The sequence below is a fragment of the Leptospira perolatii genome (assembly GCF_002811875.1).
Taxonomy (GTDB): Bacteria; Spirochaetota; Leptospiria; order Leptospirales; family Leptospiraceae; genus Leptospira_B; species Leptospira_B perolatii.
This window is the reverse complement of sequence record NZ_NPDZ01000005.1, coordinates 173,015-230,685: the sequence shown is the minus strand read 5'-3', so window position 1 is coordinate 230,685 and position 57,671 is coordinate 173,015. Positions and strand designations below refer to the sequence as shown.

The 57,671-nt window shown below is 42.7% G+C and carries 56 protein-coding genes (2 of these 56 running past the window's edge); 24 read left to right on the top strand and 32 right to left on the bottom strand.

The window, feature by feature from the left end; translation table 11 throughout:
• Positions 1 to 490, top strand: the 3' portion of a protein-coding gene (locus CH373_RS10375; protein ID WP_207761500.1) for an LIC11661 family lipoprotein. It extends 38 nt beyond the left edge of the window; only the last 490 of its 528 coding nucleotides appear in the window; its start codon lies beyond the left edge, outside the window; the stop codon is at positions 488 to 490.
• Positions 491 to 580: 90 nt separating this feature from the next.
• Here CH373_RS10375 and CH373_RS10370 read toward each other — a convergent pair whose 3' ends face one another.
• The 4 genes from CH373_RS10370 to fliS form a co-directional block, all read right to left on the bottom strand.
• Positions 581 to 970, bottom strand: coding sequence for a hypothetical protein (locus CH373_RS10370; RefSeq protein WP_100715312.1), 390 nt, complete (start codon positions 968 to 970; stop codon positions 581 to 583).
• Positions 971 to 1,157: 187 nt separating this feature from the next.
• Complete coding sequence (locus tag CH373_RS10365; RefSeq protein ID WP_100715313.1) at positions 1,158 to 1,679, bottom strand: molecular chaperone DnaJ; 522 nt, start codon at positions 1,677 to 1,679, stop codon at positions 1,158 to 1,160.
• Complete coding sequence (locus CH373_RS10360; protein ID WP_100715314.1) at positions 1,658 to 2,077, bottom strand: hypothetical protein; 420 nt, start codon at positions 2,075 to 2,077, stop codon at positions 1,658 to 1,660. The genes CH373_RS10365 and CH373_RS10360 overlap by 22 nt, the downstream gene beginning before the upstream one ends.
• 81 nt (positions 2,078 to 2,158) lie before the next feature.
• Positions 2,159 to 2,602, bottom strand: coding sequence for a flagellar export chaperone FliS (gene fliS / locus CH373_RS10355; RefSeq protein ID WP_100734089.1), 444 nt, complete (start codon positions 2,600 to 2,602; stop codon positions 2,159 to 2,161).
• 87 nt (positions 2,603 to 2,689) lie between these two features.
• Between fliS and purN the strand changes: the two genes are divergently transcribed.
• The 5 genes from purN (at position 2,690) to fsa (ending at position 6,949) form a co-directional block, all read left to right on the top strand.
• On the top strand, positions 2,690 to 3,316 hold the full coding sequence (purN, locus tag CH373_RS10350; RefSeq protein WP_100734091.1) for a phosphoribosylglycinamide formyltransferase: 627 nt from the start codon (positions 2,690 to 2,692) through the stop codon (positions 3,314 to 3,316).
• A gap of 1 nt (position 3,317) precedes the next feature.
• The gene (gene purH / locus CH373_RS10345; RefSeq protein ID WP_100713505.1) at positions 3,318 to 4,859 is read left to right on the top strand and encodes a bifunctional phosphoribosylaminoimidazolecarboxamide formyltransferase/IMP cyclohydrolase; all 1,542 of its coding nucleotides are present in this window, start codon (positions 3,318 to 3,320) and stop codon (positions 4,857 to 4,859) included.
• Positions 4,859 to 5,488 (top strand): hypothetical protein, encoded by a 630-nt coding sequence (locus CH373_RS10340; protein WP_100713504.1) that lies wholly within the window; start codon positions 4,859 to 4,861, stop codon positions 5,486 to 5,488. Before purH ends, CH373_RS10340 begins: the two co-directional genes overlap by 1 nt.
• 35 nt (positions 5,489 to 5,523) lie before the next feature.
• Complete coding sequence (locus CH373_RS10335; protein WP_100713503.1) at positions 5,524 to 6,231, top strand: hypothetical protein; 708 nt, start codon at positions 5,524 to 5,526, stop codon at positions 6,229 to 6,231.
• Between the two features lie 73 nt (positions 6,232 to 6,304).
• A complete protein-coding gene (fsa, locus tag CH373_RS10330; RefSeq protein WP_100713502.1) occupies positions 6,305 to 6,949 on the top strand; it encodes a fructose-6-phosphate aldolase in 645 nt (214 codons plus the stop codon).
• Positions 6,950 to 7,026: 77 nt separating this feature from the next.
• Here fsa and CH373_RS10325 read toward each other — a convergent pair whose 3' ends face one another.
• From CH373_RS10325 to CH373_RS10315, 3 genes are read right to left on the bottom strand one after another with little or no spacing between them, the layout of a single operon-like run.
• Complete coding sequence (locus CH373_RS10325; protein WP_100713501.1) at positions 7,027 to 8,061, bottom strand: DUF1574 domain-containing protein; 1,035 nt, start codon at positions 8,059 to 8,061, stop codon at positions 7,027 to 7,029.
• A 2-nt stretch (positions 8,062 to 8,063) separates the two neighbouring features.
• Positions 8,064 to 9,482, bottom strand: a complete 1,419-nt coding sequence (locus CH373_RS10320) for an MBOAT family O-acyltransferase (protein ID WP_100713500.1) — start codon at positions 9,480 to 9,482, stop codon at positions 8,064 to 8,066.
• Positions 9,479 to 10,228 (bottom strand): pseudouridine synthase, encoded by a 750-nt coding sequence (locus CH373_RS10315; protein WP_243393348.1) that lies wholly within the window; start codon positions 10,226 to 10,228, stop codon positions 9,479 to 9,481. Before CH373_RS10315 ends, CH373_RS10320 begins: the two co-directional genes overlap by 4 nt.
• Positions 10,229 to 10,365: 137 nt before the next feature.
• Between CH373_RS10315 and lipA the strand changes: the two genes are divergently transcribed.
• Together lipA and CH373_RS10305 are read left to right on the top strand one after the other, a co-directional pair.
• Positions 10,366 to 11,271: a lipoyl synthase gene (gene lipA, locus CH373_RS10310; RefSeq protein ID WP_100713498.1), complete on the top strand. Its 906-nt coding sequence runs from the start codon at positions 10,366 to 10,368 to the stop codon at positions 11,269 to 11,271.
• Positions 11,256 to 11,594 carry a hypothetical protein gene (locus CH373_RS10305; protein ID WP_100713497.1) on the top strand — a complete coding sequence of 113 codons (339 nt, stop codon included), beginning with the start codon at positions 11,256 to 11,258 and terminating at the stop codon, positions 11,592 to 11,594. The genes lipA and CH373_RS10305 overlap by 16 nt, the downstream gene beginning before the upstream one ends.
• A gap of 67 nt (positions 11,595 to 11,661) precedes the next feature.
• On the opposite strand, the gene CH373_RS10300 is transcribed toward CH373_RS10305, so the two are convergent.
• Positions 11,662 to 12,840 (bottom strand): lipoprotein LipL45, encoded by a 1,179-nt coding sequence (locus CH373_RS10300; RefSeq protein ID WP_100713496.1) that lies wholly within the window; start codon positions 12,838 to 12,840, stop codon positions 11,662 to 11,664.
• Between the two features lie 97 nt (positions 12,841 to 12,937).
• Positions 12,938 to 14,170, bottom strand: a complete 1,233-nt coding sequence (locus CH373_RS10295) for a PQQ-dependent sugar dehydrogenase (protein WP_243393347.1) — start codon at positions 14,168 to 14,170, stop codon at positions 12,938 to 12,940.
• Between the two features lie 118 nt (positions 14,171 to 14,288).
• Between CH373_RS10295 and CH373_RS10290 the strand changes: the two genes are divergently transcribed.
• Positions 14,289 to 15,623, top strand: coding sequence for a radical SAM protein (locus tag CH373_RS10290; protein ID WP_100713495.1), 1,335 nt, complete (start codon positions 14,289 to 14,291; stop codon positions 15,621 to 15,623).
• Positions 15,624 to 15,837: 214 nt separating this feature from the next.
• Here CH373_RS10290 and CH373_RS10285 read toward each other — a convergent pair whose 3' ends face one another.
• From CH373_RS10285 to CH373_RS10275, 3 genes are read right to left on the bottom strand one after another with little or no spacing between them, the layout of a single operon-like run.
• Positions 15,838 to 16,539, bottom strand: a complete 702-nt coding sequence (locus CH373_RS10285; RefSeq protein ID WP_100713494.1) for a TIGR00266 family protein — start codon at positions 16,537 to 16,539, stop codon at positions 15,838 to 15,840.
• Positions 16,540 to 16,555: 16 nt separating this feature from the next.
• Positions 16,556 to 17,230 carry a TIGR00266 family protein gene (locus CH373_RS10280; RefSeq protein ID WP_100713493.1) on the bottom strand — a complete coding sequence of 225 codons (675 nt, stop codon included), beginning with the start codon at positions 17,228 to 17,230 and terminating at the stop codon, positions 16,556 to 16,558.
• Positions 17,231 to 17,255: 25 nt separating this feature from the next.
• A complete protein-coding gene (locus CH373_RS10275; protein WP_100713532.1) occupies positions 17,256 to 17,921 on the bottom strand; it encodes a TIGR00266 family protein in 666 nt (221 codons plus the stop codon).
• 108 nt (positions 17,922 to 18,029) lie between these two features.
• Here CH373_RS10275 and CH373_RS10270 point away from each other — a divergent pair, with 108 nt between their 5' ends.
• The 3 genes from CH373_RS10270 to ptsP all read left to right on the top strand — a co-directional run bounded on the left by CH373_RS10270 (position 18,030) and on the right by ptsP (position 21,729).
• Positions 18,030 to 18,689: an SDR family oxidoreductase gene (locus CH373_RS10270; RefSeq protein WP_100713492.1), complete on the top strand. Its 660-nt coding sequence runs from the start codon at positions 18,030 to 18,032 to the stop codon at positions 18,687 to 18,689.
• A gap of 297 nt (positions 18,690 to 18,986) precedes the next feature.
• Positions 18,987 to 19,892 (top strand): UDP-3-O-acyl-N-acetylglucosamine deacetylase, encoded by a 906-nt coding sequence (gene lpxC, locus CH373_RS10265; RefSeq protein WP_100713531.1) that lies wholly within the window; start codon positions 18,987 to 18,989, stop codon positions 19,890 to 19,892.
• Positions 19,893 to 19,986: 94 nt separating this feature from the next.
• On the top strand, positions 19,987 to 21,729 hold the full coding sequence (ptsP, locus tag CH373_RS10260) for a phosphoenolpyruvate--protein phosphotransferase (RefSeq protein WP_100713491.1): 1,743 nt from the start codon (positions 19,987 to 19,989) through the stop codon (positions 21,727 to 21,729).
• A gap of 33 nt (positions 21,730 to 21,762) precedes the next feature.
• On the opposite strand, the gene CH373_RS10255 is transcribed toward ptsP, so the two are convergent.
• The 3 genes from CH373_RS10255 to CH373_RS10245 form a co-directional block, all read right to left on the bottom strand.
• Positions 21,763 to 22,446: an LIC11631 family protein gene (locus tag CH373_RS10255; RefSeq protein ID WP_100713490.1), complete on the bottom strand. Its 684-nt coding sequence runs from the start codon at positions 22,444 to 22,446 to the stop codon at positions 21,763 to 21,765.
• Positions 22,447 to 22,541: 95 nt separating this feature from the next.
• A complete protein-coding gene (locus CH373_RS10250; RefSeq protein ID WP_100713489.1) occupies positions 22,542 to 24,587 on the bottom strand; it encodes an AMP-dependent synthetase/ligase in 2,046 nt (681 codons plus the stop codon).
• Positions 24,588 to 24,749: 162 nt separating this feature from the next.
• The gene (locus tag CH373_RS10245) at positions 24,750 to 25,271 is read right to left on the bottom strand and encodes a TlpA family protein disulfide reductase (RefSeq protein ID WP_100713488.1); all 522 of its coding nucleotides are present in this window, start codon (positions 25,269 to 25,271) and stop codon (positions 24,750 to 24,752) included.
• Between the two features lie 274 nt (positions 25,272 to 25,545).
• Here CH373_RS10245 and CH373_RS10240 point away from each other — a divergent pair, with 274 nt between their 5' ends.
• Positions 25,546 to 25,953: a hypothetical protein gene (locus CH373_RS10240; protein WP_100713487.1), complete on the top strand. Its 408-nt coding sequence runs from the start codon at positions 25,546 to 25,548 to the stop codon at positions 25,951 to 25,953.
• A 42-nt stretch (positions 25,954 to 25,995) separates the two neighbouring features.
• Here CH373_RS10240 and CH373_RS10235 read toward each other — a convergent pair whose 3' ends face one another.
• From CH373_RS10235 to recN, 8 genes are all read right to left on the bottom strand, one after another.
• Positions 25,996 to 27,192 (bottom strand): glycosyltransferase family 4 protein, encoded by a 1,197-nt coding sequence (locus CH373_RS10235; protein ID WP_423789765.1) that lies wholly within the window; start codon positions 27,190 to 27,192, stop codon positions 25,996 to 25,998.
• A gap of 56 nt (positions 27,193 to 27,248) precedes the next feature.
• Positions 27,249 to 28,118 (bottom strand): 3'(2'),5'-bisphosphate nucleotidase CysQ family protein, encoded by an 870-nt coding sequence (locus tag CH373_RS10230; protein ID WP_100713486.1) that lies wholly within the window; start codon positions 28,116 to 28,118, stop codon positions 27,249 to 27,251.
• 11 nt (positions 28,119 to 28,129) lie between these two features.
• On the bottom strand, positions 28,130 to 28,561 hold the full coding sequence (locus tag CH373_RS10225) for an LIC11625 family surface-exposed protein (RefSeq protein ID WP_100713529.1): 432 nt from the start codon (positions 28,559 to 28,561) through the stop codon (positions 28,130 to 28,132).
• Between the two features lie 61 nt (positions 28,562 to 28,622).
• Positions 28,623 to 30,815: an ATP-dependent helicase gene (locus CH373_RS10220; protein ID WP_165778813.1), complete on the bottom strand. Its 2,193-nt coding sequence runs from the start codon at positions 30,813 to 30,815 to the stop codon at positions 28,623 to 28,625.
• 17 nt (positions 30,816 to 30,832) lie between these two features.
• Entirely contained in the window at positions 30,833 to 33,724 is a 2,892-nt protein-coding gene (locus CH373_RS10215; RefSeq protein ID WP_100713528.1) for a BamA/OMP85 family outer membrane protein, read from the bottom strand.
• Positions 33,725 to 33,806: 82 nt separating this feature from the next.
• Complete coding sequence (locus CH373_RS10210; protein ID WP_100713484.1) at positions 33,807 to 34,262, bottom strand: ExbD/TolR family protein; 456 nt, start codon at positions 34,260 to 34,262, stop codon at positions 33,807 to 33,809.
• A 5-nt stretch (positions 34,263 to 34,267) separates the two neighbouring features.
• Positions 34,268 to 34,873 carry a MotA/TolQ/ExbB proton channel family protein gene (locus tag CH373_RS10205; protein ID WP_100713483.1) on the bottom strand — a complete coding sequence of 202 codons (606 nt, stop codon included), beginning with the start codon at positions 34,871 to 34,873 and terminating at the stop codon, positions 34,268 to 34,270.
• 131 nt (positions 34,874 to 35,004) lie between these two features.
• A complete protein-coding gene (gene recN / locus CH373_RS10200; protein WP_100713482.1) occupies positions 35,005 to 36,711 on the bottom strand; it encodes a DNA repair protein RecN in 1,707 nt (568 codons plus the stop codon).
• Positions 36,712 to 37,042: 331 nt separating this feature from the next.
• Between recN and CH373_RS10190 the strand changes: the two genes are divergently transcribed.
• The 3 genes from CH373_RS10190 (at position 37,043) to CH373_RS10180 (ending at position 39,277) form a co-directional block, all read left to right on the top strand.
• A complete protein-coding gene (locus CH373_RS10190; protein ID WP_100713480.1) occupies positions 37,043 to 37,747 on the top strand; it encodes a histidine kinase in 705 nt (234 codons plus the stop codon).
• Positions 37,737 to 38,507 (top strand): SDR family NAD(P)-dependent oxidoreductase, encoded by a 771-nt coding sequence (locus CH373_RS10185; RefSeq protein ID WP_100713479.1) that lies wholly within the window; start codon positions 37,737 to 37,739, stop codon positions 38,505 to 38,507. Before CH373_RS10190 ends, CH373_RS10185 begins: the two co-directional genes overlap by 11 nt.
• 467 nt (positions 38,508 to 38,974) lie before the next feature.
• Positions 38,975 to 39,277 carry an ArsR/SmtB family transcription factor gene (locus CH373_RS10180; protein WP_100713478.1) on the top strand — a complete coding sequence of 101 codons (303 nt, stop codon included), beginning with the start codon at positions 38,975 to 38,977 and terminating at the stop codon, positions 39,275 to 39,277.
• Positions 39,278 to 39,400: 123 nt separating this feature from the next.
• Here the strand turns inward: CH373_RS10180 and rfaD are convergent, their stop codons facing one another.
• From rfaD to queG, 4 genes are read right to left on the bottom strand one after another with little or no spacing between them, the layout of a single operon-like run.
• On the bottom strand, positions 39,401 to 40,363 hold the full coding sequence (gene rfaD / locus CH373_RS10175; RefSeq protein ID WP_100713477.1) for an ADP-glyceromanno-heptose 6-epimerase: 963 nt from the start codon (positions 40,361 to 40,363) through the stop codon (positions 39,401 to 39,403).
• A complete protein-coding gene (locus tag CH373_RS10170; protein WP_100713476.1) occupies positions 40,356 to 42,134 on the bottom strand; it encodes a UbiD family decarboxylase in 1,779 nt (592 codons plus the stop codon). The genes rfaD and CH373_RS10170 overlap by 8 nt, the downstream gene beginning before the upstream one ends.
• The gene (locus tag CH373_RS10165) at positions 42,131 to 43,315 is read right to left on the bottom strand and encodes an A/G-specific adenine glycosylase (RefSeq protein ID WP_100734088.1); all 1,185 of its coding nucleotides are present in this window, start codon (positions 43,313 to 43,315) and stop codon (positions 42,131 to 42,133) included. The genes CH373_RS10170 and CH373_RS10165 overlap by 4 nt, the downstream gene beginning before the upstream one ends.
• A gap of 51 nt (positions 43,316 to 43,366) precedes the next feature.
• Positions 43,367 to 44,296 (bottom strand): tRNA epoxyqueuosine(34) reductase QueG, encoded by a 930-nt coding sequence (gene queG / locus CH373_RS10160; RefSeq protein ID WP_100713474.1) that lies wholly within the window; start codon positions 44,294 to 44,296, stop codon positions 43,367 to 43,369.
• 17 nt (positions 44,297 to 44,313) lie between these two features.
• Here queG and CH373_RS10155 point away from each other — a divergent pair, with 17 nt between their 5' ends.
• Positions 44,314 to 44,691 carry an LIC_11502 family protein gene (locus CH373_RS10155; protein WP_100713473.1) on the top strand — a complete coding sequence of 126 codons (378 nt, stop codon included), beginning with the start codon at positions 44,314 to 44,316 and terminating at the stop codon, positions 44,689 to 44,691.
• Positions 44,692 to 44,697: 6 nt separating this feature from the next.
• Here CH373_RS10155 and CH373_RS10150 read toward each other — a convergent pair whose 3' ends face one another.
• The 4 genes from CH373_RS10150 to CH373_RS10135 all read right to left on the bottom strand — a co-directional run bounded on the left by CH373_RS10150 (position 44,698) and on the right by CH373_RS10135 (position 50,676).
• Positions 44,698 to 45,621, bottom strand: coding sequence for a DUF350 domain-containing protein (locus CH373_RS10150; protein ID WP_100713472.1), 924 nt, complete (start codon positions 45,619 to 45,621; stop codon positions 44,698 to 44,700).
• A gap of 13 nt (positions 45,622 to 45,634) precedes the next feature.
• Positions 45,635 to 46,390, bottom strand: a complete 756-nt coding sequence (gene map / locus CH373_RS10145; RefSeq protein ID WP_100713471.1) for a type I methionyl aminopeptidase — start codon at positions 46,388 to 46,390, stop codon at positions 45,635 to 45,637.
• 5 nt (positions 46,391 to 46,395) lie between these two features.
• Positions 46,396 to 46,629 (bottom strand): hypothetical protein, encoded by a 234-nt coding sequence (locus CH373_RS10140; RefSeq protein ID WP_207761458.1) that lies wholly within the window; start codon positions 46,627 to 46,629, stop codon positions 46,396 to 46,398.
• A gap of 237 nt (positions 46,630 to 46,866) precedes the next feature.
• Positions 46,867 to 50,676, bottom strand: coding sequence for a SpiroCoCo family coiled-coil protein (locus tag CH373_RS10135; RefSeq protein WP_100734087.1), 3,810 nt, complete (start codon positions 50,674 to 50,676; stop codon positions 46,867 to 46,869).
• Positions 50,677 to 50,725: 49 nt separating this feature from the next.
• Here CH373_RS10135 and CH373_RS10130 point away from each other — a divergent pair, with 49 nt between their 5' ends.
• The 7 genes from CH373_RS10130 (at position 50,726) to lmtA (ending at position 57,223) form a co-directional block, all read left to right on the top strand.
• Positions 50,726 to 51,523 (top strand): class I SAM-dependent DNA methyltransferase, encoded by a 798-nt coding sequence (locus tag CH373_RS10130; RefSeq protein WP_100713469.1) that lies wholly within the window; start codon positions 50,726 to 50,728, stop codon positions 51,521 to 51,523.
• Between the two features lie 70 nt (positions 51,524 to 51,593).
• Positions 51,594 to 51,896, top strand: coding sequence for an STAS domain-containing protein (locus CH373_RS10125; protein WP_100713468.1), 303 nt, complete (start codon positions 51,594 to 51,596; stop codon positions 51,894 to 51,896).
• 45 nt (positions 51,897 to 51,941) lie between these two features.
• A complete protein-coding gene (locus CH373_RS10120; RefSeq protein ID WP_100713467.1) occupies positions 51,942 to 52,847 on the top strand; it encodes an ABC transporter ATP-binding protein in 906 nt (301 codons plus the stop codon).
• Positions 52,844 to 53,608 (top strand): ABC transporter permease, encoded by a 765-nt coding sequence (locus CH373_RS18650; RefSeq protein WP_100713466.1) that lies wholly within the window; start codon positions 52,844 to 52,846, stop codon positions 53,606 to 53,608. Before CH373_RS10120 ends, CH373_RS18650 begins: the two co-directional genes overlap by 4 nt.
• Positions 53,605 to 55,305 (top strand): GldG family protein, encoded by a 1,701-nt coding sequence (locus tag CH373_RS10110; RefSeq protein ID WP_100713465.1) that lies wholly within the window; start codon positions 53,605 to 53,607, stop codon positions 55,303 to 55,305. The genes CH373_RS18650 and CH373_RS10110 overlap by 4 nt, the downstream gene beginning before the upstream one ends.
• Complete coding sequence (locus CH373_RS10105) at positions 55,302 to 56,360, top strand: DUF4340 domain-containing protein (protein ID WP_165778812.1); 1,059 nt, start codon at positions 55,302 to 55,304, stop codon at positions 56,358 to 56,360. The genes CH373_RS10110 and CH373_RS10105 overlap by 4 nt, the downstream gene beginning before the upstream one ends.
• Before the next feature lie 104 nt (positions 56,361 to 56,464).
• Positions 56,465 to 57,223 (top strand): lipid A Kdo2 1-phosphate O-methyltransferase, encoded by a 759-nt coding sequence (gene lmtA / locus CH373_RS10100; protein ID WP_100713463.1) that lies wholly within the window; start codon positions 56,465 to 56,467, stop codon positions 57,221 to 57,223.
• 203 nt (positions 57,224 to 57,426) lie between these two features.
• Here lmtA and CH373_RS10095 read toward each other — a convergent pair whose 3' ends face one another.
• Positions 57,427 to 57,671 carry the final stretch of an LIC_11490 family protein gene (locus CH373_RS10095; protein ID WP_100713462.1) on the bottom strand. The gene runs 475 nt beyond the window's last position, so the window shows 245 of its 720 coding nt (coding positions 476-720); its start codon lies off the right edge, out of view; the stop codon is at positions 57,427 to 57,429.

Here is a 57,671-nt window from a genome sequence, read left to right as displayed (position 1 = left end):
ACTTCATGCACTTGTCTGTGCAAGCTTACCTTTCGTTTTGTTCGGTTGCTATCGGAACTACTCTACCAATCGAATCGTAACCACACCACCTACAATCATTTCCATTTCTGCGATCAGTTCCGGTCATGAGATCAGACTTAGAGCCGGGAATCCTGAATTTCTGTTCAACGGCTACACTTTGTATGCGGCGAGTACAGAGTTTGCCTCTAGAAACCCAGCGGATTTTAGTTCCGGTGCCAATTGCCAGTTGCCTCTCAATCTAATCCCGAACCAGCCGATCGAATATTCCATAGAAGTTTCACCTAACACTGGTCCTCTCGCCGCCCCTGGAGTAGGAGAAAATCAAAACCGAGTCTGCAAGATTATTGCGACCTTAACCTCAGGACAATTCGTTACACTTAGGTCCTCGGTGTTTTCGGTGGATCTGAACAATGCGACAAAGGATGTGTTTGTTTTCTCTTTGCCCTCCAATACGATTTCGGTTCCTTGAATTCCCAAATTTTTCTATAGATCACTCACTCTTAGAAAATCGCAATTGCTTCGAACCATCGATTGCAAAAAAGAGAATCCAGATCGCAAGTCAATCCGTAATGTACATTTCCAGAATCCTTCCCTCTATCTCTACTCTATAACTTAGAGTCTTCTTCCACTGGAGCACTGTCGCAGTTTTTCTTCGACTGTAGACTGCTCCGGTTCCGTCTATTCTGGGAGTGACTCCCTGCAATCTAAGTTCTTCCAAACATCTTTGCTTGATTTCCTGGATGTTTGCTTCCCTCCGAATGCAAATTACGATTCTTTGCAAAGGGTCATTTTTAAGAGTTAAATACCAAGCTCCAAGATCACTCAGTCTTTCAGAAAATACTAGTTCGTCTTCCAATTCTAGGGGGTCCAGTTTGACGCGAAATGCCACGTACTCCGGATCCCATTTTCCCCAGTCTTCGTCCACACTACCTTCGAATAAATCTTCCACTTAATATCCTATATCAGAATATTAAGTTTTATTGATTCTTTAGCAAAATGCAATTAGAATACTGAAACAGGATAAAAGATTCAAGTCCCAAGGAAGAGGTTTGATTCCCCAAGAATGTGATTTCAGAAAAAGGATAGAGCGCTTTTGGAAGCTTATCTCTAAGAAAGCCAGAACCGATTCCGAGCCTCTATCGAAACCAAACCCCGATTCTTTTTAAGGTTTTCTCTGCATCGTTTTTCCAGATGCTATTTGGGTATTCTTTGAGAAATGTTTCTAGTTCCGATTTGGCAATTAAAAGATTTTCTCTTAGTTTTCTCAGATCTGGATTTTCTTTGGCATCTAAAAAAACAGGATTTCCTTCGGTGGACTTAAAATATGTTTCAAGTGCAGAGGCAGCTAGCTGAGTTGCATCTTTGTACCGCCCGAATCCTTCTTTATCCTTTTGGGAATTGGATTCTTGCCAATTCGGGTCTGACTCATTTTGTCCAGTTTTTTCCGCTTTCACATTTGCGGTGGAACTTAACGAATCCAGCAGTACATCTCTTAAATGAACTAGCTCTTTAAATAAAATGTCGTTATCATACTCACCCGAATCTGGATGATATTTTCTGGAGAGCTCACGGAACTTAGATCGAACTAGATCTTCATTGAATCTTTTGGGTAAGCCGTAAAAATCTAATGCTCTGCTTAACAGGTCCCCGTCTTCCAACCGAATTTCCTCTGGGCTAGGAATTTCTTTAGTTGTATCTGGGCCTGGACCGTGTTCAACTCTTTTTGGTATTCTCTCAGAATGGATTCCATTACCTGTCCGACTTTCTCGTTCAGATTCCTGGATTCATCCAACTTTTGGAACAAGGTACTTGTCAGCTGGATCAGCTCCAAAGTTTGGGGAGAAGACTCCTCCAAGCGTTCTATGAGCCGGTCCAGGGACATCATTCTATGCATGCATTTCAAGTTTGACTTCTCGATTTTAGAGGCACCTTCCCCATCGCCGTGAGAAAGTATTTCCAACTGTCTTTTTTGGTTGGAAATGACCTCGTCTAAAATTGAAATTTTTTCTGAGTATAGTTCGAATAACTTTATCTGGCGGGATTTGGTTTGCGCCAATCCCTTAGAAACTGACTGTTTTTTTTTAGAGCTCAGAGTTTTGACCTAACTTCTTTATAAAAGCCGATGCACTTACGTTCGTTAACCTTGCAGAGAAAGGCCTTTTGAGCCTGCGTTAGGAAGTGCTACCACAGAAGCTTTTTCCTTTTTCTCGATTTCTTCCCAGGCTGCCTTGAGATCCTCTAAATACTTGATGATCTCTTTCATAATCTCGGAATCCTTTTTCATATTCGCTTCGAGTAAGCGCTTTTTGATATAAACATAGATCCCGAGAAGGTTGTTTGCGACTTCCCCGCCCTGCTCCAGATTCAAAGCCAGCATGAGTTCGGTCACGATCTCCTGGGCTTTCAATACATTGTTATTTACTACGTCGTATTTTCGCGGAGTATTGCATTCGATGGCAACGTTTAAGAAGCGAATGGCCCCTTCGTATAGCATTACGATGAGTCTTCCCTGACTAACAGTTGAAATTTCGTTGGATTTGTACTGTTCGACCGAGGCCGTCGATTTTCTAGCAAGTGACATGTGTCTCTCCTGAAATACTTTTCGACAAATTCCGAGACTGCCTTAACGTGGACTGGGACATTCCGAGTGTATCTCGCGCGAAAATTCTTGGCAAGTCTGTTTCCCTCACCCAAAAAAAAGCTTGTATTCCTGGTTTCGGGCCGAGGCTCCAACCTGGGGGCGGTTCTAGAAAATCTAAAAAAAGGAAAAATTAGGGGTATTCCGGTCCAAATTTTGACCGATAACCCAGAAGCTCCCGCTTTAGAGATCGCCAAGAAGTTCGAAGTTCCGACAAAAATACTCGATTACAAAAAATACACGGACAAGAACCGATACCACGAAGATCTTCTCAAGACTTTGGAGAATCTGTCCCCGGATCTGATCGTCGCGGCAGGCTACATGAGAATTCTAAGGCCAGAGATCATCCGTACATTTAAAAATCGAATCATCAACATTCATCCCTCTTTGCTGCCCGCCTTTCCCGGATTGAATGCACAAAAGCAAGCGTTCGAACACGGAGTTAAAGTCTCCGGATGCACCGCTCACTTTGTGGACGAAGGTGTGGATTCCGGTCCGATTATTCTCCAAGGAATCGTGAAAATCGATGGGAATCTTACGGAAAGAGAATTGACTCTGGCAATTCTGAAAGAGGAACATAAAATCCTGCCCCTCGCAGTAAAATATTTCTGCGAGGGCAAGCTCTCCATCAAAGATAGGAAGGTCACCATCCTTTAGCATGATCCAAATCCGTCGCGCTCTCATTTCAGTAAGTGATAAAACTGGTCTGATCGATTTTGCCAAACTTCTCCAACAAAAAGGCGTAGAGATCATCTCTACAGGTGGAACCCTCAAGGTTCTGAAAGAAAATGGAATCGCAGCAATCGCAATCGATGATTACACTGGATTCCCGGAAATCTTGGATGGTAGAGTCAAAACTCTGCATCCGAAAGTACACGGAGGGTTGCTAGGAGTCATTTCCAACCCAGAACACGTCAAGACCATGGAAAAACACCAGATTCCGAAAATCGATTTGGTAGTCGTTAATCTATACCCTTTCGTAAAGACTGTTTCGCAAGGTGGAGTTTCTCTGGATCTGGCGATCGAAAATATCGATATAGGCGGACCTTCTATGATCCGATCCGCAGCCAAGAATTACAGACATACAGTCGTAGTTACAGATCCGGCGGATTACAAAACAGTTGCAGATTCCATGAGCGTAAACTCAGGTTCGGTAGACGCGGACACTTCTTTTCTTCTGATGAGAAAAGCCTTCTCTCACACTGCGATGTATGATTCTGCGATTTCTTCCTGGTTCAACGGAATCGCGGGAGAAAAGTTTCCGGAGATACTCAATCTATCTTTTACAAAAAAACAAAAACTTAGATATGGAGAAAACCCTCACCAAGGCGCCGCATTTTACGAACCATTATTTACAAAAAGTGAATTTTCGCCTCTGCAAGGAAAAGAGCTTTCGTTTAACAATATGCTCGATTTCGACGCTGCATTTCATATCGCAGCGTTACTGCCAGAAAACACAGTTTGCATTATCAAGCACCTGAACCCTTGCGGTATCGCTTATGCAGATAACACACAAGAAGCATTTCAACTTGCAAAAAGAACAGATCCTATTTCTGCATTCGGTGGAATCATTGGAATCAAGGGAGTAGTCACCGGAGAACTCGCAGCGAGCATCGGAGAAACTTTCGTAGAAGGTGTAATCGCGCAAAAATTCACTCCGGAAGCTTTAGAGTTTTTCTCCAAGAAACCGAATGTTCGATTGATCGAAATCGCGGATTTCAAAGAAGCCCTTGATGAAATGGATCTTCGTCCGATCCACCATGGTATTTTGTTACAGGACAGAGACTACGCCACGATTTCTGAAAAGGACTTGAAAGTAGTTACGAAAAAGAAACCATCGGACGCGGATTTGAAAGGTCTTATGTTCGCCTGGTCTGCAGCTAAATTCATAAAATCGAATGCGATCGTATATGCGCAAGAGAATGCAACATTAGGAATCGGAGCTGGTCAAATGTCCAGAGTGGACTCGGTTCATTTGGGTGCCACGAAAGCTTTGAACGTAGGGCTTTCAGTTGTAGGCTCGTACGTAGCAAGTGACGCTTACTTTCCTTTCAGAGACGGGATCGATGCGATCGCAAAAGTGGGAGCCAAGGCAATCATTCAACCAGGCGGATCTATCCGAGACGAAGAAGTGATCAAGGCAGCAGACGAGCACGGATTGATCATGGTATTTACCGGCATGAGGCATTTTAGACACTGATGGAATTCTTTCTGTATCTTATCTTCTTTGCGATCAGCTTGAGCGTTCTTGCGTTAGCCGACTATTATTGGCAGCTATTATTCATCAGCGGAAAGGATCAGTTTAGTAAAGAGGAACTTACAGATTGGGTAAGGATTCTGCCGAGTAAGATTCTAAGTATTTTCGAGTTTTCCGGGAATTTGCAGTTCGGAATTCTTGCATTTGCATCCGGGGCTTTCGTTTCCTATCTTTGGACTTTGTTAGGAGGACTAATCGGTTCTCCTCACTATTCCGATTCTTTTGGAAATTATTTCTTTCTGTCATTTCTGATGCCTGCTTTGCTTTTAGCATTTTATCCATTTTTGATGGAAGCAAGTCTGCAGGACCTCCCTGAAACAAACCCAGACCACCCGTTAGTTCGTTTTTTTGAACAGGAAATACCCTTAATTTCGGGAGTGTTTATCTCGGTCATCGCTTCGAATCTTGCGATCTACGGACTGTACCATGAGATCGCATTTTTATTCGTGCTCCCGAATATCTGCGTTTTAGGAGTACTTTTGATCCTTCGTTGGAATGGAAAGGTCCGATTTGGCGGAATTCATCTGGACAGAAGAAAAGATTCGGACGATGATTTTGGGGAAGATTCCTAATATAGGCCGAAACCTTTTTTGCCGATAGAAAGTGTATGAGTGCAACCCGTACTTACTCAGTTTTAATTCTATTCTTCCTACCTGTATTAGGTCTGTTTTCTCAGTTTCCCGGAGATGGAACAGATCGGAAACAAAGCGGAACCACTCTTGACGGTTTTGCAGAAGTAGCTTGGGAAACCACTTATTCGCAAGTAAGGGAGAAATTTCTTTCCTTGGCTACCAATCCACAGAGCGACGAAAAAGTGGAAGTGGTCCACGAAGAAAAAAACAAATCTCTTTTAGTAAGAAGAAACGGCATTTTCTACCAGTATAGATTTTACTACACTCCTAAACTAGTACTAGAATCCAGACCCAAACAGCAGCAACCTGAAAAACCTACCGATCCGAATATAGACGAAGAAGAGCACACTCCTCCAGGTAGACTTTTTTCTGTGGGAGTTTCTTTTCGTTATCTGCCAGGAAAAGATGTACAGAATAAATTAGAGAACAAGTACGGAAAACCCATCAAGGAAACCATAGATGATAAAAAGCTCGGAGGAGCAGTTCTCTGGGAATTGACAGATGCGAGGGAAACTCCTCCTAAGGGCGGCTTTGTAGTCCAGTGGAAAGAGGCTTATAAGAAACAGCCTTATACTCGAAGAGTAGATTATTTCAGTTCCAAAATGAAGGCCCAAATCGATAGCGAATACAAAGAGTATTTCTCTGCGTTAGAAATCAAAACTTTGAGAGATCTGATACCTTAAGTTAAAATCAGATTGACCGTTCTTGGAATCGGGAGGGAGTATCCAGAGTAAATCCCTTTTCCGGAGCTAAAGCGTGGAATTATATTTAGATACCGCAAACGTAGATGAGATTCGAGAAATAGCTTCTTACGGACTACTAGACGGAGTTACGACGAACCCTTCTTTGGTCGCTAAATCTGGCAGAAACTTTAAAGACGTTATCAAAGAAATTTGCTCCATCGTTCAAGGCCCTGTGAGCGCTGAGGTCATCGCCACAAAATCCGAAGAGATGCTCAAAGAAGCGGAAGAGTTAGTAGCGATCGCAAAGAACGTAGTGATCAAGGTGCCCCTTATTCCGGAAGGCCTGAAGACCGTTGTAAAGCTTACCGAGAAAGGAATTGCAACGAACGTAACACTTTGCTTTTCGGCTCCTCAAGCACTCTTGGCTGCGAAGGCGGGTGCTACGTATATTTCTCCGTTTATCGGACGAGTGGACGATACTTCTTGGGATGGAATGGAACTCATTTCTGAAATCAGAGAGATCTATGACAACTACGGATACGAAACGAAAATTCTAGCTGCGTCCATCCGCGGACCTATGCATTTGAAGGAATCTGCGCTGAGAGGAGCCGATTGTGCTACCATGCCGATTTCCGCCTACCAGCAATTGTTCAAACATCCGTTAACTGATATTGGCTTGGAAAAATTCTTAGAAGATGCAAAAAAGCTAAAGTGGTAGCTTTGCTCTGACCCTAGTATTCCAAAAATCTTGTCCGCTGCTTGCGGCAGTCCAAAGTTCTGCGGACAAGATTTTCCTTATTTCAATAAGCTCTTTCCGTAATAGTCATCCATTAAAGTCTTCATTTGTTCTTTCAGACAAAGAACAGACTGATGAGATGCATCGTAGTATAGATCACAGGAAGACTTTGTATTGAAATCGACGGAGGTAGCTCCGAATTCTTTTGCAAGTTCTTCCATTTTAGGCCACCAAATTTTATCAAGACCAAGTTCATAATATCCCTTTCGATAACCGTCATACACTCTCGGCCAAATGAGGTACGCTCGAATTCCTCTCTCTTTACAGATTTTAAGGAACTCCTTCACAAAAAAGAACTCAGTTTCGTTTACAGTAAATTGCGAAAGATAAATGCTTTTGATACGGATTGCGTCCTTTGCAAGTTTCTTTAAATCGTTGGCACTGGCTGTGTATGCGAACTGTTCTCCTCTTCCCAAATCCAGAATCAATCGTTCGTCGTTGTAGGCCGGATCGTACTGGTACAGTCTTCCTCCAATCGCACGACTGTACAAAAGTTTTAGATCCGGATTTACTTTCTTAACGGTAAATAACCTTTCTAGCAGTATTTTCTTCTGGTCTTCCCAAGGAAACTGATTCCAGTACGTGGAAATAAATTCGCTGTCTGCGCCTAAGCGCAAAAATGGATCGTATAGTAAACCGGTTTTATCATTGAATGCTTCAGGGCTTACCACATAAAAAACTGCTTTCGGTACGATTCCTTCTCCTACGATCTTTCTCAGCCAATAGAAGCCGTACGCAGGCACCGCTTGAGGACCCGCAAAATTGTAGACCACCCAATCTTTGCTAATTTTTTCTTCCATTAGCTGATTTGAATATGGATAAGCTCTAGAATCCCCAAAAGCAAGTGCGAGTTTCCTATCTTGTAATTTCGGGTCTAGTTTCATGCGTTGAAACAAAGCCCTTCTCTGCGCAAAATATACAGGGTTCCCGTTTTGGCTAAATGACTCGGAGAAATAATTTAAAAGAAAAATCTTATCTAATAGAAAAATTCCGAGCAGAAAGAATACAGGATAATAGATATAAAGTCGTTTCATTACTAAAACCTACCGTAAAAGAAATCCGCATTTCCAGCGGAAGTACCGAGTAGAACCAACAGAAGTACTATCCAAGCAAAAGGTAGTAGCCTCTTTTTCGTTTTGTCCTGCAGCGCAAACTTCTCGGGCCATTCTTCCGAGGCGTGGAATAACATCGCGATCAATAGCGCGCTCACACAAGGTTCCCAATTCGGTAAAGCTTGCCCTCCCGCCCAGGTAAAGATTCTTGCGACGGCATCGAATGCAGCTCCCACACTAGGAGTAAAAAATAAGATCCAAGAAATGCAATATACATGAAGCACGAAAATATACTTCACAATTCGGGTGAAATAAGGAATTTCAGGAAGCAATCGAATTCCTAAGTCCTTCATTACTCTTTCTGCAGAAAGATATCCACCGGTAAATAAACCCCAGAGCAGGTAGTTCGTGCTCGCACCGTGCCACAAACCGCCTAAGCCAAATGCAACCAGATAGTTGAGGCAGGTCCGGATCGTTCCAGAGCGAGAACCTCCGAGAGGAATATACAAATAGTCTCGTATCCAAAAAGAAAACGTTAAGTGCCACCTTCTCCAAAAATCTCCGAATCCATCCATAAAAAAAGGAGCCTTAAAGTTTTCAGGTAGCTTGAGACCTAAGAGACGACCGATTCCTCTTGCAAGGTCGGTCAATCCTGAAAAATCCAAGTATAAGTAGATCGCAAAAAAGTAAATCGTCCTAAGCAAAGCCCAGCCAGAAAATACTGCCGGCTCGGCGAAAACCGGAAAAATAGAGCCAGTCATTAAAACAGAGAGCACAGACTTTTTTAGCAAACCGAATAGGATCAACCAAAGTCCGTCAGCCAAATCGGAAGAAGTCATTCTAGGAGAATCAAACTGACCGGATACATCCTTGTACCTCAAAATCGGTCCAGCAATCATTACCGGAAAAAGCAAAATATAGGAAGAGATTCCGCGAAACGAAATCGGCTCTTCGATCAAACCTTTCTTTTTGTCCACCGCAAGAGAAATGAATTGAAACGTATAATAGCTAATCGTCATGGGCAAAACGATCTCAAATCCAGACCAACCCAAGGCCTGAGAAATCTTTGCATCCAAACTCACCTTATTTTGTAAGGCTGGAGACGAAATGATTCCACCCACAGAATCCATGATAAAATAGAAATATTTAAAGAATGCAAGATTCAGTACGTTGAATCCGATCGTAGTTGGTAAGAACCATTTTCTATCCAAAAAATATCGCAATAACAACCAGTTGATGCTTAGTACCAACCAAAGATGGATAAGAAATTGCCAGGCCCCGACTGCGTAAAAAACAGAAGACGCGAAAACAAGGAAGCTCCTTCTGAACCGATCAGGTAAGTTCCAATAGACAAGGTAAACTACCAGAAAGAAGAGTAGAAATTCAATCGTAGTAAAGCTCATGATCTCCAGCGATTCGGGTTCAGGGAAACGTATTCTCCCTCTTTGATCCCCAAATCTATTAATAAAATATTTCCAATTCTGACACGCTGCAAATCCACGACTCTCGCTCCCAAAGCGGAGAACATCCTGCGAATTTGCCTCTTTCTGCCTTGCTGCAAAATCACCCTAAATCGATCCGATTCAGAATTTTCCCGGCCTTCCAAATCTAAAAATACTTTTTCGGCCCTTAGAGTTTCTTCTCCTTCCTGAATTCCTTGGAGGAATTCCTGCTTTATTTTTGAGAAGGAGATTTTCCGATCAATCCTGACCAAATATTCTTTTTCACTCGCCATAGTGGGATGACTCAACCTTTGCACGATTTTGCCGTCATTGGAAAGTAGCAAAAGTCCCCTAGATTCCAAATCTAGCCTACCGGCGATAGCAAGCCTGGCAAATTTTTCCGGAAGTAAGGAAAATACAGTCTCTTCATGAAATCGATCCGAATGGGAACACAAATATCCTTTGGGTTTATTGAGAGCAATGACATAGATTTCCTGCTCCGGAATTGCAACCTTTCCCCTAACCTTTACCTCATCTGACCCAACCTGTATCTTTCTGGAAAGTTCTCTTACGGTCTCTCCATTTACGGTCACAAACCCGGACAAAATTAGCTCCTCGGTTTTTCTTCTAGAACCGAAACCGCAATCTGCAAGATATCGATTGATTCTAACCTCAGAATCCGTTTGCAATTTTTTCTCTTTTTTCAAATCGCTTTTTCCAATATTTCCAAGGAAAGAATACGGGCAGCCACTTTGTGCTTATTCCAAGATCCCTTCCCCTGTAGATTTAAGCCAGTCAAAACACTTGACCTTCCGGGTTGCCTGCTCCAGGCTATTAGTAGGTCATGAACCCGCTCAAGAAAAAACCTAGAACTTCCTCCTATGCACAGGCCCCCGAAAAACCGGAATGGCTCAAAGTCAGACTGCCATTTAGAGAAAAAGAAAATCCTGTTTCTTTGGTGAGAGAAACTGTAGATTCAGGAAAACTCCATACTGTTTGCGAAAGTGCTTCTTGTCCAAATCTGAATCACTGCTGGTCCAGAAAGACCGCCACTTACATGTTGGCGGGGGATATTTGTACCAGGAGATGCGGTTACTGCGATGTGGCTTTCGGAAAGCCAAATTCTTTAGATCCGGAAGAACCTAGACGGGTAGCGGAATCGGCAGCGGCTCTGGGACTCAAGCATGTAGTCATCACTTCCGTTAACAGAGATGATCTGCCTGACGGAGGAGCTGCTCATTACAAAGAAACTGTTCTCAGGATCAGAGAGCTATTACCGAATTGCAAAATCGAATTATTGGTACCGGACTTTAAAGCCAAGGAAGAAAATTTAGAAATTATTTATTCAGGTAAACCTGATATTTTTAATCACAATTTGGAGACAGTCAAAAGGCTGTTTCCTGAAATTGCTCCCGCCAAAAAGTACGAAAGATCTTTGCAGGTATTAGAATATGCTTCCCAAAAAGGATTTTTGACGAAGAGCGGATTGATTTTAGGCTTGGGTGAAACGATCGAGGAAGTAAAGGAAGCGCTCTTAGATTTACGCAAAGCTGGGGTAAAAATGGTCACCTTGGGCCAGTATTTGCAGCCCACACCAACGCACCATCCGGTCAAAGAATATGTGCACCCGGACCGTTTCCGAGAACTCAAAAAATATGGAGAAGAAATAGGATTTACATCTGTGTTCTCTGGACCTCTAGTTAGGAGTTCTTATCACGCTGACGAGCAAGCCGCATGGCGAGGAAACTAAGAAAAGGAAATTCTAAATCCAAATCTGAAGACTTCGACGGAAGCGAGGTCAAGAAGATCGTATTTCATTCGATTCTATCCTATCTATCCAAGAAAAAAGGCCCTCTTTCTAAATTAGAAATTCGTGATTTAATTATAGATGCCCTTGAGCTAACTCCTGGGCTTCGAGTCGAATGGGCAGAAATCAAGAAATTCGGTAAAAATAAGCTACTAGTAAATCATTACGATAAAGTAATGCTCTTGGATATGGGAGAAATTCTAGAAACAATTCAGAAGACCTGGGATGGATATTTGGAAAGTCGAGATCCCAATTTTAGACATTAAAAACGAAAAAACCCGAGGCCCTTTCGAGCACTCGGGGTTTTTCCACCATTAATTTTAAGCCTGCGGATTAAAACTTGGTTTTAGTATGGAAGTCGTAAATGACCTCTTGCACATCGGCTTGGTTAATCCGTTTGATTCCTTGCTCGGTGTGAACGATCATCGTGCTTCCTTGCTGATCTACGATAGCTCCGATCATAGAAGTTCCGTCAGTCATGACGATCTTCTCGAGTTTTTCGTAGTAGTTCACGAGGTCTTGTTTGCTCTTCAGGTTCTTAGGAGCAGATACCAATACGTTTTTGAAGCGTTTTAACTCTTCTTCTTGGCGTTTTGCAAGATCCTCTTCGATTTTCTTTCTTTCAGAATCGATCTGAGCAGCAGTTTGCTCATCCAATTTGCCGGAAGAAGCTTCTTCGGAGAGTTTTACCATTTTGTCTGCGGTCGTTTTGTCAACGGTCACAATCGTATGGATTTCCTGCTCTTCTGATTTAGAAATTCCTGAACTAGAAAGCTTAGTAACTGCTTTCGGAATTTCTTTTTCAAGATTAGAGCTAATCTTAGAAGCATCTTTCACACCGAAAGTTTTGTCAGACGCGCTTACTAGAGAAGACTCGTCTTTTTCCAGAATGATTTCTGCCTTGTCCAAAGATTCTTTGATTTTCTTTAGTTCGGTATTTTTAGAAATTTCCTCATCGCTCATTCCTTCCAGTGCTGAAACGCGTGGAGCAACTGCGACGGATCCATCTAACACTTTTACGATCGATTTGTCGGATTTAGTGCGGTCAACAATGAAGGAAGTACCACGAACACCAGCGATTGCGGTCGGGGTGATCACAGAGAACTTGTCATCCTTATTGGCCTTGTTTACCTTAGCGAAAACCTTACCTGAAACTAGAGAAAGTCTGGTGTCAGTGTTTCCTTGAGTGTTCAGAGCTAATGTAGCAAATTCAAGCTGAGAATTCTCGGAAATCCTAACTGCAGAACCATCTGCAAATTGGATATCAACCTTAGCTTTTTCTTTGGTTACTAGCTTGTCTCCTGTTTTGAGAGAAGCACCTAATTGTGCTTTTTCCTCAGTCAAATCAGCGTGTTGGATTTTTGATTCTCCTACGCTAAATACGACTATAGCAGTCGGTTCGCTCGGCTTGGCACTCGTGGAATCCACGTTCTCGGCAGGCTTTTTACAAGCTCCGGATGCCAACAGTCCGACAACGAGGGCGACTGATGCAGCGGAAGTGAAATTCTTCATACCCCTATCCTTGATCGAGATTGAAAGGGACTGCGGTGGAGGCAGTCTCCAGTCTATATTGGGTTAACATTCAAAGAATTGGGATTTTCAATATATTTCAATTTTTTTTTGCCAAACGATAAATATTTCCAAGCTGAAAATCGGCAAAATAAAGCTCTCCAGCTGGATCTTGGCCAAAAGTACTGATCGAAAAATTCGTCTTAGATATCAATTTAACCTGTGACTTTCTAGTGTCTTCTTTGTGGAGCGCCCAAATTCTACCGGAAACAAAGTCTGCGAAAATATAATGACCCTCTAAAATAGGCAATTTTTTTCCTCTGTACACGTAGCCACCGGTAATGGAGCGCCCTACCGAGTGATCGTACTCGTAGATTGGGTCTTCGAAAGTCCTTTTTTTACAATCAGGATTGCTCTGAAAACAATGGAATCCTTCTTTTACATTCCATCCGTAATTTTTCCCCTTTTTCACTAGATCGATTTCTTCGTACAAGTTCTGGCCTACGTCAGCGACGTACAATTCGCCGGTTTTGGAATCAAAGGAATACCTCCAAGGATTTCGAAATCCGTACGCGTAGATTTCTGGCAAATGATTGGGAGTATTTCGGAACGGGTTGTCTTCTGGAACTGTATAAGCCGGTGCAATCGCTTGCAAGTTCGGTTCAATTCGGAGCATGCTTCCGAGAAAAGTATTTGGATTCTGCCCATTTTTGTAGGGATCATTCGCGGCCCCACCGTCTCCCAATCCGATGTACAGTTTTCGATCCGGACCAAAAGCCAACTGACCAGCGTTATGATTCGAATAAGGCTGGTCTACTCTTAGGAGTACTCTTCTTCTATCATTCCATCCTAATATTCTTTCCGCATTCCATTCGAATTCTAGAATCATAGTTTGATCCTTGCCGGACTCTTTCGAGACCACATTCAAGTAGAAGAGTTTATTCTTTAGAAAATCAGGATGAAACGCGAGCCCCAACAGACCTTCTTCTGATCTGGTCTCCACGCTTCCTACAAAATTAGCGATCAGCTGTTTGGATTGATTCTCCAGATTCACCAGAAAGATCTTTCCTCTCTTTTCCAAAATGATCATACTCGAAGTTTGGCCTGGCAGAAATTGAATGTCCGTAGGTTCCTGGAATCCAGTACCGACTTCCGTCCAGGAAAGGTCCGACCAACGGACTGTCGAAGTTACGACATCTTCCTTGGGCTGCTTCGAATCGGATTTTTTGGCAGTAGAAGTCGAGTTTTCTTTTTTTGGGTGGGAGGTTTTAGAAAGAAGATTCTGGGCGGAACCGACCAGCAAATAGCCAAAGAAAGCAAGGAAAGAAATCACTCGGAAAAAGGACTGCGGTCGCATCCGACAAAGCCTAGGCAGAAAACCGACCCGGTCAACGGCAAAAACGGAAAAAACAGGATGCCAAAACAAACGAGCAAATCAATCTGTCGTTAGAATGTCTGCGCTGAATTCCATCCGTCCTGAATCTACGGTGTCCCTATTGGAGGAAATGGAGAAAAAGTATCGATCCATTCCTTTGGAAGCAATCGTAAAACAGGATATTCTTAGACAAGGAATTCACTTTACCCCCGAGTCTTTTCTAGTGGAAGGAGATTATAAGACCAAGGATTATTTTATCTTCTCCTTTGACCATATCCCTCTAGCGGAAATGAAAGAAGGAATCGACTCAAAAGCCCCGGAAGAGATCCGACTGAGCGGAGGATATTTCAATCTTCTCCCGACAATTGTCTCTACCCGAAACAATCCAAACTCTCCCTATAAGGTAAAACGAATTCCTAACGGAGAATCAGGAGAAGGAAAACCGGGACTGTATCTTCAGGAAACTTTTCTAGGTGAACTAAGCTATCCACCTAAGCCTAAATGGTACCGCCATAAAACAAAGTCTGGAAAATTACCGGGCGAAATTGCACCCGTAATCGAATGGGGATATCTCATCTACCTTACCGTATTCCGTAATTGTCAATATTTTGGAAAAGAAGAAGAGTGTGCGTATTGCGATATCAATCATAATTACCGCCAGCAAAAAAATGCAGGCAGACCTTACACAGGTGTAAAAGATGTAGAAGATATCTTAGAAGTTTTGTCTTGGATCGATGCGGAAGACGAGGTCGCAAAGGTCTACACAATCACCGGTGGATCAGTAATCACTTCCTTGAAAAAAAAGAATGAGATCGATTTTTACCTGGAATACGCGCAAGCGATTGAACAAAAATTTCCCGGAAGATGGATGGGCAAAATCGTTTCCCAGGCTTGGGAAAAAGAAGAATGTAAAAAATTTAAGGATGCAGGGATCCAAGTCTATCACCCGAATTACGAAGTTTGGGATAAGGAGCTCTTCAAAAAAATCTGTCCAGGAAAGGAAGCTTATATAGGTAGAGACGTTTGGATTCGCCGAATCTTGGACTCTGCGGAAATCTTCGGACCTTCTTATGTAATTCCAAACTTTGTGGGCGGAGTAGAACTCTCTCAACCCTGGGGATTTTCCAGCGTGCAAGAAGCGATATCTTCCACCGGCGAAGGACTCGATTACTTTATGTCGAGAGGAATCATGCCTAGATTTACCGCCTGGTGCCCGGAGCCTTATACAACTTTAGGAACACAACCGGGACCTACATTAGAATACTTTTGTGAACTCTTAACTGTATGGAAAGCTACATTCGAAAAGTATAATCTACCTGTTCCTCCCGGTTACGGAGAACCTGGACCCGGAAAAGCAGTATTTTCCGTCTCTGCATTTATGGATGTCATTGGATATAAGGGAAGAAATTAACTTTTCAAGATAAAGGCAGTCCTTCCTGCCGACTGCCCTTTCTGTAGGAGCTCCTACATACTTAACAGGCTCAATTTTTACTTGATAAAATTAGGATTTTCTGATATAGAAAACGCGCGCTCCCACGGGCCACACCCCCCACCCAAACAGAGGGCGGGGGCGGCTCAAAAATCCAACCCGGAATTTGCATTCCGAGCCGCAGGCCGTGAGAAACTTAGTCAGAAGTGAAATTGGAAGTGAAACTTCTAGACTTCTCCACTCTCCTCCAAGAATCGGCCCAGAAAATGAAAGAATTCTGATTTCTACTTTGGACATACAGTTTACCTTTTCCGGAAAACTTAGCCACCAATCCTTCTCCAGACAGAAAGAGCGATTTTAATCCACCGACTCTGTCCAAGTGATAGGTCAAAGAAGATTCAAAGCCTACGATATGACCAGTATCCACGATGTAAGTACCATCTACTTCTACAGTGTGAATTGCTCCAAAACTGGAAAAGAAAAGGTCACCTGATCCGGAAACTTTTAAGAAGAACAAGCCTTCTCCAGAGAAGAATCCTTTGAATCCTCCCCATTTGCTGTCGATGACCAGATCAGTGGAACCGGCTACATACGCGCCGCGGCTTAGGATGAGCTCCTCACCTTTCATTTTTCTGTATTCCAAATCCCCTTGGGTGGCGGAGGTCAGATACAGTTCGCCTGCACCACCTTCTGTAAAGAAAGTGTTTTGAAAGAATGATTCACCGCTGAAAAGTGCCCTCTTTGCGGAAGCAAAGATTCCACCTTGAGCCTTGGTTTCCATTTTGACGGTAGGAGACATCGCCACCATTGCACCGGACTCCGCGCGGATGGATTCCCCGGAGCCCAGAGAAATTTTCACAATAGGAAAATCAGGTTTACATAATATTTCGTGATTCATGTTTTATATTCTCCGATTATCTCTTTTTAGGAGGAAGTTCAGATCTGAACCAAGCCCCTAATCCCGGCACGTTTCTGGATTGAATCCAAAGTTTCCCTTTTCCCTGAAACCTTGCGACCAAGCCCTCACCTCCGAAAAAGAAGGACTTCCAACCGCCGAACTTGGTGATTTTGTAATTTAGGCCTTCTTCAAATGCTACAATATGACCTGTATCAACGATAAAGTCCCCTTCTACATCCAGTGTTTCGATTCCTCCGTAGCTCGAAATGAGTAAGTCCCCATTTCCGGAAAGCTTCAGAAAGAATAAAGATTCACCGCTAAAGAACCCCTTTAGTCCTTGGAATTTCGTATCAATATCAATCGACGGAGATGCCGCCAGAAAAGAGCTGGATTGTACAAATACAGTCTTTCCATTTAGATTCACGTTTTCGATATCTCCAGGCAAGGTCGGCGCAAGCAAAACTTCTCCAGCTTGATTCGCCGTAAAAGTATTCATCCAAAAGGATTCTCCTCCCAAGAATGCTGCTTTCAAAGATTTGAGCAGGCCACCTTTTTGAGCCTTGTGAGTTTCGATATTCATACCGGAACTCATACTCATCATAGCTCCGGCTTCTGCTTTAATTGATTCACCCGAAGCCAAATCGACTTTTGCGACACAATAGGAGGGTTTATACAATAAACTAATCTTCATAATGTTTCCTTAATACACTGATCAATTAGGTAGGCAACAGCCCGGTAAGCCAGGAGATAAATCCGGAAGGCACTCTACTTTGAATCCATAACGTACCAGTTCCGGAGAAGTTTGCGACCAGTCCTTCTCCACTGAAAAAAGTGGACTTCCAACTTCCCCCAGCCTTACCTACTTTAAACTGCAAAGATGAATCGAAGGCTACGATATGCCCCGTATCTACTGTATATGCTCCGTTGACTTGAATCGGAATAACAGCTCCATACGCATTCAAGAAAGCTTTTCCATTTCCGGAAAGTTCCAAGAGAAACAATCCTTCTCCACCGAACAAGGATCGCAATCCGCCGAACCTGGATTTCACTTGAACCGCTTCGTCAGAAGCAAGATAGGATCCTGCTTGCACTAAGACGGTCTTGCTATTCAAATCCATTTCTACGATATCCCCAGGTAATTCGGGAGCGAGACCAATTTCAGCTCCTCCACCGGGCGCTTTATAGGTATTAAAGAAAAATGATTCTCCACCTAGAAATCTTCTGGCCAAAGCGGACAAAAATCCGCTTCCCATTTTGGTTTCTACTTCGATCCCGGAACTCATGTACACCATAGCACCAGCTTCTGATTTAATGGATTGACCAGGTCCCAAGCGAAGCTTCAATAAGGAATAGGAAGGCTTGTGGGTAATTTGGTATTGCATAACCGGGCAAGGTTGAAAGAAATTTCCGGTTTCGTCAACCGGATTCCGACGAATCCTCATAGCAATTCTTCAAATCGATCGCTTTAAGATCCGGGAAATTACAGAATTATGAAACACATACTCATTACCGGTGCAAACCGAGGAATCGGATTCGAACTCAGTAAACAACTTTTTCAAAAAGGTTACGATGTGCTAGCCGCCTGCAGAAAAAGTTCGGAACCTCTCAAAAGAACTTCGATTCCGATTTTCGAAGGACTAGATTTGACAGATCCTAGAGGTTTCGAATCACTTTCAAATCGAATTTCCGGAAAACCCTTGGACTTGCTCATCAACAATGCCGGAATTCTATTACCGGACAATTTAGAAACGATCGATTTTGAAGAAGTGGAGACTCAGTTTTTAGTCAATGCTCTCGGTCCGATTCGACTCACTAGGCATTTATTACCAAAAATGAAAGATGGGTCTAAAATCGTGTTCATCACTAGTAGGATGGGTTCCATCGGAGACAATAGTTCCGGAGGATATTACGGATATAGAATGTCTAAAGCAGCTCTAAATGCAGGTGCAGTTTCTTTAGCAAGGGACCTCGCCCAACGTCACATTTCTATCGCTATTTTACACCCCGGAATGGTCGCAACCGAGATGACCGGCAGACAAGGAATTCCGGTTTCGGAAGCGGCATCCGGTTTGATCCGACAGATCGAGACCTGGGATTTATCTAAGTCCGGGCAGTTTTATCACCAAAACGGAGAGCATCTCCCTTGGTGATTCTTGCGAGCTAAACCGCTTGGACTAAATTCTGACTTCTGTCTCCCTAAAACAACACTGTGGTAAAAATGAGACAGATGGAAAGAAATTACTTTCTTTTTATGTCTCTACTACCCTAAATCCGCGATTAAAGGTTCTCCAGGAACCATTATTTATAGTTTCTTGGCATGGATGTTGCAATAGGTAGTCTGAAAGGAGTATTTCGCTTATCCCTCAAGGGATGCGCGAAAAAATACCTGAAAGATGCGAACTACTTTATCCGGCGTTACAATAGATAAGTACGCAATTAGGAACGAAATGAATCTTAGGGAACATAGAAAAACAATTAAAGACTCGATTCGGATCAAAGGGATCGGTTTACACTCCGGAAAGGAAGTAAATCTAATTGCACACCCGGCTCCTTCTGGAACTGGAATTGTGTTCGAGTACAGGAAGGGCAATGATAAGGCCTCTTTGCCTGTAGAACTAAGCAATGTTGTTGATACAAGTAATGCTACTACCTTAGGAGACGGATTACACAAAATCCAAACTGTGGAACATATCATGGCTGCGATATTTTCCCTCGGGATCACTGATATGATCCTAGAGATTGACGCAGTGGAGATCCCGATCATGGATGGGTCCTCTCTCCCTTTTCTAGATGCCTTTGAATCGATCGGATATACCGAATTCGAAGAAACCATCGATCCAATCTTTGTTCAGAATCCTCTTTGGGTTGTGGATGGAGACAAATACCTGGTAATACTTCCTAGCAAAGAATGGAAAGTGACTTATACGATTGATTTCCCTCATCCACTTTTGAAAGGGCAATCCATCACGATAGATCTGAATCGGGAAGTTTTGAAAAAGGAAATCCTTCCCGCAAGAACATTCGGATTTTTGAGGGATGTAGAGGCTCTGCAGGCAAGGGGATTGGCTATGGGAGGCTCTTTAGACAACGCTATCGTGCTCACCCAGGACGGATATTTGAACGAGTCCCTTCGATACGAAAACGAGTGCGTTCGTCATAAGATTCTGGACCTAGTCGGAGACCTGTCAATCGCTGGGCGCCCTATCATAGGCCACTATCTCGCTTCCAAAGCAGGACACGCGCTGGATATTTCGATGGCCAAACTGGTCATGAGCAGTGTCACCGGAAACGAACTCGGGAAATACAAAAGCCGTCGAATTCCGCTGTTCAGCCGAAAAGCAGCTGGCGTCTAATTTCCAGAAATTTGAACCTAAGATTTCTCTGAGGAAAAGGATTGTCAGAGCACGTACGGGCATATATTCCTAGTTTGCTCGTACGGCTCCCTTCATGGCATCCATAGGCAAGAGAACAATTTATCCAGGCATCGTCGCCTTCCCAGGAAGGTTCTACGGCCGTTGTGTCAAAATCGGAAGCAAAAGAAGAGCTTTGGTGCACGGAGCTTACATTCACGAAAGTGAAAAACCTTCCGAATTGGCCAAATTAGAAAGAGCAGTTTCCATCACAAAAACGGAACTGAGAGGAATCCTCTCCCAATTAGGAGACCGTCCTCAAGACAACGAGCTGAAAGCGATTTTAGAAACTCAAGTCACTCTCACCGAAGATCCGATGCTGCTTTCTTCGATTCGGGACAAAATTAGGAATAATGCAGAAAATGCATTTTTAGCAGTCCAGAATTCCATCCATGAGTGGATGGAAAAATTCAATCGAATCGACGATCCATATTTCCGAGAAAGATCGGACCACTTGCAGGACATCTCGAATCGATTTCTAGAAAATCTATTGGATAAAAAAGAAGAAGTTTCCTTTCTTTCTGAGGCAACCGATGACGTTATCCTTGTAGCTCGAGAACTAAATCCTAGCCAAATGATCCTAATGGATAAAAGCAGAATCCGAGGAATCATCACGGATCTAGGCGGCAAAACTGGTCACATGGCGATCTTAGCTCGCAACTTTGGAATTCCTACAATCGTGGGATTGAAACAATTTTATTCTCAAGTGAAAGATAACGAATTCGTATTGTTAGACGGAGATAACGGACAAGTGGTCCGCAATCCAGCAATCGAAGAAGTAAAATACTACGGAGCATCCTCTCCCTATCCTCTCCAGGAGAAAAAAGGCAAAACTCTCAAAGCCGTGACCAAGGATGGGATTCGAATTAAAGTAAAATGTAATTTAGAATCAGATGGAGATTGCGATCTCGCAAAAAAACACGAGGTAGAAGGAGTAGGATTATTTAGATCGGAATCTTTGTTTTTGAAATACCAGGACAAAAATGTTTCCGGCGAGGAACAGTTCGAAGCATATAAAAGAATTGCAGAGGGAATGGACCCGAGTCCGGTTTATATTCGGACCTTCGATATCGGCGCAGATAAATTCTCCACCGGAGAATTCGAAGAAAATCCTTTTTTAGGAAATCGCGGAATCAGATATAGTCTGCAAAACCTCGATTGGTTTAAGGAGCAGCTTACCGCAATCCTTCGCGCGTCCTCGTATGGGAATATCAGTATCATGCTTCCGATGGTAACATCTCTTTCCGAAATTCGGAAAACAAAAGAATTATTAAACGAATGCAAAAAGGAACTGAGTGCTCAAAAAGAAAAATTCCACCGCAAAATCAAACTAGGAATCATGGTAGAAACTCCTTCTGCGGTATCATCGCTGGATCTCCTAGTTCAAGAAGTAGACTTTATCTCAGTAGGTACGAACGATCTTCTTCAATATTTAATGGCAGTGGATAGAAACAACCTGAACGTATCCAATTTGTACAATCCGTTCCATGTTTCCTTTCTAAGATCACTCGCCCAGATCATAGAAACTACCCGAAAATATGAAGTGCCCTTGAGTATTTGCGGAGAAATCGCGTCCGATACGAATTTTACAATTCTATTAATTGGACTGGGGTTTAGAGAATTGTCCGTTTCACTTCCTTTTGTATCTTCGATTCGAAAAATCGTGAACTCGATAGACTTAAAACAGGCAAAACAACTGGTTAAGAAAATTCTGGAACTTTCAGAAAAAGAAGAATACGAAGCGATCGAGTCTTTCCTGTTCAGTAAACATTTGGAATAGATCGATCAAACTGCCGGCTAAACCAGAGACCTCCTACTCAGAAACTCGGGAATATTCCAAGGCGATAAATAGAAACTCAGGTAAATTCGAATTCTTTTCTTGGACAAACACTGAGGAAAGTCCTGCTCCTGGTTTTATGAAATGCAAATAAGATTGTCGATTCGTCCTGAGAAAAAGATTTCCACTGATTTTCCTTTCTTTGGCAAAAGTGGAAAAATCGCCCAAAAGCGAAGTAAGATTACATTGAGATTTTCGAAACTGAAAAAGATATTCGCGCCCTTTCCAAGAACCGAATAGCTGAAATCCTTTTCCCTCGCCAAGATTGAAATGAAATGTTTCATCCTTATTTAAGAATAGCTCAGAACTTTCTTTGGATTCTTGCTCTGGCTCCAAAAAGAAGTGCAAAGGAACTTTTTGCCCTATCAATTTCGGAACAAATCCAGAAACCTGAATAAAGCGAGGAGAATCCTTTCCACTTACACAAGAAAGTCCCTTCTTAAAAAGATTGGAAATTTTACGTATTTCCAAACTTTCTTCTAATAACTCTGCTCTAGCATATAGAAAAGCTAATACTGCAGGAGAAAACTCCCGAACCCTGGATAGATCCCAAATTTCATGGTTTCTAGCTGGAGAGAAGTACAGATTATCAAGAGAATACAAATCCGAATGCCCATAAGGCTCGAAAATGGAAGAATGATTTTCCGCTTTGGAATTCATACTAAAACTATCGGCCCGTTTCAATTGCTTAAGGCAAAAAAAAACCACAAGTTTTGATCACTTGCGGTTTTCTTAATTTTACAAAAACGAAAGTTTTAATTCGAATTTGTTGAATAAGCCTTTTTGATTTTTTCGGCGTATTTCTCGGCTATGATGTGCCTTTTCATTTTCATCAGGTTCGTCAGCTCTTCTCCGACTTCAAACGGTTTTGTAATCAGGAAGAACGGAGTCACCTGTTCAAAAGATTTGAAACCGTTCTTAGAATTGTTAAGAGACTTGATCTCTTTGCGATATAATTCGATCACTTTCGAATTCTCTACGAGTTTCTCTCGGTCAGAATCCTCTACGCCGTTCTCTTTGCACCATTCTCCTAACTTGTCAAAATCTGGAATAATAATCGCACCTAGATTCTTCTGATCCTGTCCGATGATCATACACTGGCTGATCAGTGGACTTTCCTGGAGTTTATTCTCGATGGGTACCGGCTCTACGTTTTCCCCACCCAACAATACCACAGTATCTTTTGCTCTTCCGGTGAGTGTGAGGGTCTTTTTGAAGTTAATCATCCCCATATCACCGGTGTTCATCCACCCCTCGTTTAGAGCTTTGGAAGTAGCTTCTTCGTTTTTGAAGTAACCTTTCATGACTTGAGGTCCTTTTACAAAAACTACACCTTTCTTACCTAATTTACCTTTGGTGATATTTCCCTTCTCATCCACTTCGGTGAGAACTTCATTGTTATCATTTCTAATTTGGACTTTTGCTTGCGGAACGATTTCACCGACAGATCCGATAATCAGTTTTCTGAAAGTACGGACCGAAATTACGGGAGAGGTTTCGGTCATTCCGTATCCTTCCAATACCTTGATTCCGATATTGTTGAAGAATTCGTCCACGTGTTTTGGAAGCGCACCACCACCGGAAATTGATGCCCTCAATCTTCCACCAGTTGCAGTTCTAATTTTAGCGAGTACAACTTTATCCAAAGTCAAACTATTAAAGAGTACGCCTACACCAGAAATGATATAAAGCGGTAAGCTCAAGAAAGAAAGATTCGTTGTAGAGAGAGCGTAAGCAGCAAGAGCAGATGCAATCGTTAAAGTGAAAGGTCCAGTCAAGAGGAGTTGCAGAACCATTCCCAAGCCGTAGAAGAATGAATATACAATATTTCTACCATGGTAATCTACTTCTTTGCCTGAGAGAAAACGGACCGCTGCATTCTTTTTGTCAGAAAAGAAATACGCTAGTTTAAATAATCCTCTTCTTAATGCAGGAGTCTGACCCGGATCATTAATTCTGGTATAGATTCCGTTGTAAATATTTTCCCAAAGTCTTGGAGCAGATCCCATGAACGTAGGTTTTACAGTGGCAAGGTCCTGGCGCAGATCGCGAACATTGGTATAATAAGTCGCGGCACCGATACTAATACATACGCATTCGACCACTCTTTCAAATACGTGCCAAATTGGTAATATAGAAAGTAGTTTTGCTTCTCCGTTGATATCCAACATAGGAGTCACATGCAATACCTGGTGCATCATATTGGAATGCATAAGCTGCACCCCTTTTGGCAATCCAGTCGTTCCCGAAGTATAAATTAATGTAAACAGGTCATCTGGACGGATTTGGCTGACCCTTTCTTCCGACTTTTTAGATCCGCCTTCTCTCAGCTTCTTTCCCTTTTCGACTAGATCATAAAATTTTAATACTCCAGGAGCATTAGAATCCTTATCCATCATGATCAAAGTTTTTACTTTAGGAAGCTGGGATTTGTTCCGGTTAAACTTTTCGAGCATCTTATCATTTTCTATAAAAACAATTTCTGCTTCGGAGTGATTCACAATATATACGATTTCAGAATCTGTAATGTCCGTACCGCGAGGGACATCTGCTGCTCCTGCGAGCAAAATTCCGTAGTCCGCGATAATCCACTCCACTCGGTTATCAGCCAAGAGAGCAATGTGATCTTTTGCATTTACCCCAAGATCGATTAAGGCCTCTGCGAGGCAAACACCCTTGTCATAGAGTTCTCCAAACGTAATAGAGAGATAGTTTTTGCTTGCGTCTTTATAAAAGAATGCCGGACGGTTCTTAAATTTATCCGCCGCTTCTCGGTACATTTGGGCCAGATTATCTGCCATGAATCTATTTCTCCTAATATGCGTAGAGGGTAATATGTATTTTCTCCAAGGGAGTTGGAGATAAGTCCCTATACTAAAATGCGAACCATAGAAATAAATCTTTTTTTCGCTCTTTACGCCAGGAAAATCTGGAAGGAACTCCTCGGAAACCGGAGACTACTTCTAGGGGGAGTCCAACCAGTTTCTAAGGCGGCCTCTTAGCATGGGAAAGTCCTTTTGGGAAATTCCGTATTGAAAATGAATTCTTTTTCCGGACTTGCTAAAAACGAATAATGCCGGCTGACCTTCTAACCTGAGCTGATTGACAAGTTTCCAATCCGGGTCCAAAAGACTCGGGTACTTCATTCCAAATTCTTCCGCTGCTTTCCTAATTTGTGCGACGCTTAAGTTATTCTCAGTGTTTACTCCCAGGACCACTGCGTTTTTGCCTTCTAATTCTTTCTGTAGAGCGTCTACGACTGGAACTGCCTTTTTGCAAGGCACGCACCAACTAGCCCAAAAGTCTAGTACGATCACCTTTCCCTTGAAATCCGAAAGTTGAGTCTCCTTTCCATCCCAATCTACAAGTGTAATTTGGTAAATTTCCGGATCTTCCTCTCCTTTACAAAACAACAGGTTGAATAAAACGAAGACCAAAAGAACTGCTGCAAATGCAAAAGGGAAAAAATGCCGATTCGGTTTCATTGTGATGGCTTCGAGAATCTTCGAAAGCCTAAGACTTACAAGTCGAATTCAGGGAATGAGATCCGACCGAATTTCGGAGCCCTTTGTTCAAGGTAGGAGCTCCTACAAAATGTAGGGAGGCAGAACTTACTTGCGGAAAAGCGGAATCTGTGCAATAGGGACGGATTGGTACCACCGCACCGGCCCCCGCCCAGGAAGGGCGGGGCTACCTCGAGAAAACTTAATTTTCTCTCCTTGATTACACGCTGCACCCCAAAAGTATGGGAATCCACCCGTGTCAGACCATGTTTACAATTACTTTTACCAGTTCGATGAATTTGAGAATTATCTCAAAAGCAAAAAGTTCATCGGCAAGGGGATAGAAGCGATCGCAAATCCTGAGCGACCTTTCGATTCGAGTCAATCTGTCTCTGTGATTCTTTCCTGGAACCGGAATGCTGGGTTGCATCTTTTGTTAAAAAGCCCGAAATCCGAAGTAAGCATCACTCGCAAAACCTTAATCGAAGATGAATGGGAAAGAAAAGAGGATCTATTCAGATTCTTACCTGATCAGAATTCCGAAATCATATTTCAAGCCCTCGACAGGCAGAGGATTCACCTTGTATGGAAGTTTCAGACCGGGATCGCTTTTTCAGGAATTCTGGAGGCAAAAAAAGGATCCTTCCACTTTTTGAATTTCTAACCTCAAAAGTCATTTTTTCTCATACATTTGAGAATTAGAGAATCATAATTTTACAATATTCAAAAACGCTTCTTTAGTCACTTCGACAGCAGCGGTTCTGTCAAATTTCTTCAGATTCGGCTTCGGCAATTTCTTCCGTTTCAGGGTAAAATCAAGCATTGCCTTCGACCAAACCTTAGGATCCTGGATTGATAAGTACAAAGCGGACTTTCCTGCAATTTCGTGGAATACCTCTAGATCCGAGACGATGCAAGGCAGGTTCCGGTTTAAAGCTTCTAGAAGCGGAATTCCAAATCCTTCATACAAAGATGGAAAAAGAAACAAGCTAGCCCGTGAATATAGGTATTGAACCTCTAAATCGCTGGGAGAATCGATCCAGAGTATTTTTCCACTTTCTGAGTCCTTTCTTAACTGTTTCAAAAATTCTGGAGATTCCCAACCTGCCTTGCCAGCGTGCACCCAAAGCCAGCCCTTTTCTTTGCACAAATTTCTGTATTCATCGTAGGCCTTTTTGAGGAAGCCGAAATTTTTCCTTGGTTCTACGGTGGAGACCGATAGCATGAATTTTTTCGGCAGGTTTTTCGTTTTAGACGACGGCGCAACTTGTAAATTAGAATTCGATTTTGTTTCCAAGTTTAGATTCGGATACACTACCCTAATCTTATCCTTAGGAATTTCGAAATGTTCCGAGACTTCTTTTGCGGTAGCTTTCGAATTTGCTAAAATGATCTCGGCTCGTTTTGCGCTCCTTTCTAGATAAAAATATTGTTGGTATCTTGCGATAGGTCGCATCGTACTCGGAAACCGATATGCGACTAAGTCGTGATAGGTCAACACTCCAGGAATATCTGCGGAAAGGAACAGAGGAAACACCTGTTGCGTTCCCCAAAAAATATCGACTGGCTTTTTCCATAGTCGAATCGGAAGCAGTAACGCGAAATAGATCCCTCCCTTCTTAGCGAGAAATCCTTTTCCGACTTCCACTTTGATATTGGGAAGTTTTAAGAGATGAGTATAACTCGGATGAATTTCCTTGTGAGTAAATAAAATGAATTCAAATCTTGGATCCTTCACAAAACCGGAGATCAGAGACTCTATCAATCTTCCGACTCCAGAGACCGGTGTAGAAAAAGGTCGCGCGTCTACCCCGATCCTATATTTTCTTACGAAGCCAATGGAGGCTTGATTGCTTCCGACCTTTTGCTTTGGATTCTTTTTAGAGGAATTTTTTTTTTTCAACAACAGGTCCTTGTTTTTTAGGAACTTTCTTCTGAATAAGTAGCAAACTTTCTGGCTTAATCCCAGGAATACTTCACACTTTTCGAAACTTCCTTTCCGTATAATTCATGAAACTTTTCTAAAGTATTCTTGTGTCCTGCCAACAATCCGATTCCTTTCTCAGCACTGGGAAAAGTATAAGGCAGTTCGGTTTTAAGTTCCAAGTCGAACCCTCCGGATGCTCGAATAATCGCGATCCCGCCGGCGATATCCCAATCATTTTTGGGACGAAGCGACAATACGAGTGGAAATTTTCCGACTCCGACTAAAGCGAGTTTGTACGCGATCGATCCAGTGGTTTTTAAAGTAAATTTTTCGGAATACGAAGCGTTGCGAAACAAACCTTGCCTTTCTTCGGACTTTGAAATTAGAATCTTACTGTGATTTTCGGAGGAGGTGTAAGATTCTTCTTCTAGAAACTTTTTGGACTGAGACCACTGAATCTTTTGCCCTTGGAAAGGCGGAGAAAGAATTTCAAATCCGGCGCCGACGCCATCTTTTCCCCAGAAGAATTCTCCGTTAGCTGGATTCATTACGATTCCAAAAATCGGTCTGCCGTCTTCAACCAAACCCAAACTTAGAGCAAATTCTGGGTTCTTAGAGACGAACTCTCTCGTACCATCGATGGGATCCAGTATCCAGATTCTCTTATGAAAATCTAATTTTGCAGAATGCGAAGCCGCATCTTCTTCTGAGCGGACAGGATCTCCCCAAATCGATTGTATCCCCTGGACAATGATCCGATTTGCCAGTAAATCGGCTTCTGTAACCGGATCTCCTTTCTTTTTTTCGTACACCGGAAAGTCGGTCCGATAGATTTTCAAAATCTCATCGGCCGCTTTGAGAACTAATTCGGATACTCTGTCGGCTTCGTCAGGAAAAACCATCCTTCGGAAATCTATTTCCCAGGACTAGGTTTGCTCTCGTCCTTGTGAACCTCTTCTTCCATTTTTTCTGGACGGATATAAAATACTTCGTTTTCTGGAGTCTGTAGATAAATTTCCGGATCCATTAAATAACTATAAAAAACGATGAAATTCTTGTAGCGCACATAAACAGCGTAGGTTCCTTTTTGCTGTTCATATTGAACCGAATCTGCATTCATGTCCTTTAAAAAATCCTTATAATTCAGATACTTCCGATGGAGGCTGTATTTAAGCGCTGAAAATAAGTTTTTTTCAAGAGTGGCTTTTTTAGAAGCCTCCGAAATCTTTCGATTCTTATTGAATTCTTCGACCTTGTTGAATTCCTCAACGAGACCGGTTACTTTTCCCGCAAAAAGCGGACTTACTAAGGCAACTGCCAAAGCCAAACCTAGGATGCGTTTCATGGGCTTTCCTGTTCTCCTTGGTTCTAGTATCGGTTTTTCCGAACGGGAACTTTCCCTTTCGTTATAATTTCTCCAAAGGAGTATAAGCAAGGAAAAAGTTTTTCTCCAGGTTTCCGAACCGAATTTTCACTTTCCTGTTTTTACCATTTCCCAGAACTCCGACCACGACGCCAATCCCGAACTGAGCGTGTTTTACCTTATCCCCTTCTCCGATTTGGGCCTCTTCACCCAAAGGCTCACCCTGTTCGATTTCCGGGTCGATTTCTGTAAGTACCGAAGTCACCGCGGAAGCTACAGGCGGACCGGAAGGCCGACGGACTCCGAAGTGACGAACCGATCCTTCAGAGTCGAAGCACTCTCTCGGGATTTCGGAGAGAAATCTAGAAGCAATTCTAGGCTCCACTTTTCCGAATTTTCTAGAGTATCTACAGTAGCTCAGAAATAGATCTTCCCTTGCGCGGGTCAAAGCCACATAAAACAACCTTCTCTCTTCTTCTTCACCTTTCGGTTCTTCGAGGGACATCGTATGAGGAAATGTGCCCTCCTCTAAACCGGTCAAAAGAACTATAGGAAATTCTAGTCCTTTTGCATTGTGTACTGTCATTAGGTGAACATAGTCTGTAAGCTGGGCAGAATCTTCTTCCGAAGTCAAAAGACTGATCTGGTTCAGATACTCTTCTAGATTCGGAGAGTCTTCTCTCTCTTCGTATTCTTCTATAGAATTGATGAATTCTCTAACGTTCTCCACTCTGGAAATCGCTTCTTCATCATGAGAATTACGCTGCATATACTCGATCCATCCGGACCTTTGCACGATTTCTAGAGCGATCTTGGAAGGAAGTACCCTTTTTTCCTTTTTGTCGATCAGATCTTCGAAAAGATGGAAGAGCTCTTTCACTTTCGCAAGACCTGCCTTTTTTAAAGGAAGCCCCGGATCACCCAAGCATTCCAAAAGTGAAATTCCTTTTTCTATGGAAAATTCCCTCATCTTATCTAGGCTTGCTTCTCCGATTCCGCGCGGCGGATTATTCACGATTCGCAGCAAAGAAACTGAATCCATCGGATTCGCTACGACATTCAAGTAGGCTACCATATCCTTAATCTCTGCCCGATCAAAGAACCTAAACCCTCCGAATATCTTGTAAGGAATTCCTGCCGAACGTAACGCTTCTTCAAAGTTTCTAGACTGCGCATTCGTTCTGTAGAAAATTGCGAATTCTTTATATACTTTTCCCTTAGAGACCTTGGATCTGATTTTTCGAACCACATCAAATGCTTCTTCAGTCTCATTCTCGTACTCTGAGAGTTGCACCGGTTCTCCCGGAGGATTGTTGGTGAATAATTCCTTTTCTTTTCTCTCAGGATTATTGGAAATAACCCTCGAAGCAGCTTGGATGATCTTTGCTGTAGAACGATAATTCTCTTCAAGCTTCACTACAAAAGCATTCGGAAAATCTTTTTCAAAATTTAGTATATTAGAAATATCTGCTCCTCTCCAGGAATAGATGGACTGGTCGTCGTCTCCCACTACGCACAAATTTCCTCTGTCACCGGAAAGCAATCGGACCAATCTGTATTGTACCTTATTCGTATCTTGGTATTCGTCCACCATCACGTACTGCCAACGATTTTGGTATTTGGTTAGTACTTCCCTGTCCTGCTCAAATAGCCTGACTACCTTTAAAATCAAGTCACCAAAATCGAAAGCTTGGTTTTTGGTTTTCCTCTTTTCGTATTCGGAATAGATCTTGGAAATTACTTGAGATCTGTAGGAAAAGTTCTCCTTTCTCACATAACCATCCGGGTCCAGCATAGAGTCTTTCATCGAAGAGAAAATATCTGCAAGAGTGGAAGGTTTGTACTGCTTTGGATCTTCATGTAGATCCTTTAAGATTTGCTTAATTAAGGATTCCTGAAGTGTAGAATCGTAAACAGTAAACCCTGAATCTATCCCGAGTCTGGAAGCTTCCCTTCTCAGTATATACAGTGCGATCGAATGAAATGTCTTGATCTGTACATTAAAAGGAAGATTCGGAACCAATGCTTTGACCCGTTCCGACATTTCTGCCGCGGCTTTATTCGTAAAAGTCAGTGCACAGATCGCGTCTGTCCTTCTATTCAAGATTAAATTGGCGATTCGATGAGTGATCACTCTAGTCTTGCCGGAACCAGCTCCAGCGAGAATGAGCACTGGACCGTCGAGACGCTCGACTGCAGCTTTTTGAGGTCCGTTAAGACCTTCCGTTAAGTCCAAAGTGGAACTCCCAAAACTTAGAATCGATAATCTCCGATCCCGAAAACGAACTGAAACGCGCGGTCCGATTCGTACCTGGAGAACGGAGCCAAAGGATCTCCTGTATATCTAAGCTTTTGTGCAAAATAAATACGTAAAGGTAAAACTGGGATCTGAATCCTGAGTCCAATTCCCCAAGAGTAGCGCAGACGATCCAAAGACACATTATCCGAAGCCAAAACAAGTCTTCGAGGATTGTTCAACTCATCAAAGGTAACGTCTGCCCTTTTTCCATTTTGAGGATTTCTCTCGTTTTTCAAATACCAAGCCTTGTTATCCTTAGCGATTTCATTATCTCGATCCGTAATATAACTGTCGTAGTAATCTTTCTTCAGACCGGTTGCTCGGTTCACTTCTTCGTAGAGCGCTCCCGCGTCCAAGAAAATAACTAACCAGAGTAAGCTGGGTTCAATTGGAATCCTGAGTTCAGAACCGAATAAAATCCTGTGAGCCGCTCCGTCCCTCCATTCCGTCGGAAACTTTGCGTCGTTATAAAACCAACCTCTCAAAGATTCGTAACCACCTAAGATCAATAAATCTTGAGGTCGAATGTACGGGTCCTGAATCGGATCTTGCTTTCCATAACGAGGGGCTCTTTGGAAGGTGAATACGTCGGAAGTACGGAACTCCTGCACGACTCTCCACCTTCTTAGCATATTATTTCGGAGCAGACCTCCGAAAGTGAAGTCGAACCAAGTGTGATAATATTCGGCAGTCACTCTATACTGGTCAAAGTGAGAAGCACCACCCAAATACTGACCTACGTTGTCCACTTGGAACAGTAAGTTATATCCCTGAGTAGCATTGAATACGTTATCACGAATATCGTACACGATTCCGTTAGTGATCTGGGATCGGAATTGCCAACCCCGCCTAACGTTCGCTAACACAGCATCCGAAACCAAAGCAGTCGGATTCGAATATGAGTAAAAAGCTGGAGTGTATCTATGAAAGTGAGTCCAGTTCGTGAAAAGCCTATGCGCGATCCCTGCAGTAAAACCCACCCCATTGTTATCATAGGTGGCTCTTTCTGTAATTGCTGCTTGAGAGTTTTCGGTGATCGTAACTGTAGAGTTTGCTCCTACGAAGACGCTTCTGGAGAAATAAAAAAGCGAAAGAGTCAAAGACCAAGGCTTGTCATACAGCCAAGGCTCTGTCCAAGAAATCTGGAAGTATCTTCTAAAAGGACCGAACTCCAAACGTCCGGATACTTTCTGTCCGGTTCCATTCAGGTTGTTTTCACCTAACTCTGTAAAGATGGTAAAGCCGGTGATCGTTCCGTAACCGCCCCCCATCGAGACCGTTCCAGTCGGTTGCTCCAACACTTCGATGATCAGGTTCATCTTCGTGTCATCCGAACCCGGTCTCATGTTAAAGTTTACTTCTTTAAAGTAGCCAAGGTTAAATATCCTTTCACGAGAGCGGTTCACCATTCCGGAATCGAACAAGTCCCCTGTTTTAAACAGAAGCTCCCTTCGAATCACTTTGTCTAGAGTCTTCTTATTCCCTTTGATGATTACGTTTTCGATTCTTGCTAGATTGTTTTCGCGGATCGTGAAATCCACGTGAACGAATTTCCTACCCCTCAGCTCTGGATTTCTAGTATAAAGTTCTCTTAATCTTCGAATGCTTAACTGTTTGTACTCGGATTCGCAAAGTTTTCTCTCTTCTTCCGATTTTCGAGCGTAGCAATTCTCATAATATTCCAAGCTTTCCGGATCCAAAGAGATCACTTTTCTCCTTGGAATCACCTGAGCGAAAATATGTCCTTTCGATCCGTAAATTTCGTTCACGTAGGCTCTATCTCTTGCAAATCTTGCCTCGTCGAAGATTTCGCCTACGTCCTTGCCAGAATAATCCAAATTCTTTTCGATTTCGCCAGCAGTGAACAACGGAACCAGTTTGTCTTTCGGAGTCTCTGGAGGATTTTTCTCTTTGTTTAAGAAAAGGGGTCTGCCTTCAGAATCGGTAGTCATGTCGTGGCCAACTGTGTAACCGTTGAAATAATAGATCTGACCTTCGTAAAACTTTAGATTTACGATGATCACCCTTCTATCTTTCTTTTCCGGATTTTCCCAGCGGATCTCCCAACCGGTTCCTTCTCTCAATAACTCCGCGTCCAGATATCCTTTGCTCTTTAGATATGCTACGAGAACTTCTTTGTCTTTTTCGAAGGAACTCTCTTTAAAGTTTCCACCTTCGAACAAGCCCTCTTCTTTCATCTCCATCAAGCCGAGAAGCTCGGATGTTTCTACCGCTTCGTTTCCGTAAATATTAATCTTTGCAACCGGAATCTCTTCGCCTTCGTCTATGATGAATCTTACCTTCACCAAATTTGTTTTCGGATCAATTTTTCCGAGTTCGGTTTTTACGTACGCGAGAAAGAAGCCTTCGTCCCTGTATTTTTGCAGGATCAAATCCCTAGACTTCGCAACCTTTTCCGCAGTGATGACCTCGTTGTCCTTCAGAGGCATCTTTTCCCTTAAGTCCGCTGGAAATACTTCGTCGGCACCAACGAATTCTACTTCTTTGACTCTCGGTCTTTCTCTCAGTTCTATAACGATGCGAACTCCGTCCTCGAGATCTTCCGCTTGGATGTCTACGTAGTAGAAAAAGCCGGAAGCAAAGAGAGTCTTGAGGTCCCTGTCCACAATTCCTTTTCCTAGAATTTTGCCAGGTCTCATTTCAATGAGAGATTCTATATCCGAGTTGGAAGTGTTCTTATTTCCTTTGAAGGTTACCTCTTTAATAACCTTCCCAAAATACTCATTTCTCTTGGAGAATAGTTCAGATATCTCCCCCGAAAAAAACACAGAGCCGGTAAGGAAAAAAATAGTGAGGTACTTGTATAATTGACTCTTTCTTTTCAATTCTTGCTCGTAACCATCTTTTCGCCTGGCGAAAGTCAAACTCTCCCGATTGGCCTACTTCCAGCCAACCTGGATAGCGCGCTTATTGACCTCCGGGCTGACGAACCATTGCCAAATTGAAACGAGTTACTCCCGCTTCATTTACCTTATCGATGACTTTTACAATGGTCTGATAATTTGCAGACCCATCACCGCGAATGATCACCCTATTCTTGTTCGCTTCTCGTTTCTCTTCTGGACCCATGAAAATCTTTATCTTATCTGTTAACTTTTCAATGGGAACCGGTTCTGTGTCTTTGTCTAGAAAGATTTTGCCGTCTTTATTGATCGTGATCACTAACTCGTCTTTTTTCTTTTCTTGAGCGATACTCGAAGATCTAGGCAATTCAATCTTTACGACTGTGGATTTTTCTAAAGTGGCGTTCATCAAGAAGTAGATTACGATAAAACAGATCACATCGATAAGCGGGGCCAATTCGATCTGCCCTGCTTTTGTTCCGCCCGCTCCTGTAAATCTGCTAGACTTCCTGAAATTCATAACAATTACTTTAAGTACTTTAATGCTTGGTCAGAGATGGTTTCCATTTCGGAAATCGCGTCTTCCTTTCTCTTCTGAAAGAAATTATAAAAAATATAGGCCGGGATTGCGATCGCAAGTCCCATAGCTGTGGTAATCAGAGCCTCGCTGATCCCTACTTCCGCCCCTCTCGTACCAGAACCTTCTGCAAAGGAACGAATAATTCCGAGAACCGTCCCCAATACACCTAACAATGGAGAAATCGTAGCGATCGTCCCCAGAGCGGAGAGAAACTTATCCATTCTCTGGATCTGTCCGAGACCTTGGGACAAAATTTCATCTTCTACCCCAGAAGTATTCTTGCGATATTGAGAAATCGCAGCCTGCACCACTAACGAAGTAGGACCTTGGCTTAGATTCTTGAGAAGTTCAAATGCACCATCATAGTTTTTATCTTTGAGAAGGTCTTTTACCTTCCTCCACTCGTCAGGAGAAAGTGCCTTCCAGCGGGTAAAGAAGATTAATCTTTCGATAATAATCGTAAATCCAATAATGGACACGAGTAGAATCAGAATCGGTACTGTTTCCGGTGGTATAATGGAAACTAAGGAGTCCGTTTTGGCAAGGATCATGTCTGTTTAGGTTCTCCCTGGTGTAGGGTTTCCGAGTAGGTCGGTACTGCCAAACGATTTTTAAAGGAAAGATCCCTTTTTACCCCTGAAGAAGAAATCTTTCCTTTTTTCAGCTACTAGAAGTTTCAGTATTATCCAACTTTCTTTCTGAGTAACTCCTTCGCGTGGTCCAGAGCACCTTTGGACACATTTTGACCCGAGATCATCCTTGCGAGTTCCAAAGTCCTTTCTTGCATCCCTAAAAATTCTACTTCCGAGACTGTCCTTCCTTCGTTGACTCTCTTTTGTACTTTTAAGTGATGATCTGCTGCTGCAGCGATTTGCTGCAAATGTGTCACCAATAGAATTTGGTGGGTCTTTGCAAGAACCGAGAGCTTCTTTGCGACATCGATTGCGATTTCACCACCTAATCCGGAATCAATTTCATCGAATACTAACATTCTTCCGTCATAGTTTGAGCCGAGTACGCTTTTGATTGCGAGCATTACCCTCGAGATCTCTCCACCAGACGCGATTTTGCGCAATGGTCTAGGCTTCTCGCCCGGATTCGGACTAAAATAGAATTCCGCCTGGTCCAGCCCAAATTCGCTTACCAGATAGGATTTTCCTTGGGATTGGACTTCTCCTTCTGGACTGGCCTCCCAACGAAGCACTACTTGGATTCCTGCACCTTGCATTCCCAAGAATTGCAATTCGGCTTTTAACCTTGCTTCAAATTTTACCAAGGATTCTCTTCTGGCTCGGGAAAGTTGCAGGCAAAGCTGAGCTAGTTTTTCTGTAGCTTTTTTCTTCTCTCTTTCTAGAGAAAGTTTTGAATCCAAGTTTTGCTCTAGAGCTTCCAGTTCTCCTTCTGCTTTTTTTTGAGATTGAAGGATCTCGGAAACCGAAGCGCCATACTTCTTTTTTAGTTTGTGAATCAAGTCCAAACGTGATTGCACTAGCGCAAGACGATCCGGAGAAAAGAATACTTCTTCTTTCTGGTCCTGGACATTCTCTATGATTTCCCGAATTTGAGAATATACCTCCTGCAACGAAGAATCAATCTCTCCAAAACTAGGATGTATATTCTTAATCTTCTCTGCGGCTCCTAAAACCTTCGGAAAGGCTGAGACCACAGAGCCTTCTGCCTCGAAAAGAATTCCGGAGATCAATTCCAAATTCTCACATAGCTTTTCTCCGTGAGTCAGCAGGTTCTCTTCCTGGAGAAGTTCCTCTTCTTCTCCTTCCTTTAATTTAGCAGTTTGGATTTCCTCAATCTGGTACTCTAGGATTTCCTTCTTTCTATTTTTATCTTCTCGGTTCGCTTCCAGTTCTTCTAGCCTTTTTCGAAGGCTTCGGTAGGTTAAGAAACCCTCCTTTACTTCCTGTCTTAGGGGAAGATTTCCGGAGTACATATCAAGAATATCTAGTTGTTGTGCCTTTTCCAAAAGTAGAATCTGATCGTTTTGGTTATGTACCTCTGCAAGTAATTCTCCCAAGCTTTTCAAGAGCTGTATCGAACCTAGAGTATGATTGATCTGGATTTTAGATTTTCCATCTCTAGAATATTCTTTGCGAAGTATTAGTTCATTCCCTGAAATCTGGATTCCTTTTTCCGAGAGCCATGTCTTTGCAGAAGGATTTCCGCTTATATCCACTACTGCCTCCAGCAAATAGCGATCTGATCCGGTTCGAATGTCCATTGTACTGCTTCTACCGCCTAACAGAGAAGAAATAGCGTCTAGAAGTAAGGATTTTCCGGACCCGGTTTCTCCGGTGATGGCAGTCAGACCGTTCCGAAAATCAATCTGAGCAAATTCAATTAAAGTAAAATCTTTGATCACCAATGTTTGTAACATGACCTTAACCCAAATAAGAGATACCTATTCTTTCGTATAGTGCTTATTATTTGTAAAGGTATTTTTTGTTAGGCTTTTCTTTTTTTTCTAGTGATCGAGGAAGCTTGCAAAAGTGAACTCGATGGTTTGGAACGAAAACTGTTTGGATCCAATCGAAAAGCCTTATACAAGAAAATGGAAATAAAGGATTCTTTAAACCAAGGTTCCGGCCGAAACTTGCCTTCTACCGGGAAATGGTTTTCGAAAACGAGCTCGTTCGGGAGCAGATTTTTGATTGATTGATGGAAGGAAACGTTGAAACTGACCTCGAACTTCCTATCGAAGGACGGGCATGGCAAAGAGTTTTAAACAACTAGACGCCCAGTTAAGCGAATACATTCGAACCAGATCCAGAATTTCGGTTCAGTCTTCTCGAATGAACGCAAAGCTGGAAAAGTATGTGTTGAGAATCTTGACCGAGGTGCTGGAAAAAGTCGGGCAATCCCGGTACATAGAAATGCTCTACACCATCACAAAAGAGATGGCGATTAACGGGGTCAAAGCCAATCAGAAAAGAGTATTCTTCGAAGATCTAGGCCTGGATATCCAAAATGCAGAGCATTATGACAAAGGCCTAGCCCAATTTAAACAAAACTTCTCCGAAAAGATGGCAGACGAATACGGGAAGCGCTGCCTCGCCCGAGGAGTGTATGTAAAAATTAACGTTACATACACCACGGATGGATTAGTTGTAGAAGTAATCAATAATACCCCCGTCATCGAGATAGAAGAGACAAGGATGAGGGAAAAGATTAAGAACGCGATGGGATACAACGATATCGCGGAGTTCTACATGGACAATATGGACAATACCGAAGGCGCTGGCCTCGGAATTGCTCTGATCATGATTCTTCTAAAGAGCGAAAATATTGATCCAAATTTATTCCGAATCCAAACCCAAGCATTAGAAACTACTGCAAGGGTAGAAATTCCATTCACAGACAACTACGTCACCATTCGAAGCAAGGAAGTAAAAGGAAACAACGTTGCACATTAAAGGAAAGACGGCCGTTATTACCGGCTCGGCCGGAGGCTTAGGTAAAGCCATGGCTGAACATTTTGCAAAATTAGGGGCAAATATCGTTCTATCCGATATTTCCGAAGAAAAGTTAAGCGCTGCACTCAAGGACATCCAATCCCTAGGGGCCAAAGCAATCGCAGTCAAAACAGACGTTTCCAAGGAAGCAGACGCAGAAAAACTGATGCAGGAAGCGGTCTCTCAGTTCGGAAGTTTGGACATTGCGGTTTTAAATGCAGGAATTTTAAGAGACGGACTTTTGATCAAAACGGACAAGGCTTCGGGAAAGGTTCAGTCCAAAATGAGTCTTTCTGATTGGCAGGCTGTGATCGATGTCAATTTGACTGGAGTTTTCTTAACTGGAAGAGAAGCAGCTGTTCAAATGATACAGACTGGTTCTAAAGGAGTAATCATTCCAATCGCATCCGTTTCTATGCACGGGAATCCCGGACAAACGAATTATTCCGCAGCAAAGGCAGGTGTAGCTGCCATGACAAAACTTTGGGCAAAAGAATTGAGTCGGTACGGAATTCGAGTCGCAGGAATTGCACCTGGATTCATCGCCACGGAAATGGTAATGAAAGACATGAATCCGGAAGCATTAAAAAAATGGGAAGCTTTGATTCCAATCGGAAGGCTAGGACAGCCTGAAGAAATTGCAAGTACTGCTGCATTTATCGCAGAGAACGAACTTGTAGATGGAGTCGTATTGGAAATTTCCGGCGGAGTAAAAATCTAAGGAATTTCAGAAAAACAGAATATAAATTGTTTCGCTGCAGTTATGCCTGCAGCGAAAATTACAAGCCTCCCAGCTATTCCTTCTTTCCTTAAATTAGGTTTCTCTTTATTCCATTTTTTGAAGGGATTTTAATCAGCCCGATTCCGGTCAATTACTTTTTTACAATTTATCTATCGATTTTTATCAAACGATTTCTGAATCACTATTCCGAACGGCTAGTTAAAAACGTTTTTCGAATTAATATTTTCGTGATGGATGAAGGAAAATACAATTCCATAATATTAGAAAATAACCCTAATTCCATATCAGAATAAACAATAATTCTAATTTGTTTTACCTTATTTATATCATAATTATTTCATAATTTACATGAATATTCTATTGTTAAAAACCCACCTATTCTCGGGAAATTCTTGATTAATTCTAGGTCTGGTCTATTATGGAATCAAAATAAAAGAAGGAAACAAATGGCAGCCCAAAAGTTAGAGATTAAGAAGAACCAACTGGACTCGACCATCCGTGGACTGAAAGCAGTTGCTCACCCCGATAGACTTAAAATCCTGCTCTACCTTTCCAAGAAAGAGCATAGCGTAGGAGAATTAGTAGACGCACTAGGTATCAGCCAGTCAGCGGCATCACAACATCTTAGCAAGATGAAAGAAGCTGGCTACCTTGGAAGCAAAAAGGTTTCTAATCAGGTGTTCTACTCGATTCGGGATCAAAAATTTAAGAGTTTTGCGAAACAGCTTTTACAGATTTTCGTAAAATAATCGGTTTCTAAAATATCAGGCTTTCCTATCAGAAAGAAAGTCTGATATTTCCAATAATGTCTTCCGAACGGCGTTTTGGTGAAAAATCGATTTCGCCTCACTTGCTCTTCGATTTTCCTTCGTTTAATCCTTTCCTAATAGAGCAACGTAGTCCGCAACCGCCTCTTCCAGGCTAGTAAATCCATCCTTGTACCCGGTTTCGCTCAATTTGGTAGTTTCTGCTTTTGTAAAATACTGGTATTTTGGCTGAAGACTTTCCGGCATTTCCACAAATTCTATGTTAGGTGTTCTTCCCATCGCTTTAAATAAGGCTCCGGTCAAAGATAACCAGGTTTCTGCGATTCCTCTTCCTACATTATAAATCCCGTAATGATCCCCAAATAGCAAATGCAGGCATATTTTTGCCGCATCTTTTACATACAAGAAATCCCTTTTTTGTTCTCCGTCCTTATATTCCGGTTTGTAGGATTTGAATAACTTGAGCTTTCCTTCTGCGAGAACCTGTTCGTATCCTTTTAAAACGACGGACCTCATATCACCCTTGTGGGCCTCACCGAAACCGAATATATTGAAAAATTTCACTCCGGTAATCTTGGATAAATATCCCTTTTTATCCGCGTAGAGATCGAACATCTGCTTAGAATAGCCGTACATATTCAGAGGCTTTAGATGCTGGATCGATCCTGTATCGTCATACCCGAATTCTCCGTCTCCATACGTCGCCGCGGAAGATGCGTACAAGAATCTAACCCCCCTTTTGAGGCAATTCTCTGCGAGTATTTTTGTGTATTCGTAATTGTTCTCTATCAGATAGGATGCGTTAGTTTCCGTTGTGGAAGAACAGGCACCCATATGAAGTACATGTGTTGTACCTTTTAGAAATTTTCCTTTTCGGATCCGATTCAGAAAATCCTGTTTTTCTAAATAATCGGAATATTCTAGGCCTCTCAGATTTTTCCACTTTTGAGACGTGCCAAGATGATCTACGATCAGAATATCTTTTATTCCTCGGCTATTGCAGAGTCGCACTAGGTTGCATCCGATCAAGCCCGCTCCGCCGGTGATAACGATTCTTTTTTTAGCCATGATCTCCATTCGTAGGGATAGATTTCAAAAGTCTACCAAATCTATCTTCAACTCTACTGACAACTTTCGGGTCGCTCTCTAAAACCGGGGGATACCAATCCTTCATTCTACAGTCTGCGACCATGACTGGCTGAAAGGATAAATGATTTCGAACAACTTCTGTCTTTCCGTAAATATCGGAGGCAGGCTCAAAGCGAGTAAAGATATGCCAAATAAAATCATGATCCGATTGTACAGCGGCCTCGGCGTCATCGACTAAGAATGCGAAAGTGAATTCTTGAATTGCGGCTTCTTTGAGTAACTCTAGAGCAACTGTGTCACCCGAACGAAACTTCGGCCCTGAAATCACCAAGACCCCCGGGCAATAAATTTTCACTGTTCCGAACCGCTTGGATTTGAGAGCACTCGGAAGTTTTGTAGGAAGGTCTCTGGTCACCGGACCGACTCCGAGGAACACGGCTTTGCTTCCTTCGTTTACCTTCGGTCCAGTATAGTCTAAAGTATCTTGGGAGATATTGGAAAAAATATGCAGATCGGTTCTAGGATTCATTCTTTCTAAAATCGTAATGAATGTTTTTTTAAAGTCTTTTAGCGAGATTTCCTGATCTGTTACTAATAAGACTTTCGTCAGCGAAAGCTGGCCTTCTCCTAGAATGCGGAGAGCTCCCATAAAGGCTTCTTTTTTGTATCTCTCTTTTACGATTGCAGCCGCCAGAGAATGTACTCCGGATTCTTCGTATGCCCATACTCCCCTTACCTGAGGCATCACGATCGGAAACATAGGGGAAAGTAAATCTTGCAGATATTCCGCGATCCAGTGGTCCTCCTGCGGAGGCCTTCCTACGACTGTCGCCGGCCAGATTGCATCCTTTCTGTGAAAGATGCGATCGACTTCAAAAACCGGATAATCGTGCTGTAAGGCATAGTATCCGTAATGGTCTCCAAAAGGACCTTCCGGCTTACGTATCTTAGGCGGTATTCTTCCGATGATCGCGAAATCTGCATCTGCCACGATCGGGTAAGAGGAAATTTTATTTCTCTTAGTCCACCGCAATTTTTCTCCCAATAATAGGGACGCGAGAAGAAACTCGCTAATTTCTTCCGGCAGTGGAGCAACCGCTGCAATTGTTAGAGCGGGAGGACCTCCTACATAGATATGAGCTTGCAGAGACTGATCTTTTTGTTCCGCTTCGTTGTAATGGAATCCGCCTCCTCTATGAATTTGTATATGCATCCCGGCCAATTTAGGCGCGTGAAATTGGATTCTATACATTCCAAGGTTTCCTTTTCCTGTGTTCGGGCTTTCCGTGTACACAAGTGGAAACGTAATAAATCTTCCGGCATCCAAAGGCCAAGACTGGATTGCCGGCAAATCTTCCAAAGAATTCTGCTCCGATTCTAACACCGGAGCTTTTCGTACTTTCTTGAGGCCGATTTTAAACGCAGACCAAGCGAGGGATTTTGCCTCCCAAATCGAGCGAAAAGAAGGAGGCATATTTTCTTTGATCGTCTTCGCAACTGATTGCACAAATTTCTCGGGATCCTGCCCGAATGCGATCCGTATTCTGTTAGAGGAGCCGTACAAATTTGTGGCCACGGAAAAAGAAGATCCTTTTACTTTGCGGAAGAGCAAAGCAGGACCCCTCTTTGCAACGACCCTTCTTTGGATCTCTGCCAATTCCAAAATCGGATCCACTTCCTCCTCGATGACGAAAAGTTCTTTGCGAAGCGATAGTTCTTTCAAAAAATCTGAAGTAGATCTTAGGCTCACTTTTTTTTCCTTTGGTAGTTCAGTCCAAAGAGCGAATCTCCGACCGAGCCAATTTCTTTGAGAATCTTTCTAGATATGGAAGAAGGAAACTCTGTTTCCAAGTGATTCCAGTCACACCATTTTACATCGATTTGTAGCTCTTCTAGATTTCCACTCAATGCATGTTCCTCTTTTTGGTTCAGAACCATTTCCGAAAGATATCCGGTAATTTTGTGATGCGTGATTGTGTGAGAAAACTGTATCTGCAAATCTCGCGCTGATTCGCTTTTTACTAAAATCGGATCCAGGTTGTAGGGACTCTCTCCCTCCCAATGATACGGCAAAGAATAGATCGTTTTAAAAAATCTGCGTTTTGGAGTTCGCAGGAGTAGAATTCCACTCGGACCGCGAACCAATAGAAAACGAATTCCCAATCTCACTTCCTGATTTTTTTTGCGAACTTCCAAAAGATCGTTTTGCTTTCCCTCTCTAAAGGCAAGACAATCTGCCTGGAGAGGACAGTTAGAACAGATAGGCACGGGAAGACAGATCCTCGCTCCTAATTCCATTACAGCTTCGTTATGATCTCCCGGAAAGTTTTGGTCCAGAAAACGATCCGCAATTTTTTGTAAGATAGAATCCGAATTTATAGAAGCGACCTTTGCAGGAGCTACTTCTCCAGATTTTTTTCCGGAGTTCTGGTCAAACAGCGCAAGTCTAGAAAGTACGCGCTTTGCGTTTCCATCCAATACAGCAAAGGGAAGTTGATAAGAAATAGATAATATTGCCCTCGCGGTGTAAGGTCCTACACCTGGTACAGATAGAGCCTCTTCCAAAGTCTTAGGAAATACACCATCGTATTCCTCCTGAATTTTCTTTACACCTTTGTGTAAGTTTTTCGCTCTAGAATAATAGCCGAGCCCTTTCCAGTACCGAAGGACCTCCTCTTCGTCGGAAGAGGCAAGTTCTCCCATATTCGGGAATCGTTCCATAAATCTTTCGTACAAGGGAAGCATTGCATTGACCCTTGTTTGCTGCAGCATGATTTCGCTCACCCAAGTGGAGTACGGAGTTCGATTCTTTCGAAAAGGCAGATCCCTTTTTTCCTTATAAAACCAATCTCTGAGCCTTTGCTTTGTGGTTTGGCCGAGCGCCTCTTGGTTATAAAAGTCTAAGGTGGAATCCTTGGATTTCTTAGGCATGGTCCATTCCTATTCAGAAGCAGGGTGACAAGACGAAAAGTAGTTTTTTGTTTATAAATTCTCAATATTCCTTCGGTACTTTTTGAATCCGATTCGTAAAACCGCTGAATCCGAAAAAAAGGAAGTAAACTCGTCTTCCGTAAGCCGAAGCAATTTTTCCGGCTCTTCTATAAAATGTGCTTTTGGTTTGAATTCCGGAATAGCGGTCCGTACTTTTCTACTCTTCGCTTTCACACGATTCCAAGGACATACCTCTTGGCAAATATCGCAACCGTACAACCAACCGTGCAGACTTGTTGCCTCTTCCGATTTGTCTTCAATGTTTCGGTAAGAAATGCACTTTCTCGCATCGATTCGATACGGCTCCAAAGCAGAAGTAGGACAAGCGCGTATGCAAAGATCGCAAGTGCCGCACCGATCCTTCGCTACTGTAGATTCAATCCGCAAAGGAAGATCCGTAAAAATCGTACTTAGAAAAAAGAAAGATCCAAAATCCTCGTGAATGAGATTCGTGTTTTTTCCAATCCATCCGATTCCGGCTTCTCTAGCCAAAACTTTTTCCGGAACCGGCAAAGAATCTACTCCGTGTCGAAATTGATTCTCCGGAAATCGGGTTCGAAGTACTTCCAGCAAGGACTTGGTTCTTTTCCTCAAAACTGAATGATAGTCCTCTCCCATCGCGTATCTGGAAAATCGAAACTTAGATCGATCCAATTTTGCTTCCGAATCCTCGTCATAATAAACTGCACCTAGCACCAAAACAGACTCGGGAGAAAATCCCAGACCTTCCAGCTCCAGTCTCAGATTCATATTTTTCGGATACCAATTCATTGTTCCGAATCTTCCTTCTTGGACCCATTGTAAGATATTTTTCTTATCGGAATTAGGAACGAGTGCCTTCGCGGCTCCGACCAATTGGAAGCCGTTTTGAAATGCGATCTTTTCTAGATCTGGGAGAAGTTCTTTACTTTCCAATACCATAAGCTGAAACTTTAACTATGAAAGAAGACGATTCGGCAGAATACCAAGATTCTTTGCCGATACTTGCCGGTAAAATTCCGCTAGACGATTTGTTAAGGGCAACCAAAGAAGCCGGGATTGTAGCGGCCCAGAAAAATTCTTCTCCTCTCAATCGATGTATTTTAGCAGGAATTTTGGGAGCTCTCCACGGTTTTTCGGAGAGAGAACTTTCTCCCTTTTTACCTACACATATTTCTCTTTTTCCAGAAATCAAAGAGGAACTCACCAAGGCCATCACCGAAAACCCACCTAATCCAGAAGAAATCCAAATCTGGCTAAAAGAATGCTTCGAATACGGAATTAAAAAAGTATACCACTTAGAATGGAAACTTTATTCTTCCCAAGAACTCTACTGAACTGACCTAAACCGCAAAGAAGATAATCGAAGAAAACGCAATCAACACGACTGCTTCCAGTAAACCAGCACCGAAGTTTTGGTCGTTATGAATTTCTTGCTTCAAAGTAGACCCGGGCAAAATCACCCAATCTGCAAAATAGTGCAATACTGGGACAACTATGAATGCGATCACTAGATCCATCAGTAGCAAAATACTCGTCTGAGAAAACGAAGTAAATTCCTTAAATAAAGCGCGAGTCAGTAGAATCCCGATCGCAATCAAGGCACCCGCAAAGGCGGTTCCAGCTGCCAAGTTTTGTTTTCCTTCCAATTCTTCTTTTAGATTATAAGGAATCCATAATTTATAATAAAAAGAAAACAGCACGATCGCGACTTGACCGATTGCAAAAAATAAAACGGACAAAATCATTCCTTCCAAAGTTCGTTCTACCAAGGGAGGAAGCCCCAAGCCGATTCCATTCGGAAATACTTTGGAACTAATATTACCGTTCAATGCCGCTGCGATAAAAAAGGAACTAGCAATCGTTCCCCCAAAGAGTACGGTTCCGACCGCAAGATTCTTTTTTTCATAGATCTCTTCTTCTGCATCGATGCGAATTAGGATCAGTCCGTCGTTGATTTTTTGGGAAAGAAGAAGAAGTAGAACACCTAACAAAGAATAAGCGCCGACTTGGATTAGATCACCTTTCAAGTCGTTGACGCTTCCGGGATCACTCACAACCGTGATAAAAATAATAATAATCCCAAGATAAAATCCGGAAAGACTCAGTGCGAGCGCGCTGTTATCCGAACGAACTAGCTCTTCGTCCAGTTTTTTGGGCTCTAACCAGTCTTTGAATTTTTTGCCGAGATAAAAGACGAAGAACCCGAGTGCAAAGAAAGCTAAGTCCTTTCCTAACAAAGAAAGATATTTCCAGACAAAATCCATGTGCTCCAGAATACTACGGAGCAGTCAAAATTTCATAGCCTTTTTCGGTGACCAACACAGTATGCTCGAACTGAGCGGACCATTTCCCGTCTTTGGTGGTTACGGTCCAACCATCCTTCTTCGAGAAAATCACTTCCCAAGTGCCCAGATTTACCATGGGCTCTACCGTGAAAGTCATCCCTGGCTCTAGTTTCGCCAATTTCCGGCTGGTTCGAAAATGCGGCACTTGAGGCTCTTCATGGAAACCTCTTCCGATTCCGTGGCCCATTAGATCTCGTACAATGCCGTAACCTTTGGGAGTCAGGTAATCATCGATCGCATTTGCAATATCGCTAATTCGATTTCCGGGTTTGACCTGTTCGATCCCGACCCACATTGCTTTCTCTGTATCTTCTACCAGAGTCTGCACTTCTGGGCTTGTCTTTCCTCCGACAATAAAAGTCCGCGAAGAATCTCCATGGTACCCATCCACAATCGGAGTGACATCCACGTTGATAATATCACCCTCTTTCAGTATGTCTATGGCCTTGGGAATTCCATGGCAGACCACATTATTTATGGAGGTACAGACGGACTTGGGAAAACCTTTGTATCCCAAGGGAGCAGACTTAGCTCCATTTTTTCTCGTGAACTCTTCGCAAAGATCGTTAAGTTCTAAAGTATTCACTCCGGGTTTGATATACCCGGATATGTACTCCAAGAGTCTGGCGGCCAGCTTTCCTGCCGCCCTCATTTTATCGATTTCGCTCTTGTTTTTGATATAAATCAAAAAACTTAGAAGTCGGTTGGGCGAACCGTAGTCCGTTTGTTGGACTCAGTGCGCTTTAACGCATCATCGATTAATGCGTACAACTTTTCATTCAAACCATCGACTGCATCCCCAGAAGTCATGAACCCTTTGGATTTGATATAGGCTTTCACCTTACTTGCGACGATGAGGGTATCCTTTTCAGCGTTTTGAGCCATGGAACTCTTCCTCTTAACTGTAGTTTTTTTCTTTTGTACCATATCCAATTTTTGCCGGGGAGCTCTTTCTCCTTTTCTGTAAGTTCTTATAGAAGGTACTCAGTACTTAGAAAGATACCATTCCAGAATACCCTCAAAAAAGGAATCATTTTCAGAAGAGCTCAATGGATTTTCAGTATATCCTTTTTTCTTTCGGCAACCTCCATTCCATTTTCCCAATGCATGATACGAAGTTGAAACGAGACATATTTGCGTCGAATGGAAAGGTCAAGAAAAAAATCATCCCTTTTTCGCTGCCTCGCTTTGTAGTATTGTCTGAACTAAAGAAGTTTCCAAGCCTAACTTCTCTGCGATCGTTTCTGCCGACCAATGAAAGTTATGATACAAATTTACTACGGTAGCCTTCTTTCTTTGGACCAACGGATTGCTCTCTGAGTTTCGACTTCCTTTTTTATTTGTCTGACTCATTGAGCTGGTAGACTGAACTACATCCAGAAAAGACGATAACTTTTCGAACGTATCCTCCGCCTCGGTCAACAAACTTTCCAGTTCGTCCTTGATTGTGGTCGCACCGTCTTTCAGGTCATCAACTCTTTGCTGTAGAGTTGAAATCTGTTTATGACGCTCGGATAATTCGAGCATCAGGTCTTCTATTTTATCAAACTTTGCTTCAACGGATAAGATTTCTTCTTTTCTACCGGCGAGATTCTCCAGACGTTCATCCGTTTTTCGTAATGTATCTGAAATTTCCCTTTCTCTCGCTTCGATGACTGCGATTTCCTTTTCGATATCTCGTACTCTCTGGGATACTCTTCCGGAATTTTCTTTTTGGTCGCTCGCATCGTCGGCAAGACTGCGGATTTCTTCTCTTACTTCATCCAAGTGACCGAGTCTGTTTTCCAGATCTAGGAACCGAGCCTCCATTTCAAATGCTCGTTCACCGGCTTGCTCCAACTTTTGGTAGGCGTCTTCCCAGCGCTCAGACTCTTCCATGATCTTAGAGAATTGTTCCTGGAGGGCACTGGCTTTCTCTTCTACCGATAAAATTTCTGCAGAATTCTCTTCTGCTTTCTGTAATTTGTATTCTAGTTCCGATTGAACTTGTTTCAATTGGACTAGTCTGGATTCCAGCTCGTTCGTGCTTAGCTCGTATCCGCCTGCCGCCTGTAGTGAAATTCTCAGTTCATTCTGGAATTCCTCAGCTTGGCGCAACAAGTCCCTTACGTCGGCGAATAAACTGGACTGAGATGCAAGCAGGGAAACCTTCTCGGAAAGGTCATCGACGTATTCCTTCAGATGATCCGACTCCTTTTCCAATTCTTGCATCAGATCCGATTTGGCTTCTCTTATCTCGAGCAAGTCCTCTTTCAAATCTTTTTGTAGATTTCTGTGCTCTTCTTGCGCGATCCTAAACTCTTCTTTGCCGTTACGAAGGATTTCCTCAGAAGAGGCTTCTATTTCGTTTAATAAAATGCGCACCTGGTACTGGAACCCTTTCATTTGGTCGTCGCTTTCTTTTTTCGCGTCTTTGAGCGAATCTTCCAGATTCCGTTTTACTTCCTGCAGGTGTTTTGCGATCCGATCTTCGAGTTGGCTCAGGTGAATTTGTCCCTTGTCCACTAATGCAGAAAGCTGTTTGCTTATTTTGGAATCGATAGTTCCGTTTAAGCGACTGATCTTCTCTTCTTGTCTTTCGAAGAATTCTTGTCCGGATTCCCGCAATCTTTCGAGTACTCCAGACGCTTCCTCTGCAGAACGGCTTAGATTTTGCTCGGTCTGGTTCCGGATTTTTTCTGCCTGAGTTTCTAAAAGTTTTTCATTTTTTCTTAATAGAGAATCCAGCCTTTCGCCGATCTCCATGTATTCATTTTTCAGAGATGAAGAAATACTTTGGCCTTCTTGTTTGAGTTCACCGATCGATTCCAGTATTTCTTCTTGTACATCGTCTCCCTCGCGCTTGATATCCTTGATCTTTTCAAAGATCTCTTCTTTGGCCTGGTCTCCCTCTCTCTTGATCTCTTTGATTCGTTCAGAAAGCTCGTCCCTGATCAAATCCCCTTCCCGTTTGACATCCTTGATTCTTTCGGAAAGTTCTCCCTGGACTTGATCCCCTTCTCTCTTGATACCTTTGATTCTTTCAGAAATTTCTTCTTTGACTTGGTCTCCCTCAAGCTTGATCTCTTTGATCCGTCCAGAAATTTCTTCTTTGACTTGATCCCCCTCGAGTTTGATCTCTTTGATCCGTCCGGAAATTTCTTCTTTGACTTGGTCTCCCTCGAACTTGATCTCTTTGATTCTGCCTCGGAGTTCTTCCTTGGCATCATCGCCTTCTTTTCTAAAATCGGTTTTGTATTTAGAGACGAAATCTTCTATCTTATCTTTTTGGATTGTGTATTCTTTGCCGAATTGTTCTAGGACTTCGGTCCCTTTAAAATGAATTTGTCCTAGTCTTTCTTCCAAGCCCAAGATGGCTTCTTTGGTTTGGTTTTTAAGAGTTACGAATTCTTCTTCCCAAGAGCGTCCGAAATGCTCCAAACGTTGGTCCATCTTACGGAATTCGGTGTCGATAGCGCTCTCGATCTGGTCTACTTTCTGTTCCGCATCGGAAAGGATATCTCCAGCGCTTTCCTCTAATGCGGAGCGGATATCCTTCACGTAGGAATCCATCTCTTTCATTCTGTTTGAAACCTGACCGTCGAAATTGCGTATATTTTCTCGGATCAGCTCCCATTCCTTTTTGAAACTGTCCGAACTTTCGGAATGCGCCAAATGTAGCTCTTTTTGCAGAGACTCGGAGATCTCTTCGATTTTACTTCTGGCTTTTTTCTCTTCGTCCGAGCGAGCAGTTTCCAGAGAAGCGTGGAACTCCTTCAGTCCGATTAGGATTTCTTTCTTCAGGTCATCCGCTTCGGTTCTGAGTGAAGAACTGATCCGATTGAATTCTTCTTCGAAAGAATCGATTTGGCGCATGAGCTCCGATTTGCGGGCATCCGCTTGCTTTAACAGTTTGTTTTCTGCTTCCAGATATTTTTCCTGGAATACATTGATCGAATCGTTGATCGACTCAGCCTGTCTTCTTGTTTCGTTTAAGATTTCGTCTCTCCGAGTCAGAGTCTCGAGACTCATGCCTTCGATTTCTCTCCGAATCGAATCGATCTCTAACTTGACTCCATTTAGGAATGCTTCTTTGGAGTGAATGACTTGCTCCAAAATTTGTTCATATTTTTGTTTCAGAATTCCTTCGGATCTCACAAAGGATTCTTCTAATTTACGATCTGCGCTCTCCGCCTTTTCTTCGACTCGTACATCCAAGCGATCCAGTTTATCGTTGATGGATACAAATGCGGTTTGGATTCTTTCGGTTCTAGCCTCGAGGTCCTGTTCCCTCGCTTGGATAGATTCCAACAGAGAATTTACTTCTTCTCGCGCAAGATCTACCTTTCCGACCGTGTCATGCATGATAGACTTGGAGTGGGCTTCCAATTTTTGACGATAAGCCTCGCCCAAAGAATCCAGACCCTCTTCTACTCGATCTGCTTTGGTTTCGAGCAAGCCTTCCAACTCTACGATTTTAGCTGCTAAAGATTGCAGAATATCGTCCGAACGAAGATTCAATTTTTCCTGAAACGCTTCCAGAATTGCTTCGGCTTCAGATCTCAGCTCTTGGATTCGAATCCCTACCGATTGCAAATCTCTCTTTCCTAGTTCTAGGCGACTATAGCCCTCTTGAATGGACTCGGATTCTTGTCGGATCTCCGTAGAAAGCTTGACCACTTCCTTTAAGTCTTGGGCGACCCCGTTTAGGAATTCACGGTTGGAACGAATTGTATCTAATAAATGGCGAGATTCATCGTTTAGAGTGCGAACTTCTTCGGCGAGTTTTCTAGTTTGTTTTAAGGTGATCTCAAGTTCGATTCCAGAATCCTTGACAGTTTGCACCTTCTCTAACGCAATTTCTTGCAATTCTTCCTGAAGTTTTCCAGTGTATCTCTTGATTTGGCTGAGCTTATAGTTAGATTTATCCATTCTACGGAGTAAAATGGTAACACCGACGCTCGCTAGGAAAGGGAAAAGAAGTTCTAGGCCCATAGTTTAGAGACCTTTAGCAAAGGCTCGAAAAAAGTCCTGTTTTAGAATTATGTCGCATCAAAAGGATAGGAATATTCAGAGACCTAAGAAAAGATCAAGAATTATTTCTCCAATCGTCAAAAAAAGGCCGTATACGGCTTTTCCGGGCATTTATGACCTAGTTATGATTGGCGCAAGGTACTCTCTTTGGGCCCAAGTTGCCCTCGAGGCCTACCAAATGGCAGGGAAATTGGGATTTCCGCCTAGAATTTTAGACCTTGGGTGCGGTACTTGCAGACTTTGGAAGGAACTACCTCCAGAATCAGAACTCTGGGGAATCGATTTTTCTCCGGAGATGCTGGAAGTAGCTGCTCAAAACGGAATCCGCGGAAATCGAATTTGTGCAGACTTGCTAAATTTACCAAAATTTTCAGAACCTTTCGATCTCGTAATTTGCACCCACGATACTCTCAACTATATACTCTCCCCCACTGAACTGCAGGGAGTGCTGAGTTCCGTAGCAAAGCTGCTCTCTCCGGACGGAGTTTTCTTTTTTGATGCTAGTACTGCAAGAAATTTCAAAAGTAATTTTGAAGGCAGGACCATGGAAGAGAAACACGGGAAGACTCGACTGATATGGGAGAATGAAGGCACCGAAGACTCTTCGATTTTAAAAACTACTCTTCTCTTTGAAAACGGAAAGGAAACCTTTGAAGAAGTTCATCTGCATAGAGCGTACGATATACATACTTGGAAACAATTAATCCGGGATTCTGGACTGGAACTCATGGCTGCGGGATCAGATTACGAATCTTGGGAGGTTTCTCCCGAAGCAGATTATTTTGTATTTGTTTGCAAAAGAGCTTAAATCTCCCCTTAGAATTGCTTGTTAGGAAACCCTGTTTTTTCGAGTCTGTACCTGTATAACAACGTAAATTATGGCTAAATTGATCATCCAAGGAAAACAAGGACTGGTCCGGTTCGACAATCAGATCCTGGACGGATACGAAAAAGTATTCGATGAAATTTCAGAACGCGCCTCTAAGGCTCAGTTCCAAGTTGTCGTATTAGACTTATCGCCTACAAAAAAAATTACATCCAGCGGGGTCGCCAAATTACTGACGATGAAAAACCTGATGGATCATTTCGGAATTAAGCTGGAAATCGTAAACCTACAAGCTGGTCTTTTGGACGTTCTGAAAAAGTTCAAAGTAGACGCAATGTTGAAAATCCGCGCTTAGAAAAACGGTTGCGGTACGAGTCCCTCTGCGTTCCCGTACCATTTAATGGATTCGATTGTTGCGGATCAGCTCTCCCATTCCTTTCCTGGGCGTATCGCGATTTCAGATATTAGTTTCCGCATTTCAAAAGGTAAAATCACCGGATTATTAGGTCCGAATGGCGCTGGAAAAACCACGACCATGAGGATCCTAAGTGGATGCCTGATACCTCAGGAAGGAAACGTTTTTTACGAATCATCCAGAATCGATCTGCACAGAACTGAAATTCAATCTAAGTTAGGGTATCTTCCGGAGTCAGCTCCTCTCTATGAAGATCTTACGGTTTCTGAATTTCTAGATTTTCTGGCAAGAGTTAGAAGCGTTTCTTCCGAGATCATTTCCAAGAGAGTCAGAGAAGTATTAGAACTTTGTGAACTTCTGGAAGTCTTTCGGGTTCCGATCAAATTTTTGTCCAAGGGATTCAAGCAAAGAGTCGCGTTAGCCGGCACCTTGGTTCATGACCCGGAAGTGTTGATCTTGGATGAGCCTAGCTCTGGACTCGACCCACATCAAATCTCCTCCATTCGATCTTTGATCCGAAACTTAGGCAAAGAAAAGATACTCCTTCTTTCTACACATATCCTGCAAGAAGTAGAAGAACTTTGCGATCAAGTGATAATTTTACACAAGGGTCGGATCGTAGCAGACTTGAAAGTGCAGGATTTGCGCCGACAACAACCCATCACTTTGGTGGCCGATACAGATCTAAAAACCGTACAGGAAAGTTTATCTGATCTGAATTGCCTCGTAGAAGAAGTGGGATTCGGTTCTGAAAAGGAGTTTCGGATTCTCTCAGAGAATTTGTCTCCCGAATCCATCTTCGAAAAAATCCGATCCGCTAAATTTGCGGTCAAAGAATTTCGTAGAGAAAAGAAATCCCTGGAGTCACTCTTCAAGGAGCTAACCGCGTGAAAAACTCAGGCAAAAGCCTAGTACTTCCGAATTGGAAAATCGTGGTTTCCATTTTTCTCAAAGAATGGAGCAAATATGTGAACACTCCACTCGGCTATTTGTTCGCGGCCGTTTTTTTACTTTTATCCTCTTTCCTATTCTTTTTCGGTTTGGGTGAGGATTCGTTTTGGGATAGAAATATCGCAAGCGTGGAGCAGTACTTTTATTGGATCCCGGTGCTCTATGTCGTGTTCCTCCCCTCTCTTACTATGGGACTTTGGTCCGAAGAGGAAAAATCCGGAACCTCCGAACTACTATTATCGCTTCCATTACAAGAACTTGAAATAGTTTTGGGCAAATTCTTTGCCGCCTGGTCCTTTCTCGCTTGTGTTTTGGCTGCCAGTTTGCCGATTCCTTTTTTTGTTTGGGCCTTGGGAGATTTAGACTTAGGAGTCACTTTCTCCGGATACCTGGGTTGCATCTTACTCGGAGGGAGCTATATCGCGTTAGGAGGAGCGATCTCTGCGATGACCAGAGAACAAATTAGTGCGTATGTCTTCACACTGATTGCTGTGCTTTTCTTTTTTCTTTTAGGATTTCAGCCAATTCTTAGATTTTTCTCTGGAGAGTTAGCTGCGGTTCTTTCCTTTTTTTCACTCTCAAGGCATTTCGAAACATTTCGTCTGGGAATTTTGGATGCAAAGGAAGTTTTTTTCTTTCTGAGTTTCTGCTTAATGCTCTTGAAATATAACGCATTTCTAATCGAGAAGAAGCGAAGATGAAGGAACTCCTACATCCTTTACTTATCGTTTCGCAAAAAAAATGGTTTTTTGCACTAAACTGGTTTTTATCCTTTTTGCTCTTAAACGGCATTTTCTACCATACTTCCTGCAGAAAAGATCTGAGTCGCTCCGGTAGATTCGAACTCACCAAAAGCACCGTGCTAAACCTAGAAAGATTGGATTCGATCTTATTTATTGATGCGTTCTACTCTTCCGAAATCCCGGGAGAGTACAAGTCCAGGCTGGATCTCACCAAAGAAGTCTTGCGCGAAATCGCGGCAGTAGGAGGTCGAAAAGTAAAATTGCGCCTTTTTGATCCGAGTTCTTCTGAGGAGGACGCAAGGCAAGCACAAGAATCCGGAGTAGAGCCGCAAATATTAGAGAAATCTGATAGAGAATCCGCTTCGGTCAAGCGTGCTTACTTAGGCATAAAGCTAACCTTGGGCGCGAAGAGTCAAACGATTCCGGTCGCTTTTTTTGCGGAACAAATCGAAGTGCAAATCTTATCCAGTTTAAGAAACCTAACAAGACCTAATTTGAATTCTGAAATCGCAATTCTTCACACAGAAGGAAGTCTCAGTACGAAAAGGACTGGGAACTATTCCGACAAGGACAGCGTCGGAGTTTTTGTAAACGAGATATTGAGAAGAGAATTTGGAGAAATTAACGAATTTGATCCGAATCAGTCAGAAATCCCGGAGTCTACCAAGGTTTTACTCTGGTTCGGTTCTGGTAATCTTCAAGATAATGCTCGTTATGCGATCGATCAATTTTTGCTTCGGGGCGGAAGTCTAATTGTTCTGGCAAAGACCATGGACTTTAGACTCGGCGGAAATACTCCTGGTACCGGAATGCTGCTAGATAGCATGACGACTTCTGGAGTTGCTCAGGAAGAAACACACGCGGTTGAATTAAATTCCTTTTTATTGCGCTACGGGATCCAGGTTCATTCCGACATGATTTTCGATTTGGAAAATTCTCTTCCGATCGGCTCTCTTGTGGAAATAGAACCCGGAGTGATTGGAAGATATCCATATGCGCCTTGGATAGTTGCAAGCCAAAAGACTGAGACTCTGAGCCTTACTTCCGTTTATACACAATCTCAGGAAAGTCTACTCTTGCCCTGGAGCTCTTCTATCGAACTTATTCCCGAAAAACAGAAATACGCGAAAGTGGAACCGATTCTATTCAGTTCCAAGGAGGCAGAAAGTAGAGCAAACTACGTTATGTTAGGCGAACGGCAGCTTCTACAGTCCCAGTTTCACCCGAGCGGCTTTCCGTATATTTTAGGAGCTTCCTCCGAGGGAATATTCACTTCTACATTTGAAAAACAGAATATACCTAAGGGTTTCTCTGAGAAATATCATTTATCTAAAACTCCTGATGATAGAATCAGCAGAATACTTGTGTTTGGTACTCCTTATTTAGTCTCCGACTTGCTCGCGTTCACCGAAACTCAAGAGATCTACCGAGAGACCAATTTGCCGTTTCTATTAAATTGCATTGATATACTAAAGGGGGATAAGGATCTACTGAGCGCAAGGGCCAAGCAATCCGGCGTTTTGAAAATGCAACCGGTTTCGAAAAGCGTCATGCTTCTGACCAATTTTGGGTTGGTCCTAGGAATTCCTGGTCTTGTATGTATTTATGCTTTTCTTCGGATCCGAAAAAGGAATCTCCAGGGAAAAATCCAGTGAATCTGATTTCTTTGTTTGAAAGCCGTTTCGCAATTGCTGTCTTAAAAAGTCTTGGCAGTCTAAAAACATCGATTCTCGGATACAAAGGAATCTATTTTGCAGTTCTGAATTTTTTTCTGTTTAGTATCTGGTTGTTTGTCTCAGATCCAGCGGATTGGTTTAAGGATTCTTACTCCAATTCGAAACCGATATTTTCTTTGGAAGAACTGGAAATCGGAAAAATCGTATTAGGAAGAAAAGATCATGAAATTACGATTTCGAAAACCGATCTGGATTGGTTTGTAGAAACTGCAAAAATCGGAGCCGGGCCAGGTGACACGGAGAAAATTTCCTCTTTCATTCATTCTCTTCTTTCCCTCCGAAAATTTACCAGACTGAATAATCCTTCAGAGAAAAAAATAGAACATCCTGAATTCGGATTAGTAGGGGAAGAACCTTCGATAGAAATATTTGCAAAAGACGGTTCCTCCTTCGGAAAAATTAGTGTAGGAAGTACAACCGACGGAGACCGGGAGACTTATATTCTGGAACATCCCACCGACACAGTTTGGCTCGTAGAAGAGAATCTGAGACCTGTCTCGGGAAGATTCGCAGAAGATTACTTTTATTCTAGAAAGCTTTTCGGAGAAGATCTTTCAGTGGAAGAACTCATACATCTGGAATTCTTTATGCAAACAGCAATTCCTTTTCAACTGATTCGGGAAACAGAGGGTTGGGTCCTACAAGAAAAGGACCAGAAGCATAGAGCTTCCGAGCAAGAAATCAATTTATACCTTCGAAAGCTTTTAGGATTAAAGGCAGATGCCTTCCTTTTCCCTTCCGAGGAAAAGGTCTTTCCGATTTCTAAATCAAAATTCTTCCGATTCCAAATTCGATTCCGCTTTTCTTCCATAGAGCTGTTTCCAATCGGAGTTACCAAAGATGCTAGTTGGGTTTTTGAGAAGCCGGGGCTTAGCTACAAATTCGTGGTCGATCCCTGGAATTTGGAAGAGATTTTACATCAGAATCCTAAAGAGTTTTTAGGGGGCGAAAATCTACCCCCTAAAAACTTTTAAGCCCTTCCAGACGTTCGGGTTGTTTCTTGTTCCAGGAATCACTGCTTGACACGCAAGCAGTGAACAGGTTTGCTTCCTAAAAAGCTTCGGATGAAGGAACTGCAATGGCGCTGATAGAAGAAATAGACAAACAAGGGAATTTTCTATTCCGTTGGAGGTCCTACATTCCGGGATTCATCCTATTACTTTGCATCCATTCTCTTCTAGGATATTCTTATTTAGAAAATTCCTATGAAATGAACTTATACTATGCCGCCGGATGTTTTGCAGTAAGCTTCTTAGGCTTAGCGGTCAGATGTTTCGTTATCGGATACGCTCCAGCAAGAACCTCCGGTAGAAACACCAAGGAGCAAATCGCAGACGTGATTAATATGGAGGGAATCTACTCCTTAGTCCGTCACCCATTGTATTTGGGAAACTTCTTGATGTATTTGGGGCCGGTGCTCTATTTTAGGGATATCCTACTCGTAATCATATTTACTCTCTTCTTCGCGATCTATTACGAAAGGATCATGTTTGCGGAAGAAAAATTTTTGCGTGATAAGTTTGGAAGAGATTATTTGGACTGGGCGGACAAGATTCCCGCTTTTATCCCTAAATTTAGCGGTTACGTAAGACCTAAGCTAACTTTCTCTTTTCGTAATATATTAAAAAGAGAATATCCAAGCCTTTTCGGAATTATCGTTATTTTCGTTTTATTCGACTTCGGTGCCACGTTTTTGAATGAGCCAGTTTCTTTGAGCACACCTTGGGAGGCAATTACCCAGGCTCAAATTTGGGTCTTTGGAATCGGTGCCGGGTTTTATTTAGTCATTCGATTGGTGGTAAAGACTACCAAGTGGCTCCAGGTGGAAGGCAGATAAGCTTTCTAATCCGCTTGTGCGTGTGATGGGGGCGGAATTTTCCCCGCCCTTCTTTTGGGTGGGGGGCCGGTGGTGGGAAACCGCGCAGAGCCCTCCTTATCACGGACTTCTCATTTTCGCAAGTGCATTTTATTTCTATGCAGGTTGTAGGAGCTCCTACAACTTCAGAAGGCTTAGGACCTCTCTGTACGTCTAAGCTCTGACTATCCTTTTGCCTGCTCTAAGTATTCCTTAAATCTTTCCGGCTCGGAAGTCACAAAAACTGGAACTGGAAATTCCCTTTTGATCGGAAGCAGCGCAAATCCTTGGTCGTAGAAGATCACTTTTTCGATTTCACTCAGGTTGTATCTGAATTCAGAATTCATCGCTTTAAAGGAAAACCCACCAGGTATTTCTCGGATGATTCCCCTTCCCATTCTCCGAAATCCCTTCAAAGAATCCTGACTGA

Excerpts from the sequence above, each read along its gene's own strand:
- CH373_RS10335 (WP_100713503.1), top strand. The coding sequence starts at position 5,524 with ATGAGTGCAACCCGTACTTACTCAGTTTTAATTCTATTCTTCCTACCT.
- CH373_RS10340 (WP_100713504.1), top strand. The coding sequence starts at position 4,859 with ATGGAATTCTTTCTGTATCTTATCTTCTTTGCGATCAGCTTGAGCGTT.
- recN (WP_100713482.1), bottom strand. The coding sequence starts at position 36,711 with ATGTTACAAACATTGGTGATCAAAGATTTTACTTTAATTGAATTTGCT.
- lmtA (WP_100713463.1), top strand. The coding sequence starts at position 56,465 with ATGGCGCTGATAGAAGAAATAGACAAACAAGGGAATTTTCTATTCCGT.
- CH373_RS10130 (WP_100713469.1), top strand. The coding sequence starts at position 50,726 with ATGTCGCATCAAAAGGATAGGAATATTCAGAGACCTAAGAAAAGATCA.
- purH (WP_100713505.1), top strand. The coding sequence starts at position 3,318 with ATGATCCAAATCCGTCGCGCTCTCATTTCAGTAAGTGATAAAACTGGT.
- CH373_RS10305 (WP_100713497.1), top strand. The coding sequence starts at position 11,256 with ATGGCGAGGAAACTAAGAAAAGGAAATTCTAAATCCAAATCTGAAGAC.
- CH373_RS10165 (WP_100734088.1), bottom strand. The coding sequence starts at position 43,315 with ATGCCTAAGAAATCCAAGGATTCCACCTTAGACTTTTATAACCAAGAG.
- CH373_RS10140 (WP_207761458.1), bottom strand. The coding sequence starts at position 46,629 with ATGGTACAAAAGAAAAAAACTACAGTTAAGAGGAAGAGTTCCATGGCT.
- CH373_RS10225 (WP_100713529.1), bottom strand. The coding sequence starts at position 28,561 with ATGAAACGCATCCTAGGTTTGGCTTTGGCAGTTGCCTTAGTAAGTCCG.
- lpxC (WP_100713531.1), top strand. The coding sequence starts at position 18,987 with ATGAATCTTAGGGAACATAGAAAAACAATTAAAGACTCGATTCGGATC.
- CH373_RS10270 (WP_100713492.1), top strand. The coding sequence starts at position 18,030 with ATGAAACACATACTCATTACCGGTGCAAACCGAGGAATCGGATTCGAA.
- CH373_RS10230 (WP_100713486.1), bottom strand. The coding sequence starts at position 28,118 with ATGGTTTTTCCTGACGAAGCCGACAGAGTATCCGAATTAGTTCTCAAA.
- CH373_RS10245 (WP_100713488.1), bottom strand. The coding sequence starts at position 25,271 with ATGAAACCGAATCGGCATTTTTTCCCTTTTGCATTTGCAGCAGTTCTT.
- CH373_RS10120 (WP_100713467.1), top strand. The coding sequence starts at position 51,942 with ATGGATTCGATTGTTGCGGATCAGCTCTCCCATTCCTTTCCTGGGCGT.
- CH373_RS10280 (WP_100713493.1), bottom strand. The coding sequence starts at position 17,230 with ATGAAGATTAGTTTATTGTATAAACCCTCCTATTGTGTCGCAAAAGTC.
- CH373_RS10125 (WP_100713468.1), top strand. The coding sequence starts at position 51,594 with ATGGCTAAATTGATCATCCAAGGAAAACAAGGACTGGTCCGGTTCGAC.
- CH373_RS10250 (WP_100713489.1), bottom strand. The coding sequence starts at position 24,587 with ATGGCAGATAATCTGGCCCAAATGTACCGAGAAGCGGCGGATAAATTT.
- ptsP (WP_100713491.1), top strand. The coding sequence starts at position 19,987 with ATGGCATCCATAGGCAAGAGAACAATTTATCCAGGCATCGTCGCCTTC.
- CH373_RS10210 (WP_100713484.1), bottom strand. The coding sequence starts at position 34,262 with ATGAATTTCAGGAAGTCTAGCAGATTTACAGGAGCGGGCGGAACAAAA.
- CH373_RS10155 (WP_100713473.1), top strand. The coding sequence starts at position 44,314 with ATGAAAGAAGACGATTCGGCAGAATACCAAGATTCTTTGCCGATACTT.
- CH373_RS10275 (WP_100713532.1), bottom strand. The coding sequence starts at position 17,921 with ATGCAATACCAAATTACCCACAAGCCTTCCTATTCCTTATTGAAGCTT.
- CH373_RS10180 (WP_100713478.1), top strand. The coding sequence starts at position 38,975 with ATGGCAGCCCAAAAGTTAGAGATTAAGAAGAACCAACTGGACTCGACC.
- CH373_RS10290 (WP_100713495.1), top strand. The coding sequence starts at position 14,289 with ATGTCTGCGCTGAATTCCATCCGTCCTGAATCTACGGTGTCCCTATTG.
- CH373_RS10255 (WP_100713490.1), bottom strand. The coding sequence starts at position 22,446 with ATGAATTCCAAAGCGGAAAATCATTCTTCCATTTTCGAGCCTTATGGG.
- lipA (WP_100713498.1), top strand. The coding sequence starts at position 10,366 with ATGAACCCGCTCAAGAAAAAACCTAGAACTTCCTCCTATGCACAGGCC.
- CH373_RS10300 (WP_100713496.1), bottom strand. The coding sequence starts at position 12,840 with ATGAAGAATTTCACTTCCGCTGCATCAGTCGCCCTCGTTGTCGGACTG.
- CH373_RS10320 (WP_100713500.1), bottom strand. The coding sequence starts at position 9,482 with ATGAGCTTTACTACGATTGAATTTCTACTCTTCTTTCTGGTAGTTTAC.
- CH373_RS10205 (WP_100713483.1), bottom strand. The coding sequence starts at position 34,873 with ATGATCCTTGCCAAAACGGACTCCTTAGTTTCCATTATACCACCGGAA.
- CH373_RS10325 (WP_100713501.1), bottom strand. The coding sequence starts at position 8,061 with ATGAAACGACTTTATATCTATTATCCTGTATTCTTTCTGCTCGGAATT.
- CH373_RS10150 (WP_100713472.1), bottom strand. The coding sequence starts at position 45,621 with ATGGATTTTGTCTGGAAATATCTTTCTTTGTTAGGAAAGGACTTAGCT.
- CH373_RS10190 (WP_100713480.1), top strand. The coding sequence starts at position 37,043 with ATGGCAAAGAGTTTTAAACAACTAGACGCCCAGTTAAGCGAATACATT.
- rfaD (WP_100713477.1), bottom strand. The coding sequence starts at position 40,363 with ATGGCTAAAAAAAGAATCGTTATCACCGGCGGAGCGGGCTTGATCGGA.
- queG (WP_100713474.1), bottom strand. The coding sequence starts at position 44,296 with ATGGTATTGGAAAGTAAAGAACTTCTCCCAGATCTAGAAAAGATCGCA.
- CH373_RS10285 (WP_100713494.1), bottom strand. The coding sequence starts at position 16,539 with ATGAATCACGAAATATTATGTAAACCTGATTTTCCTATTGTGAAAATT.
- fliS (WP_100734089.1), bottom strand. The coding sequence starts at position 2,602 with ATGTCACTTGCTAGAAAATCGACGGCCTCGGTCGAACAGTACAAATCC.
- CH373_RS10110 (WP_100713465.1), top strand. The coding sequence starts at position 53,605 with ATGAAGGAACTCCTACATCCTTTACTTATCGTTTCGCAAAAAAAATGG.
- CH373_RS10135 (WP_100734087.1), bottom strand. The coding sequence starts at position 50,676 with ATGGGCCTAGAACTTCTTTTCCCTTTCCTAGCGAGCGTCGGTGTTACC.